Below are 53,393 nucleotides of genomic sequence, written 5' to 3'. Positions count from 1 at the left end.
AGGCGGCGGTGGTCTGCGGGTTGGTAATGACGTCGACCTTTTTGTCGGCCGCGGCGTCAATTTTCGCCTGGCGGTCGGCCAGCGCTTTATCAACGGCTTTGGCGACAATGGCATCGATCTGTTCCTGAGTAAATTCTTGCGCCATTACAGAGGTAAGCGGAAAAAACGCGGCGATAACCGCCATGGTTAATGGAAGTTTTTTTATCATTGTCATGAGTTTCTCAATATAGGTTAATTTTATTCAGACAATAACCAGCCTATTCTGAGCTGACAGAATATGTCGCTATCATCAGAACAAGTTATTTTTTATTTTGTACGGTCACAGAGGTATTACACAATTATCGCTACTCGCCCTCCCTCACTGATATTAAAAAGGTGGCACAATGGCAGAACCATCCGCGCGGCGGATTGTTCCTCTATAGACAGTCAAACAGATAGCCTTTCGGCACAGACAGCATAAATACAACACGAACAAATAAACGCTATTTCCCGGCAGCGGGAACACGGCGGAATACATGCCCCCGCAGGGGCATGTCAGCCAAATTTAACCAAAGATATAGGTATTGACGAGATTTTCGAGTAATTCCTGACGCCCGCTGTGATGCTGCGGATTCAGATTATGCTGCTCAGCGTACCGGGCAATATTATCCAGCGACATGCGGCCGGCCATAATTTGCTGCCCCAGTTCGCCCTGCCAGCCGGCATAGCGTTTTGCCAGAGCCCGATCGAGCTTGCCATCCTCAATCATCCGCGCGGCCAGCTTGAGAGACAGCGCCATCACGTCCATGGCGCCAATATGGCCATAGAACATGTCGTATTTGTCGGTGCTCTGCCGGCGAACTTTGGCGTCAAAGTTCAGGCCGCCGGTGGTGAATCCCCCGGCTCTGAGGATCTCGTACATCACCAGGGTATTTTCTTCCACGCTGTTCGGGAACTGATCGGTATCCCAGCCGAGCTGCGCATCGCCGCGGTTGGCATCAACGGAGCCGAAGATCCCCAGCGCAATGGCGCTGGCGATTTCATGGTGGAAAGAGTGGCCCGCCAGGGTGGCGTGGTTGGCTTCAATGTTCACCTTGATCTCATTTTCCAGACCAAACTGCTTCAGGAAGCCATACACTGTCGCGACATCGTAATCGTACTGATGCTTGGTGGGCTCCTGCGGTTTCGGCTCGATAAGCAGCGTGCCGCCAAAGCCAATCTTATGCTTGTGCTCCACCACCATCTGCAGGAAGCGGCCAATCTGCTCGCGCTCCTGACGCAGGTCGGTATTCAGCAGGGACTCGTAACCTTCGCGGCCGCCCCACAAAACATAGTTTTCGCCGCCGAGCTGGTGGGTGGCGTTCATGGCGGTCACCACCTGCGTGGCCGCCCAGGCAAACACCTCCGGATCGGGGTTGGTCGCCGCCCCGGCGCCGTAGCGCGGGTGGGTAAAGCAGTTGGCGGTGCCCCACAGCAGTTTCACGCCGGTTTGCTGCTGTTTCTCCGCCAGCACCTCGGTCATCACGGCGAAATTGTGCAGATATTCTTTCAGCGACGCGCCTTCTGGCGAGACGTCGACATCGTGGAAGCAGTAATACGGCACGTTGAGCTTGTAGAAAAACTCAAACGCCACGTCCGCTTTGCGTTTGGCCATTTCCAGCGCATCGCCCGCGGCCTGCCAGGGACGCTCAAACGAGCCGGCGCCAAACATATCCGCGCCATTCCAGCAGAAGTTATGCCAATAACAGGCGGCAAAGCGCAGATGATCTGCCATGCGTTTTCCCAGCACGATTTCATCCGGATTATAGTGGCGAAACGCCAGAGGATTATCGGTTTTAGGTCCGGCAAAAAGAACGCGTTCGAGCTGGTCAAAATAAGTTTGCATGATGAACTCCGAAATTGAGGAAGCCGAAAATTAACAACTGTGACACATCGTGTATTCTCATCGGCGGTTGCTCAATTACGTTATTTCACTCGGCGATTGAGAAAATGCTCAAATGTGAGCCATCTCGCAAATAAAACTATTTTAAATATCTCGCTTCGCGCGCGTATAGCGTACACTTCCTGGGGAATTCAGGTGGGCATAGCGAATTAAAATGCCGGTTTTGTCACATTGCCTGTCTGCCAAAAAATTAGCGGCGGATGGCGGCTCAACGCAGGTGATACAGGCCTTTGCTTCGAGGATCACAGAAGTAAAAAAACATAATTACGTAATTTAAAAACGTAATAGATTCTTCCATGTCAACTGTGTCAGAAAGTGTTTCACCTACACAAAACAAACCGGAGTCTGCTTAGAATGAGTAAAAACATAATGCACAGTCGGCATGATGAATATCATAAATTAACCCGCGGAGAACGAATTGGTTATGGCATGGGCGACTTTGCGCAAAACCTGGTTTTCGGCACAATTGGGGGTTTTCTGGCTTTGCATATGCTGACGGTAAATACCATCAGCACGGCAACGGCAGGCTTTATTTTTCTTTTTGTCCGCATCATTAATGTGTTTTGGGATCCAATGGTCGGCACCTACGTGGATAAACGAACCTCGAAAGCAGGGAAATATCGTCCGTGGCTGTTACGAGCCGGCGTGCCGCTGGTGATCCTCTCGGCATTACTGTTCGCGCCCATCCCCGGAGTGAAAGGTTCGGTGGCTTTCGCCTTTATTATTTATCTGGCGCTGGACCTGGTTTATTCCTTAGTCAATATTCCCTATGGCTCGCTGAATGCGTCGCTGACCCGCGACCCGGAATCGATCGATAAGCTCACCAGTACCCGCATGATGCTGGCCAACAGCGCCAACCTGCTGGTCTATACCCTGTTCCCGATGTTTGTGCAGATGGCGGCGCCGAAAGATCGCAGCCTGAAAGACACCGGCTTTTTTGGCCTTGAGCTGAATCTCGGCAACTATACCGATCCGTCGGCAAACTACGCCTGGTTTGGCGTGTACGCCATCTATATGATCATCGGCGCGGTGGCTCTGTTTATCTGTTATAAATTCACCAAAGAACGCGTTGTCGCGACCGCCGAGCAGACCGCCAACGTCAAAACCACCGACCTTTTCCACGAGCTCCGACATAACCGCCCGCTGGTTATTCTGGGTATGTTCTTTATGCTGGCCTTTACCTTCATGTTCTTCATGAACACCGTTAACGGCTTCTTCAACCAGTACGTCGTCGGCCACTCCGAATGGATGGGCGCGGTGGGTCTCGTCGCGTCTATTCCCGGCATCGCCTTCCCGGTTTTCTGGCCGAAACTGAAAAAAATCTTTGGTAAAAAAGGCTTCTTCCATCTGTTCCTCGCCATGTTCATCGTCGGCGAACTGCTGACCTACGTCTGGTCCCGCGAAGGGATGCACGACGCCCTGTGGCTGGCCTACATCGCCACCTTTATTAAACAGTGGGGCTTAACCTCCGCCACCGGCTTTATGTGGGCGCTGGTACCGGAAGTCATCGCGTACGGCGAATTAAAATCTGGCAAACGCAATGCCGCCATTATCAATGCCATTATGGGACTCTTCTTCAAGATCGGCTTCACCATCGGCGGCGCGATCCCGCTGTGGCTGCTGGCGGTGTATGGCTTTAATGAAAGCGGCGCCGTGCAGAGCGCCAGCGCCATCGACGGGATCATTATGACCGCGGTGTGGATCCCGATCGCGCTGGCCGCTATTTCGATGGTGATTATCCAGGTTTATCCGATCTCCGATAAACATGTTACCGACATCAACCGTCAGCTGGATGAGATCCGCGTGTAGTTAAAAAAATTATAAATCAGACCGATTCGTCACTTTCCATTTTAAAAGGTGTAATGAAATGTCACTTATTCAAAACCCGATATTACGCGGCTTTAATGCCGACCCCAGTATTATTCGCGTCGAGGATACGTACTATATTGCCAACTCGACGTTTGAGTGGTTCCCGGGCGTGCGTTTACATGAGTCGAAAGACCTGAAAAACTGGAACCTGCTGCCTTCGCCGCTCTCCACCACCACCCTGCTGGACATGAAGGGCAACCCCTCCTCCGGCGGCATTTGGGCGCCGGCGCTCTCCTGGGCCGACGGGCAATTCTGGTTGGTGTATACCGATGTGAAGGTCACCGAAGGCGCCTTCAAAGACATGACCAACTACCTGACCACCGCGAAGGATATTCGGGGGCCGTGGAGCGACCCGATCAAGCTGAACGGCGTCGGGTTTGACGCCTCGCTGTTCCATGACGACGATGGCCGGAAATATATCGTCCAGCAAACCTGGGATCACCGGGAGTACCATCACCCCTTCGATGGCATTACCTTAACGGAGCTGGATACCAACACGCTGAAGTTAATGCCGGAAACCGCGCGCACCATCTACCGCGGAACCGCCGTGGCGCTGGTCGAGGGGCCGCACCTCTATAAACTGAACGGCTACTACTACCTGTTTGCCGCCCAGGGCGGCACCGTGTTTACCCACCAGGAGGTGGTGGCGCGGTCGAAAACCCTCGAGGCCGACAGCTTTGAAACCGAGCCGGGCGACGTGTTCTTAACCAACGTCGACACCCCGGACAGCTACATCCAGAAACAGGGCCATGGCGCGCTGGTCTCCACCCCGGAAGGCGAATGGTATTACGCCTCGCTCTGCGCCCGGCCGTGGAATCGCCCGGGGGAATCCATCTACGACCCGCGCGGCTGGTCAACCCTTGGCCGGGAAACCGCGATCCAGAAAGTGTACTGGGATGACGAGGGCTGGCCGCGTATTGAAGGCGGTCACGGCGGGAAAACCTTCGTCGAAGGGCCGAAAGACGCCATCTTCACCGAAAGCGCCAGCGATAATAGCCAGCAGGATGACTTTACGTCGCCAGCGCTCGATCCGAACTGGAATACCCTGCGGGTGCCGTTTACGGCCAAAATGGGCGCCACCGGCAACGGCAAATTAACCTTAATCGGCCAGGGTTCGTTAGCCAATACGCATGACCTGTCGCTGATTGCCCGCCGCTGGCAGGCCTTCTATTTTGACGCCGCGGTGAAGGTGAAATTCGAGCCCTTCAGCTATCAGCAGATGGCCGGGTTAACGAATTACTATAACGACCGCCACTGGAGCTTCGTCTTCCTGACCTGGAATGAAATTAACGGCAAGGTCATCGAAGTCGGCGAAAATAACCGCGGGAAATACACGTCGTACCTGAAAGATAACGCCATCAAGGTGCCGGACGGCGTGGAATACGTCTGGTTCCGGACCAAAGTCCGCAAGCAGACCTACAGCTATGAATACAGCTTCGATGGCGTGACGTTCACCGAGATCCCGGTCCAGCTGGATGCCGCGGTGCTGTCCGATGACTATGTGTTGCAGAGCTACGGCGGGTTCTTTACCGGGGCGTTCGTCGGCCTGGCGGCGGTAGACTACGCCGGGTACGGTACCCAGGCTGAGTTTTATCAGTTCGAGTATCAGGAGCTGGGCGATAAGTTAGCGGCCGATGGCAGCTACAGCTGGGAGGCTGGCGAGACGCGGGATAAGTAAAAGAGAGCGGGCCCACGCTACCGGTAAGGTAGCGTGGGGTTTGTGGTGTGTTTGATGAACGTAAAGCGAGCGCTGTCGGATGTCAGTCTGTGGGGCGCAGCCGGGCCTTCAGCTCTTCGGGGGTAAACGGCGGATCTCGCCGGTGCAGCATCGCATGGCAGTTGGGACATACCGGGATCAGATCGGTTTCAGGGTTCAGGCGGTAGTCCTGCTTTATCCCGGCCAGCGGGATGAGATGGTGGATATGGATAAAGCCCTGGCCGATATCGCCATAGCGGCTGGCCATATCCAGACCGCATACCTGACACCGGCAGCCGTGCAGGCGAAGCGCCGCCTGACGAGCCTGACGGTCGCGCTCATAGCGATTGACCACTACCTGCATCGCCGCCCCTTCCACGTACTCCATGGTCGTCTGCCCCTCATCGGGGAAAAGCGCAACCTCGTCATCGCCAGCGCCCTGCGACGCGATCGTAAATCCTTGCTCCAGTAACAGACGCACGCATTTGGATTTAATCCCTCCGCTGAAATCCGCCGGGGTAAATTCCGTTCCTGTCGCAAGCGTGGCCGCTAACCCGACGATGGCTTTTGAAGGATACCGACGCCCCTCAAACTCGATCTCATACAGACGCGCGCTTTTAAACTGATGCGCAACGCCTGCATCGTAAGCGCGAATGGCGGCGATGATGCATTCCCTGGATAAATGGTCCGGTAGTTTTTTCATAAGACATAGCTATCTGATGGCGCGAAGCTTGAGTATAAATAGAAAGCTATGGGCTTTTCGAACAAATAACTGGCAGTGATAATTAAATCGCGATCCACGTAGAATCGCCGCATCTGGTAGGTTGATCGGCAAGGATTTTGCGAGCATCATCGCATTTATTTAGCTGCCAATGTAACGCTATGCCCTCCAGCACGACCCTGCAACACGCGATCGAGAACATCACCATCTGGCGCAAAGGCGAACTGCGTGCGCCGCATAAGCCACTGTTGCTGCTGTACGTCCTCTCACAGTACCAGCGCGGCCATGCGCGGATGTTCGACTACGCCTCGGAGATACGTGATGAGCTGCATAGCCTGCTGGAACGCTTTGGCCCGCAGCGCCGCCAGTACCGGCCGGACATGCCCTTCTGGCGCCTGAAAGGCGACGGCTTCTGGGAGTTGCACAACAGCGAACAGTGCTCAACCCAGGGCAGCCGACAGCCGCCCGGCAAAGAGCTGGAGCTCTGTCAGGTCGCCGGCGGCTTCGATGAGCCGCATTTTGCGCTACTAAACAGAAATAAGAAGCTGATCAATACCCTCGCCCATCAGATCCTCGAGGCGCATTTCCCGGAGAGTATTCAGGAAGAGCTGGCTGAAGAGATGGGGTTTGATCTGCTGCAGATCCGTAAAGAGCGCGACCCGCATTTTCGCCAGCAGGTGCTGCGCGCCTATAACTATGAGTGCGCGATCTGCGGCTTCAATATGCGCCATGATAATACCTCCGTCGCCCTGGAAGCGGCCCATATCAAATGGAAGCAGCACGGCGGCCCATGCGAAATCCCTAACGGCCTGGCGCTCTGCGCGATTCACCATAAGGCTTTTGATAAAGGATCCATTGGTCTGGATGAGGATATGCGCATCCAAGTTTCGCCGGCGGTGAACGGCGGAGGCATCGTTGGCAGGTTGTTCTGGGATTTTGATGGTAAGCAGATTACCTTGCCGCAGGGGAAAGAATGCTATCCCCAGGAGGGGTTTGTGGCGTGGCACCGGCGGGAGGTGTTCAGGGGATGAGGGGGGATGGTGTGTAGCAATGAGCGGGATTAGTGTTTGCTTAGCTTTGCATCCCTCAGCCTGTCGTCAACCTTCTGAACAGGCATAAAACACGCCAGAAAAACATAAAGGGATATCAAATGCGCTACTGAATTTGGTTGAAGGACACTCGTTCCAGGCACCGCTGAACTGAATATTACCGCCGTGGATTCGCCAGGTGATTTTCTCATAATGCAGGCTAACGCTTTCAACCTAGTTAATGTTGTCATTCGAGGAAAGAGAATCACCCCAGGTTAAATCAGCACTTCGAACTAATTAGCAGACTTGGGGTAAATTATATCTCTATATAAGGTACGGCATCATCAATAGCTATTTCTCTCCCTAGCTATCGGGCCGGGTAATAGACTCTTAATGTCGGCACATCTCCCGGAATCAGGATGTGGAGGCATAGCATCTTAAGGCCATACCTCCTTGAGTAGCGCTAAATTAATTCAACACATTCGATACCTGCATTGCTTTAAGCCCCCCTATAACTTCCGCTGCTCCAGGCTGGAATAAATCGCTCTAATTTCCGCTTGTAAGCTTTCGCCACGGTATACCATCGACGTATCGTATCGTTTGTACTTCTCATCACGCGTAGCGCTAAACCAGTTGAACGATCCTATGCACAACAGCCCTTCATCGCCAATCACGATTTTACTGTGAACACGGTTAACCAGCATAGTCACAATGCCCAGCGCATTTAGTTTTTCCACTGCATCATTAAGGCGCTGCTGTTTTGCTTTGCGCTTCTCATAACTGACGTCTTCGGTATTAAAGCTTTTATCCGTTACAACAGTAATGTCGATACCACGAGCACGTGCCTGGATCATTGATGTTAGAAAACCGGTTTGTTCCAATTTTTCCCAGGTCAGCCAAGGGGAAACAATAGTAATACTTTTACCAATAGCGTCAAAAGTCTGGTTCAGAAACTCATCATGCTGCTCAACACCGTGCAAGGTAGAAATCTGTGTTTGCGCTGTATTAAGGTCCTGTCGTTCTTTGTACTCAAACTGCAGTGCATTATTAACGGATGCAAACAGGTATTTTGAAAGCAACCCTCTCGGCGAAGAAGCGGGCTGAATCTCAAACAGGTCCATATCGCCAAAGACCAAAAAGCTATCTTTAGCACGTGAAACGGCAACGTTCAGCATGCTGCTGTCTCTATCAATAAATCCGCCATCTTCATGTTTCGAATACACAGGAGAGAACAGCACAATTGCCCGTTCCGCCCCCTGCAATGAATGAACCGTGCCCACTGTCAGCGAATTTTCATCGCCACTACAATTGATATCCAGCTTACGTAATGACGATTTAATCGCACTGACCTGCGCCGAAAATGGGGTCACAATGCCGACTAATTCATGTAACGGTTTATTGTAGTGATGCTCAATCTCTTCTTTGTGCGCTGCAAGCCATGCAGCAATCGTCTTCGCTTCAAAGTCGTTATAACGACTTCCACCATTGGCCTGCATACCCTTACCATCTATATGCAGATAGCCCATTGCAGGAAATATTGTCTCTTTTCCTTCCCCTCGTTTGGGCTGCAACTTACCGTGATAACTAAGGGTGTTACAGTAGCCAATGATGTTATCGAAGCAGCGACGGTGTTCGTACAGATACATCCCCCGCGCCAGATCCGGATCGTACTGGTAGCGCGAGTTAAACTGTGCAACCTTCATAACGCTGCCGGATGCAGCGCTTTTTCCTGATTCACAAACCAAAGCATAAGCTTCAGTCAGTTCTTCCTGAGAACCTTCTGGAAGGATATGCTCCTCAACCATATTGCCAATATCAATACAAGGCAGGCTGTTCCAGATAGGCGCAATCTGTTCTGTGTCGCCAATTACCAGAGCTTTCTTCGCCAGTGCGAAAGAAGCTGCAGCAACCTCAGGAAGCACCTGCCCCGCTTCATCGACGATCAACAAATCGGCGAAGTTATATAAATAACCATCATCAAATTTCTTGCCACCAACATGTTCTCTGATAAGCATATGGTGAGGAAGCATAAAGCAGGTCATGACGACACAAGGGGTGAGCTTCATTCTACGCAGCCAGCGGGCTTTAATTGCCTTCGCCCCTTTGCGACCTTTTTCTTTTTGAAGGTCCTCGATAGCAGCCATATCCATCAGCCACCGACCTTCCCAGTAATGCGTCGCCAGCAAAAACGCCGGGAAACGGAGCTGTGTATCGGCAAGCTCATCGGCTTCGCTCAGATTCAGCTCCGTCTCGCCTGCATAACCCAGCGAATGGGTTATCTCGCACCAATGGATGACGGCTTCACTTTCACGTCGGGAAATGTCCTCAGCGTGATCAATTTGCTGTTGGTACCCGGCCTGTACTTTATGAGCTTGCTCAATCAATCCATCGATAAAGGCATCAATTCCATCAGGCTGAGATCCCTGGAATGCTGTCATTCTTTCGCCAAACGTAGCCTCCAAAAACAGCTTCATTTGATAGTGACGCTTAATACGAACGGCGGGAAGCCAGGAGAAGAGAGTGAACATGATCGACTCTCCGGCTCGATATTGTTCCCACTGTTTTTTGCCCTGCGTTAATAGCGAGATTTCATTTGTGCTATTGAGCAGTAACGTTCTCTTATCCTGAATATACTGTTCGAGATCGTCACTGATGGCATGCCGCTCCTGACGGATTGCGTTCAGGTCATCCCACGCAGGCTTGATTTGCACAAGTTCTGCAGAGAGTTCAACCAAACGCTGATGCAGGAGATCCACAACCTGTACTGGTGAATGACATTTCTCATGCGGAAAAGCTGCCCTTGCCTTTTCAAGGAAGAAGCACCGGGCATCTTCAACATATTCAAGGGATTCAATACGGTTAAAAAAGTCTTCCGTCTGGTATTTTTTTACCGCCTCGGCTCTTCGTCCCGAAGACGGGAAGTAAGCGCCAAAGCTTTTTAGATCTGGTAACCAACGCCCGGCCATAGGCCCGGTACCGATAGAAAAATCTTTGCCGAAGGCCTCGATAATGTTGGTAACGCCCTGATTATTGGTTGATGTCGCAATCACCACCGGTGGTTCAGTTTTGTTTAAAGCTGCTCTCGCCCACTTAGTAGCGATGATGGAGAGAACCAGAGTAGTTTTCCCGGTACCCGGAGGACCATTTACGGCAAGAATATCGCCGGGCTGTTGAGTGAGGTAATGGCTCAGGGCATCGCGCTGCGCGACAGCCAGCGGAAACTTATCACCGGAGTGTCCCAGACGCTCACTAAACATGGCATTACTGGCGAGGAGCGGCTCAACAGGAGACTTCTCTTTCGAGGCAAAACGCGCCAGCAATGGCACCTCTTTTTTGCACGTCAGCAAATGATCGTACATAGGCAGGATATGGATGCTGGCCCCTCCAGGCTGGTTGGCTTTAATAATGTAGCCATAGCCAGCTGGTTCATATTGCTCAGGTGATGCGAGCCATTTGCCAGCAACATGTTTTAAAAGTTCATCTGAATCTTTAAGATACTTTTGCCACCACTGCTGATAACGAGCATGTCGTCCCTCTCGTTGTTCATCAGTCTCCTCACGCAGCTCATCCTCATTACCGGGATCAAAAGTGATTGAATCATGCGTGGTTTTGTACTTGTCATATTCCGCCATCTCACCAATAGAAAAGGTTCCTTTAGGAAGAGGTTCGAGCAGGTCACGGGGAATGGTGGCAAGAGATGTAGGGAATAAAAAGCCTTCGCGGTTGAGGAGTGCAGCTGTAACCAAAGGTGTAACAATATCAGGAGCTCCAGCAGTCCGCGCCTTGCCATGCTTTAACAGGCGGATCCATACCTCTGGCCGTAGCAGCACCTCGACGGTCTTGACCTCGGTGTCTTCACCATTGAAGAATGATTCCACAATATCTTCACCCAACCTCCCCCTATCGACGTTCGTCCATTTCGTAAATGATTCTTCCTCTCTACGCTCAAACGCCCCTTTTCCAGACTCGGCATCTGCTAAGGTATTACGCCAATATGAAGTGAATCCCTGAGTATTACTGTCCATTCCCCATCCCGTAACTTAAATGAGACAATTGGTTTTGTCGTATAAATTCATCATGGTTAAACATTGTCCACGATGCGAGGGGGATCGCAAGAATTGTTTGTATCACTAAACATGGCGTGCCACTTTACACATCGATGGCTACTGAACGGGTATTCTCAATTTTTAAAATGCTGTTTGTCATATCTCTGATGCAATAAATGAGGATAGGAATTGTCCTCCTGATACTGGTCATTTCTTTGTCCCTTTCCGGTTGCGATAGTCCCTGTAGCAGGTATTATTTTGCGTACTACGTTCCAAAACGGTTTTTTGCCGGAGCACTTTGCTCCATGGCCGCAATCTCTTCCGAGGGCTTCATGACTAACACTAACTTTTCTCAAACGGCTGCGTTTATCTGGTCGGTGGCCGATCTGCTGCGCGGTGATTTCAAACAGTCTCAGTACGGGCGCGTGATCCTGCCCTTCACGCTGCTGCGTCGTCTTGAGTGTGTGTTGGCGGAAACCAAAGATGCGGTGGTGGCGAAATATGATGAATTAAAAACCAGCACACTGCCGGAAGATGCCAAAGAGAAGTTTCTGCTACGCGCCAGCGAGCTTTCCTTCTTCAACACCTCGAAGATGGATCTTGGCAAGATGGGGCAGAACGACATCAAAGCCAATCTGGAAAGCTACGTACAGGCGTTCTCCCCGGATGCCCGTGAGATCTTCGAACACTTCAAATTCAGCGAGTTTGTTGGCCTGCTTGAAGATGCCAACCTGCTATTTAAAGTGGTGAAGAAATTCGCCACCACCGATTTGAGCCCGAAAGCGATTTCCAACTATGAGATGGGCCTGGTGTTTGAAGAACTTATCCGCCGTTTCGCGGAAAGTTCTAACGAGACAGCTGGTGAGCACTTCACCCCACGCGATATCGTGCGTCTGACCACTTCGCTGGTGTTTATGGAGGATGATGAAGCCCTGACGCAGCCAGGTATTATCCGCACCATTTATGACCCGACGGCCGGGACCGGCGGCTTCCTCTCTTCAGGCATGGAATATGTGCACGAACTGAACCCTAACGCGGTGATGCGCGCCTTTGGCCAGGAGCTGAACCCGGAATCCTACGCTATCTGTAAAGCCGATATGCTGATCAAAGGTCAGGACGTCAGCCGTATTAAACTGGGTAACACCCTCTCTAACGATCAGCTGCCGCAGGACCAGTTCGACTACATGCTCTCTAACCCGCCGTTTGGCGTGGACTGGAAAAAGATTGAGGGCGAGATTAACGACGAACATACGCAGAAAGGCTTTAACGGTCGCTTTGGCCCGGGCCTGCCGCGTGTTTCCGACGGCTCGCTGCTGTTCCTGATGCACCTGATCAGCAAAATGCGCGACAACCACAATGTGGATGGATCCGTAAGCAACGGCGGGCGTATCGGGATTATCCTTAACGGTTCCCCACTGTTTACCGGTGGTGCGGGCAGCGGTGAGAGCGAAATCCGTCGCTACATTCTCGAAGCCGATTTGCTGGAAGGCATTGTCGCGCTGCCAACCGATATGTTCTACAACACCGGCATTGCAACCTACGTCTGGATCCTCTCGAACAAGAAAGCGCCTGCGCGTAAAGGCAAAGTGCAGCTGATTGATGGCACCAGCCTGTGCGGCAAGATGCGTAAATCGCTGGGTTCCAAGCGTAACCTGATGGGCGATGACGATATCAGGCTGATCGCTCAGACCTTCGGTGACTTTGAGGTAGTAAATGCCACAACCCTGGAAGCGCTGGGTCTGGAAAAAGCCGCAGAGCAAAAATCTCACCGTGGTCGCCAGCCTGCCGCTGCGAAAACCGAAGCGCCGAAAACCTTCGCCAGCAAAATCTTTAACAGCACCGACTTTGGCTATCGCCGCCTGACCATTGAACGCCCGCTGCGTTTATCTGCTCAGGTGACGGATGAGGCGATTGCGACGCTGCGCTTTGCGCCGAAGCCGTTTAACGCGCCAATGGAGCGTCTGTATGACGAGTTCGCGGCCCAATGGCAGGAGGAAAACTATGGTGATTTCTCAGAACTGGAAGCAGAAGCGCGCGCCATCATCAAAGCCGAATTTGCCGAGCTGAAAGAGAAACAGATTAAAGACCTGCTCGATAGCAAACTGTGGCTTTCCCAGCGCGGGTTAATGGAAAAAGGGCTGCAGATTCAGACGGCTCTGGGTACGCAGGCGGGTGGTAAAACGTTAGTGAGCAATGACTTCAACCAGTTCCAGTTGACCCTGAAAGGGGCAATCAAAACGGCTGGCGTGAAGCTGGATGCCAAAGAGAACAAGCAATTTATCGATGCCATCACCACCAAAAATCCGGATGCTGAGCCAGTGGTGAAGAAAGTGTTGAAAGAAGCCGCTCAGCCGCTGTACGGGGCGTTTGAATACAAAGGCAAAGTGGTGGAGTTTGAGCAGGACGGCGAGCTGCGTGATAACGAAAACGTGCCGCTGAACCCGGCTGTGTCTACCAGCGACCTGATTGAAAACTACTTCAAAGCAGAAGTGCTGCCGCATGTGAATGACGCTTGGATCAACGCTGATAAGCGTGATGCGAAAGATGGTGAAGTGGGGATTGTTGGTTATGAGATTCCGTTTAACCGCCATTTCTACGTCTATCAGCCGCCGCGCCCGCTGGAGGAAATTGATGCCGACCTGGATGCGGTCAGCGCCGAGATTATGAAACTGCTGCAGGAGGTACATTCCTGATGGCTAAGTATAAGGCGTATCCGGAGTATAAGGATTCTGGGGTTGAATGGTTGGGGGAGATTCCGAATCACTGGAAAACCTTATCCATATCTAGATTGTTTTCCAGAATTAAGCGGACCGGATATACAGAGAAAGAATTGCTTTCCGTATATCGGGATTATGGTGTTATACCAAAATCAAGCAGGGATGATAATAATAACAAGCCTTCAGAAGATTTGTCACCCTATCAATTGGTTGAGCCAAATGATTTGGTTATGAATAAGATGAAAGCTTGGCAAGGTTCAATCGCAATTTCAGAGTATGAAGGGATAGTTAGTCCAGCATATTTTGTCTACAAACCCAACAATGTCCTTTTTGAACTGGCACATCCAAGGTATGTGCATTATTTACTTCGCAATCCGATTTACGTTACTCAATACCTGAGCCGCTCCAAGGGGATACGAGTCAATCAATGGGATCTGGATCCTGATGAGTTTAGAAATATTGAGCTGCTACTTCCAGACAAGACTGAGCAGGGAAAAATATACTGTTTCCTAGATCACGAAACCGCAAAAATCGATAATCTGATCGAGAAGCAACAGCAACTGATTGAACTGTTGAAAGAAAAACGTCAGGCAGTGATTAGCCATGCCGTCACCAAAGGGCTAAATCCTGATGTGCCGATGAAAGATTCTGGTGTTGAGTGGTTGGGGGAAGTACCAGAGCATTGGGGGGTCTCTAAGGTAAAATACTATTGTACTATCAAGGGCCGCATTGGTTTCAGAGGGTACACTGTTCAAGACTTAGTGGATGAAAATGAAGGAGCTCTTGTTCTGGGAGCATCAGAAATGAGGAGCGATGGTTCTATATTATTAAGCTCACCACAATATATATCTTGGGAGAAATATTATGAATCTCCGGAGATTATGTTGGATAAAAATATGATACTTTTTGTTCAGCGTGGAAGTACCGTCGGAAAAGTATCCTTTATTACTCACGACTTAGGGAAAGCAACGATTAATCCGAGTTTAATTGTTCTTCGTGACTTAAATATTTGTGGTGAGTTTATGAACTATAGTCTCATGGGTCCTTTCATCCAAAATACTGTTAAAATGCAGACATCATCAACTGCTATTCCTATGATTTCGCAAGAGCAGGTAGGCAATTATTTTCAACTAATCCCTCCTTTAAATGAACAGCTAAAAATTGCAGAGTTTATAGCTAGCAATGTGTCAAAAATAGATCAAGCAATAAATACGGCGGAAATTTCAATAAGTCTAATAAAGGAACGCCGCACCGCCCTTATTTCCGCCGCCGTCACCGGAAAAATCGACGTCCGCGACTGGGTTGCGCCTGACACGCAGGACGTTGAGGAGCCACAGGGGGCCACCGCATGAGCATGGACAGCACCAAAGAGCTGATTTTCCAGAATGAGATAATTGCTCAGATGGAAGTAAAAGGCTGGATTTGTGGCAAAACAGACGGCTACGATCGCGAACGTGCGCTGTATTCCCAGGATGCGCTGACCTTTGTGCAGACCACGCAGCCGCAGGAGTGGGAAAAGTTTGCCAAAATTTATCCTGGCGATACTGAGCGTCATTTCCTTGATGCGCTGGTGGCGCAGCTGAAAAAAGCGGATATCAACGCTACCGATATGCTTTCGCGCACTTACGGCACCCTCGGCGTACTGCGTCATGGTATCAAAAGCCATAACGCCCGTTTTTCCCTGTGCCAGTTTAAGCCGGAACATAACCTCAATCCGGAAACCCTGACGCGCTACAAGCAGAATATCTGCCGCATCGTACCGGAGCTGGTTTACAGCCCACATGCGTCGAACGCTGCATTTGAAGAAACGGGTAGCAAGGCAAAGAAATGGCGTATCGACCTGGTGCTGTTCGTCAATGGCCTGCCAGTGGCGACGCTGGAACTGAAGTCTGAATTTAAGCAGGCGGTGCAAAACGCCATTACGCAATACAAGAAAACGCGTTTGCCGAAAGATCCAGGCACCAATAAACCTGAGCCGCTGCTGACCTTTAAACGCGGGGCGCTGGTGCACTTTGCCGTCAGCCAGTACGAAGTGTTTATGGCGACCAAACTTGATGGCGATAAAACCTTCTTCCTGCCGTTTAACAAAGGCACCCATGACGGCGGCGCGGGGAACGACATCCCGGAAGATGCCAACGACTACGCCACCAGCTACCTGTGGAATGAGGTGCTGCTGCCGGACAATCTGCTGAAAATCCTCGCCAGTTTTGTGCATCTGCAAATCGTTGAAAAAGAAGATGCCATTGGCCTGAAGTACAAAAGCGAGAGCCTGATTTTCCCGCGGTACCACCAGTGGGACGTGGTCAACAAACTGATCACCGCCGCCACGGTGGAAGGGACAGGCAATAAATACCTGATTCAGCACAGCGCGGGGTCGGGCAAATCTAACTCTATTGCCTGGACAGCCCACCAGCTTTCCCGCCTGTACGATGAAAATGGCGAGAAACAGTTCCACTCGGTGATTGTGGTGACGGACCGCACCGTGCTTGACGATCAGCTGCAAGACACCATCTATCAGTTTGAGCATCAGGATGGCGTGGTCGGGCGTATCAATAACAAAGAAGGCGACGGCTCAAAATCGGAGAAGCTGGCCAGCGCGCTGGAAAACTCGCAGCCAATCATTATCGTCACTATTCAGACCTTCCCGTTTGTCCTGAAGGCGATTGAAAACAGTGTCAGCCTCAAGCAGCGCAAATACGCGGTGATCGCCGATGAAGCGCACTCCTCACAGAGCGGATCTACGGCACGTCAGCTGAAAGAAGTGCTGATGACCGAAGAAACGGATGACGATGTGGAGATGTCTTCAGAAGATATTCTGGACGCCACCGTCGCCGCGCGTAAAGGCAGCAACAACCTCAACTATTACGCCTTCACCGCCACGCCAAAAGCCAAAACGCTGGAGCTGTTTGGCCGTCGCCCGAATCCGCAGGAACCGGCTTCAAAAACCAATAAACCTGAAGCGTTCCACGTTTACTCCATGCGCCAGGCCATCGAAGAAGGCTTTATTCTTGATGTCCTGAAGAACTACACCAACTACAAAGTGGCGTATAAGCTGCTGCAAAAGCTGGACGATCCTGACCGGGAAGTGGACAGCAAAAAAGCGAAGATCAAACTAAACCAGTGGGTCTCGCTGCACGATCATAACGTGTCGCAGAAAGTGAAGGTGATTATTGAGCATTTCCGCAAGCATGTAATGCACTTGCTGGCTGGCCAGGCGAAAGCGATGGTGGTGACCAGTTCACGTAAAGCGGCGGTGCGCTACAAGCTGGCGTTCGATAAATACATCGCCGAGCAAAAATACGACAAGATCAGCGCAATGGTGGCGTTCTCCGGTGAAGTGGAGTTCCATGAAGAGGACCACAACAGCCTTGCGCTGCTCAACCAGAAATTCACCGAGATCACTATGAACCCAGGTCTCAAAGGCCGGGATATGCGTAAAGCGTTTGATACCGACGACTACCAGGTGATGCTGGTGGCCAACAAATTCCAGACTGGTTTTGATCAGCCCAAGCTGTGTGCCATGTATGTGGATAAAAAGCTGGGCGGCGTGGAGTGCGTACAGACGCTGTCACGCCTGAACCGTACCTATCCCGGGAAGGCGCAGTCAGGCACCTTTGTGCTCGATTTTTACAACGAACCCGACGAGATTTTGGGGGCTTTCCAGCCGTACTACCAGACCGCGGAACTGACTGATGTCAGCGATCCGCAGTTGGTCTTTGAACTTTATGAAAAACTGCGTACCAGCGGCATTTTCCTGTGGAACGAAGTGGAGCAGTTCTGCGAGGCGTTCTTCAGCAAAAATAAATCCAACGCGGCTATTAGCAATATTTGCAAACCTGCGGTGGAGCGCTGGAAGCATCGCTACACCTCGGCGATTGATGCTTATGTGCTGGCCAAAGAGATGTTTGAACGCACTAAGAAGACCGGCGACGTTGTGCTGATCACCAATGCGGAAAATACCTTTAAGGACTGCGAGAAAGAAAAAAGTAAGCTGGATATCTTCAAGAAGGATCTCGGTAGCTTTGTCCGCTTTTACGAGTTTATGTCGCAAATCGTCGATTACGACGACAAAGACCTGGAAAAGCTGAGCCTGTTTGCCCGTCATCTGCGTCCGTTGCTGCATGAACAGCGTATCGAAGATGATGAGATTGATTTAAGCAACGTGGAGATGAGCCATTACCGTTTGTCAAAACTCCACGAGCAACACCTGAAGCTGCAGGAAGATGCGGCGGAATACAAAATCAAACCGGGTAATGATGTAGGTACCGCGAAGCCAAAGGACAAGAAAGAAGAGTTTCTGTCGAATATCCTGGCGCGCCTTAATGAGCTGTTTGTCACCGATAATCTCACCGATAAAGACATGATCAACTATGCCTTTGCGGTGCGCGACAAGCTGTCAGAAAACCAGGCGGTGATGACCCAGATTGCTAACAATACGCGCGAGCAAGCGATGCTGGGCGATTTCCCAAAAGCCATTGATGATGCCGTCATGGACAGCAATGAGGCCCAGCAGGAGATGATGGTGCAATATCTCTCTAACCCTGAACTGGCGAAGGGCTTTGCTCGGGTGGTGTTTGATATGTTGAAAGGGGCTTAACGCTTTTTCATCAAGGAGTGGTGTAGGAAATGCTGAATTCTCTCGAGATATACCAGACGTTGAATGAATTGGGTTATCGTCTTGAGTCTGGGGAACCCGAGCCAAGCTATGCATCCGAGCATGCGCTCGGGAATGGAAAGTATCTGTATGTCAAACGCCGTCAGGACGGTGTGGTTAACAAGAGCCCATTGGTTCTTGCACCAGAAACCCGGGCCTTAAAAGCGGAAATTGATCGTATTTCGGGTATCCACTGCCTTTGGGAAAAAGTAAAAAGCACCAGCTACCGCCGTTATCCGAAAGATAACGGTACATCCCAATATGGTTTCGCGGCTAATGTTGAGTCAGTTGAAGCGTTACAGGCGCTGGTAACTTTGCTGGGAGGCCAACCAGCTATAACTCCGCAAACCGGACTAATAAGAGACAACGAAAATAAGGAACAATCATTAATGTATCCCTTAAACCAAATTCTCTTCGGGCCCCCCGGCACAGGTAAAACCTACTCTACGACCGAAATGGCGGTAAAAATCGCCGATAATGCGTGGTACCAACAGGCTATGCACGAACATCATGGCAATGACTTACGGGAGTTGGTAAAAGAACGCTATAAGTCGTTGGTAGAAAAGCAGCGCATTATGTTTACCACCTTCCACCAGAGCTTCTCCTATGAAGACTTTATCGAAGGGATCCGCGCGACTACTGATGAAACATCGGGTGCGCTTCGCTACGAAGTAGTGGATGGTATTTTTAAACAGCTGTGCCTGAATGCTGAAGTTAAAACACGTGGTAGTTCAAACCAATCCTTGTCCTTGAATGGGCGACGGATTTGGAAAATGTCTCTCGGGAATACGCTTGACGGAGAAGATTATATTTTTGATGAATGCCTTGTGAATAATTATATTCTATTAGGTTGGGGTGATAATCTTGATTTTAGTGGCTGCACGACAGCTGCTGATATCCGACTGCGCATCGATGAAGCGAGTGATAGTCTGGTTGAGCGAAGTGAATACATGCTGACTGCGGTCAATATGTTTAAAAACATCATGCAAAATGGTGATATAGTTATTATTTCCGATGGCAACCATAAATTCAGAGCCATTGCCGAGATCTCTGGCGATTATCAATTTTTACCTAATGATGAACGCGTTGGCTATCATCAAATGCGTAAGGTCAACTGGCTACGAACCTATTCGCCGAGCTTACCGAAAGAACAGCTTTTTTTAAAAGCACTTTCACAGATGACATTATATGAGTTGAGGGATACCTCAATTGACAGGGAAAAACTGGCTCAACTACTGGCTCCGGTTGAAACAACTGATAATCAAGCATTGCCGCACGTACTCATCATCGATGAAATAAATCGTGGTAATATTGCCCGCATCTTTGGTGAACTAATTACTCTGCTGGAACCCGATAAACGACAGGGCGACGAAGATACCCGAACTTTAGTATTACCTTATTCTAAGCAGCTGTTTTCCGTGCCTAAAAATGTCTATGTGATTGGCACTATGAATACAGCTGATAAATCGTTAATTCAGATGGATCTGGCGTTAAGGCGCCGTTTTAGCTTTACAGAAATGCCTGCAAGACCGGAGTTGTTAGCTGGGATCACTGCGTATGGCGTTGATGCCGCACAGTTGCTAACGCGTATTAATCAGCGTATCGAAGCGCTACTGGATAGTGAGCATATGATTGGTCATGCTTACTTTATGCCACTAAAGAAATTAGAAAATAACGCCGACCGTGAAGCCTGCCTTGCCAGCATCTTCCATGACAAAATCATTCCCTTGCTGAGAGAGTATTTCTTTGATGATTATGAGCGTATCGGTTGGGTGCTTAATGACTCGGTAAAAGCGAAAGAAAACCGTTTTATTCTGTTACAGCAGTCAGCACAACTACCATCACTTTCTGCGCTATTCCCGAAAGATATTGCGGATAGCTTGTCTGACAGACGCTTTCGTATCAATGAACATGCTTTCGCGTCGGCAGAAGCTTATCAGGGTATCGTGGCATGATGATCCAGGTCCGGGAATATGCTCTGCTGACTTGTGATAACGCTCAACCAGCCAGTATGGATTTGGGAATAGTTTCTGAGGCAACCTTTTCCTGGCTTGAGCAATTACAACACAAGTGGCGTGGTTCTTCGCAAATTCTCAGCCGGGAAGGGAAGCGGTTTTTGCGTTTGGGAAACTATGTCGGTTATCTACAATCCCCGAATGGCGAGTCAATTGAAATTCTGCCTAAAACCACACTTGAAGCTCCAGCTGAGGTAGTCCCTCTACGTCAACTTTTACGCCGAATGCTAAGCACCTCTTTAGGGATTACGCCTCGTGAGGCAAATCAGGCTGCATTGCAACGTAGCGATCAGCCTCTACATGAATGGATAATCAGTGAGTTTTTGCGGCATCTTGCTGATTTAGTACGCAAAGGACTTCGTTTCGATTATCACCTCAATGAGGATGAACATAGTACGTTCATCCGCGGTCAATTGAATGTCACTGCGCAAATGAGAATGCCTCCGGGCAGAGGTACTCGTTTTCATGTGCGCTATGCCGAGTTCTCCCCTCAGCGCATCGAGAACCGTCTGCTACGGACGGCTTTGGATTGGGCGCTTAAAATGGCCAGGCAAGGGCAGAGCTGGAGGCAGGCAAATTCTCTAAGCCATCAACTGGAAGACATATTGCCTATTTGTGGCAGTACAACACAGCTAATGAGGCAATGGAGCGATGGTAAATATCTCTTCGGATATCGCGCTATAAAACCGTGGTGCCAGCTCATTCTTGAACAGATGAATCCAGATTTTCAACTTGGATCGCATCAGGGAATCTCTTTGTTATTTCCTATGGAGAAGTTATATGAGGGCTGGGTAGGATGCGGTCTGGCTGGGGCATTGCATCACGATCACCGGCTCATAGAACAAACCAAGAGCCAGTACTTGTTGGAGCATGTACCTGTTGGTGAAATGTCTTCTCAACGATGGTTCTTGCTTAAACCAGACTTTCTTATCACTGGCAGGCAGACGGTGGTTCTGGATGCTAAATGGAAACTATTAGATAGCAGAGCTGATGATAGTCAGAGAAAGTATGAAATCAGCCAGCCTGACCTGTACCAAATGTTCGCCTATGGACAAAAGTATCTTCGCGGTAAAGGAAATATGATGCTCATTTATCCGCGTCATCAGTACTTTGCCACATCATTGCCGGTGTTCCGTTTCGATGAAGATTTGTCTCTATGGTGTGTACCCTTTGATCTTGAAACGGGTAAATTAGTGAAAGGTGAGTGGCAAACTTCTTTCCACTGTTTTCCCTGTGAAGAGGCAGTAACGGCTCATAGCGATTAACCAAATAATCGGTAATTTATTGAAAGCTTATAGCCAAGGAAGCAATCATTATGATTTATAGAGATTTTTACCATTTAATGTTGGAGTCTTTTTCCCAACCAGTTGAACTGTACACTAAGTCAAGAAATGTACCTTTTACGCTGTATGTTGAAGAACAAAAGCTGTTTGTTCGAAATGGAAAAGATAATACCAGCCGTATTGGTCCCAAAGAAGTCGCAGCATTTGTTGAGCGGTTTGAAGAAAATGGAAGCATGTTAGCTAAAGACTACCAGGATGTGACTTTCAAAGCCTCCTATTTATTGGCTGCAATGAAATATATCACTTTAAAAAACTCGATGAATCCTGGCAATAAATAGCCATCTTTACCGATGGATGGTTATTTATTGAAACTTTCTCAAATATTCCCTCCACCACAGACCTATCTTTCCTCAACTCACCAATTTACCGCATTATTGTTAAGTAGCTCAGGGATGCGTTTTGACTCCAACCCAGGACGATGTTGTCTATTAGCGGAGGGCGGAGCATGGCTAGCGCAGTCGTTTCCGCACCCTGCGCGGCAGTCTCACTCCTAAAATGAAAGCTGAGCACAGCCGGCGTATCGCCAGTCGCGAGCTGGCCGACGAGTTCACCGGCCGGATTCCCGGCCGTCGCGCTTCCACATATGGACCTCGACGCTGCCAGCACGCCCGGCCAGCTTAAAGTCTGGCAGGAGAAAATCCGTCAGCGCGAGGCTGACCTGAAAGCGCAGGGGCTGCTGCCATGATGCACTGTCCGTTCTGCAAAAAGTCGGCGCATGCCCGCACCTCCCGCTATCTGTCGGAGAACGTCAAACAGCGCTATCACCAGTGCACCAATATTGAGTGCTCGGCGACGTTTCACACCATCGAAGCCATTGACGATGGTTATCTGGCCCCCGGCGGAGAAAACGCCGCCTGTCGCGGAGCCGGTCACACCCCGGCACCCCGTAAAGTGCAGGGCTGCTACAGCTCGCCATACCGTCATTAATCAGGGGAGAACTGACCATGACCACCCTCACGCTACAGCAGGCCTTTGAGGCCTGTCAGAATAACAAAACCGCCTGGGTGAACCGTAAAGCCGAACTCGCGGCCGCAGAGCAGGAATATCAGGAACAGGTGCTGGCCGGGGATGACCGTATTCCGGGCAGAATGCAGACACTGCGCGATATTATCGATGTCAAAAAATGGAAGATAAATCAGGCCGCCGGGCGCTATATCCGCTCCCATGACGCGGTACAGCGCATCAGTATCCGCAACCGGCTGAACGACTTTATGCAGGCGCACGGGACAGAGCTGACCGCCACGCTCGCCCTGGAACTGATGGGACTCAGCCAGCAGCCCACACTCCTGACCGGCCATGCGCTCGACCGTTCGGCGCATTACCTGCGCGAAGCGCTGTCCGTGTGGCTAAGTACCGGTGAAGAAATTAATTATACCTCGGAAGACAGCGATATTTTAACAGCCATCGGATTCAGGCCTGTCGCGGCTTCGAGAGTGATAATCAGGAAAAATCCCCCCCCGCACAGAGCCTGATTTATGCCCGCCGGCGCACGGAACTGGCCGGCAGGTCGCCCCCCGCAAAAAATCCCCGAAAATATCGCTATTTTTCCCGAATTAAGTCATACATCCACAGGATGCATGGTTTTGCATGCGCTTTCCCGTCCCGTCATTCCCTTCGCAGACCCGTCCCGGCGCGGCCTGAGCCTGTCCATGCACCTGCATGAAAACCGACCCACGAAGCGTGCAGGCGAGGCGGGGAAAGCATTGCGCGCCAGCAGCAATCTAATTAATTTCGCTTTCTACGCATGCAACTACGGCAAATGATTTAACGTTGGCACATGATCGTTGCCATACATCAGCCGATTTAGAGAACCTGTATAAGTAGCCCACAGAGCCTTCATTTACATAGTTCAATTACTTTCATGTCAAGGGTATAGCATTATGAACCTATCCCGTAGATAATGAACTCCATTCACACGGACTAAACACCAATTTAACTTAAGTGAGAAAGTGAATGATTAAAGGTATCGGGCTACAAAATTTCAGAAGCTTTGTGAATAAAACATTCATTGAATTAAAACCAATCACTGTTTTTGTAGGTAAAAATAGCAGCGGCAAAAGCTCTTTATTACGCACATTCCCTTTGCTTCGTCAATCTGTAGAAGAAAATACAACTGGTCCGATATTATGGTTCGGCCGTTATGTCGATTTTGGAGATTTTACAGATGTACTTTCGAAAAGCTCAGAAAGCAAAGAAATAACATTCAGCTTCTCCTTTTCGATTACACCTGATTTAGCTCAGCGATATTCATATTATCGATTCAGTGAACTTTCAGAAAAAAACACAAACGTTGACATTGAGCTGACAGTCTATTCAAAAGATAAAAAAACAAAGACAAAAAATATAAAAGTAACATTTGACGACTCAATCATAAATTTCATATTGGATGATAACAATAATGTTAAATTACTAATAGAATCTGAAGGGAAAATATTAGAACGTGAAAATATAATTGCAAAAAATCTCGGTCAGTTCATTCCTAACATTCACTTAAAAGGAAAAGATGAGGCCCCTATAACACCAAACTCTTTTTATTTAATGGGTACAAGACGTGATAGGGCCTTAGAATCCTCATTTATTGACTCTGCATCAAAATTCATAAAACAATATTTTCATGTTAAATCAGACATTAAGCAGGTATTCCAATCCTTTACTAGAATAAACTTTATACCAAAGGAGCACGCAGGGAGACTTGTTGAATTTCTTTTCAAAGAGCAAAAAACATTTACTAAAAACTTTGAATCTCATCGCGATGAGATTATGAATGAGTTGTATCCGTTTGTCATTGGATGGAATATTAACAATATAATAGATATTATTAATTCGTCTCTATCCAACACGTTCGGAAATGTAAAATATATTGCTCCACTTAGAGCCACCTCTGAGCGATTTTATAGATTTCAAGATCTTCAGGTGAATGAAATAGACCATACAGGTTCAAACTTAGCAATGCTTTTGAATTCTCTAAAACAGACTGACAAACTGAGATTTGAAGAATGGACAAAGTCTAATTTTGATTTCATCATTAAGGTTGAGCAAACGGGATCTCATTTTGCGATATTGATTAATACCGGTGAAAATAGTGAAAACTATAACATCAGTGATATGGGCTTTGGTTACTCACAAGTTTTACCCATAGTTACAGCCATTTGGCTTGAAACCGATAGAAGGGCTACGTCACCCAAAAAACCAATTACATTTATTATTGAGCAGCCTGAGTTACATTTGCACCCTGCATATCAGCACAACCTGGCAATAGTGTTTGCCAAGGTAATAATTAAAGCAAAAGAGAATAATGTTGATCTTAAGATTATTTTTGAAACACACAGCCAAACGATGATAGAAGCTCTTGGTGAATGTATCGAGGATAACATCGGCCTAACTGAAAGTGACGTATCTATATTAGTATTTGAAAAGAACGAACAACAACAAACAATAGTCAAGAAGTCCTATTTTGATGAAGAGGGCTTTATCCAAAACTGGCCAATTGGTTTCTTTTCAGGTAGAAAATGATGCTGATAAAAATAAATAAGTTCAAAAAAGAAGATATTGTTAATGATAAATTCACGATATCAATTGAAAATCTTTTGCGTTCATTTGCTGAAAACAAGCATATACTAATCGCACATAGAGATTTCTTTAATTGCATTATTGAAGAACAAAGTGGGATTTATAGTGCATCGTCGAAAAACTTCGCATCAGAAGCACTTTCACGTTCCAGAGAATATAACTCTATCATTTCAAAGATATCGTTCTATGTTGAAGTCGATTTCAACATCCGGGACAATTCCTTTAATTGGGTAGATTTAGGTGAAACAATAAAGTTTGCATGCGGCCCTTTATATTTCAATGATTCATCCCAGCTACAAAAAACAAAAATTGTTTGTGAAAATCCCTTAGATTCTGATTTCTTTAAAATCATCGCCACATTTTATGCAAATAATGAAGACCTGATGCGTTGTACTATTAATTTCAATGCACTTAATGGTGGGGGGGGGAGTACTAAAGATGTGTTTGAACGCACAATTAGCAACAATGAAATTGCTTTCTGCATTGTTGATAATGACAAAGCACACCCTCGAGCTCCTTTTGGGGGAACAAGTTCTCATTTTTTAGGTTCAAGGACTTCTAGATCAGGATTTATAGAAATACTAGATGTCCATGAAGTTGAATCCTTAGTACCGTTAGATACCATTGAGAACGTTTTGATAAGTCTTAATCTTCTGTTAGCAAAAGAAAAGTCATTAACATTCTTTAAAGATCTTTGCTCAATTGATGAGTCGGTGAAATTTTACATTGATCATAAAAAAGGTTTTAATCTCAAAACCGCACTGGAACTAGATAACTCTCATGGGGATTTCTGGCGAGTTATTTTACAGAAATTAAAGAAAGAATACGCCTGTGATTGTTTAACTGAAATAAATTGTACATGTAATCCATCATGTTTAAAATATGAGGGGTTTGGAGATAATTTATTACACAACACCTTAAAATACATAAGCGAAGGTAGCTTAAAGTCATACAGACCTAATTTAACTCCAAAGCTTTACGAGAAATGGCATAGCCTTGGGAAGAGCTTCTTTAGCTGGAGCTGTGGGCCTTATAAAAAGTCAAGGGTCAGCTAAAAAACCAAACCACAAATAAATTATAATAAATCAAAATAAAACCGTTGGATTTATCTAGCGGTTTTTAATACGTGCCCAATTTTTAGTGCATAAAAAAACCATTCAAGCGTTGTTATTAGAATAGTCATATGGTGTAATCTTTTGGGAACGATTGGCATCGATAAAATCAGCCCACCATTGTACCATTAAACGCCGCTCGTCTAAATGTTCAGATGTATGAATATATGCCGCACGTACACTGTTACGCTCAGAATGACTTAACTGACGTTCTATTGCGTCATCGCTCCATCACCCTGACTCACCGAGCGCACCACGGGCCATCGTTCTAAACCCATGCCCACAAACTTCAGTTTTCGTGTCATAGCCCATCGCACGTAATGCACTATATCGTGTTTTCGCTCATAACCTTAGTTGCGTCATGATCACCCAGAAAAAGCAGCTCTTTATCACCACTAATCTGCATTAACTAGGCAAACAAAATAATCGCATGCCGACTAAGCGGAACGATATGCTCTTCTTACATCTGCATGCCACGGTATGAGTAACGCACGCCTTTAATTTCTTCTCGCTTTGCAGGTACACGCCAAAGAGATTTATCGAAATCAAATTCTTCCCAACGAGCAAAACGCAACTCACTTGAACGCACAAAAGTTAATAAGGAAATCTCAACCGCAATCCGTGTCATTATGCGGCCACGATATGCAGCAAGACGAGCAAGAAACTCAGGGAACCGGCTGGAGGATAAAGCAGGGTAATGTCGCGCTTTGGTTGTCGATAACGCACCGGCCATATCACTGGCTGGATTTGAGTCGATGTAATCATTCTGTACGGCGTAACGCATTATGTCCGTGACGCGCTGTTGCAGGCGCTGAGCAACATCGTGTTTACCGCTGGCATCAACTTTTTTAATCGGAGCTAACAGGTGGCTGGTTTTGAGCTGACGAATATCGGACGAACCGATATAAGAGAAGATATAAAGCTCAAGATAGCTAAGAACGCGCGATCGATGGTCTTCACTCCAGCGCTTGTTACTGGCATGCCATTCGCGAGCAATATGCACCCGAATTCTCAGCCTGAGCTTCTTTCTGTTCGGCTTTTGGGTCAATGCCCTGTACTAACAGCTTTTTAGCTTCGTCGCGCTTGGCTCTTGCCAGAGCAAGCGTCACAGTAGGCCAAACACCAAATGTGAGGCGATCCTCTTTCTTGTCGGAGGGCGTCGGTATTTCATGCGCCAGTATTTAGACCCCTTGGCCGAAACCTCGAGATACAACCACCGCCACCGGCCATTTTGTAGTTTTTGTTTTTTGGTTTTGCGGTCTCGATCTGTCTGGCGTTGAGCTTCATTTGGGGCACATTTCTAATCGAAGTTAAGATGCCCCCAATGACACCCGGATTTCAACGGACAACCTCGGACGACTCAGGACGTGAAAATCGCTGCAAACATTGATTTTAAAGGGATAATTTTATTTGCTCGGATAATCTTGGAAGTACTTTTGGTGCCGAAGGCCGGACTCGAACCGGCACGTATTTCTACGGTTGATTTTGAATCAACTGCGTCTACCGATTTCGCCACTTCGGCACTGAAGGGGATGCGGAAACGTTCTGGATTATACCTGTCGGCGGCGGCCATGCAAGCGACAGCGTGTCGTCATTGCGCTAAGTGTTGAAAAAAACAGCGCTATCCTGCGCGGCGTCACCTTTTGCTGTAGTTCCACAGCGCGACGGCCACCAGCAACCCTCCTCTCACCCTCACGCAAACTCAGCTCCGCCTGCCAACCACATCCCATTACCCCTCAGTAGCACCTAACCCCACCCAACCACCATCCAAACTTATCTCAAATTTTTCTCACTACATTCTCAATTCCATACCCTCAACACAACCCAACGTTCCCCACTCATCCCCAAAATCCACTCCCCAACTATTCTCCCAACCCCACCCGCCATCATTCCGATATATTCCAGAAAGCTCTAGCCAATGCCTTTTTGTTATTCATCCGTTCCGCAGCAGGATATTAATTTCATCAATATTTTTATAACTTTACATTAATGAAAAGTTTTCTTTTTGCCGTTTAATCCAGGATTTTCCTCAGGCGTGAAGGGTTCCGGTAAACACTATTTTTACTAGTCGCTGTACGAGTCTTGATGGACATATTCACTCGATGAATTAACTCAGGAGAATACTTGTGGCGACGTTAAAACCTTTGCTGGCCCGCAACCGCAGCTGGGCGCTGCAGAAGTGTCAGCATGACCCGGACTATTTCGAAAAATGGGTCGACGGGCAGCGGCCCCACTCGCTGTGGATCGGCTGCTCAGACAGCCGCGTTCCCGCCGAGGTGCTCACCGGCAGCCAGCCCGGCGAGCTCTTTGTCCACCGCAATATCGCCAATATGCTCGACCCCGCCGACGACAACGTCATGAGCGTCCTGCAGTATGCCCTCCACTACCTTGAGGTGGAGCGGGTGGTGCTCTGCGGCCACTACGGCTGCGGCGGCGTGCAGGCGGCGCTCTCTCTGCCCACCCTGCCGCTGGCGCAGGAATCCTCGGCGTTGGCTCGCCGCATCGGCCAGCTGCGCCACACCCTGCATCACGAAATTGCGCAGATCGCCGATGGATGTGGTGTTGCGGCCTCCTCCGGCGCCAGCGCCGGCACCGACGCGGAGCGCTCTCGCCATGCGCTGGACGCCCTGGTGGAAGCCAACGTTCGCGCCCAGTTTGCCCGTCTGCTGGAGAGTGAGCCGGTGCAGACGGTGCTCGCCAGCGGGCGGCCGCTCAGCCTGCACGGCTGCGTCTACGATCTGGCTTCCGGCCATTTAACCACCCTCGTCGAACACCTCTCACCGCAGGAGCACGCCCCATGAACACACTTCGTCAGGACTCTCTCGCCGGCATCGTCGTCTTCCTTGTCGCCCTGCCGCTGTGCCTCGGCATCGCCCAGGCCAGCGGCTTACCGCCCTTCGTTGGCCTGCTGACCGGCATCATCGGCGGCCTGGTCGTCACCGCCCTCAGCCCCTCCCGCTTCGCCGTCAGCGGCCCCGCCGCCGGACTGGTCACCATCGTCGTCGCCGCCATCGAATCCCTGGGTTCCTTCTCCGTCTTCCTGATGGCGCTGGTGCTGGCCGGCGTGCTGCAGCTGCTGTTCGGCATTCTGCGGGCTGGGCGTTTTATCTCGCTGGTTCCCGCCAGCGTCATCAAAGGCATGCTGGCGGCGATCGGCATCCTGCTGATTATGCAGCAGATCCCCGTCGCGCTCGGTACGGCGGAAGAGACCGGGCTTGCCGATGTGTTTCAGGGCAATGCCGCTTTCTCCGTCACTGCGATTGCCGTCGCCGCGGGCGGCCTGCTGGTGCTCTGGCTCTGGGGCTCGCCGCTTATCCGCCGGGTGAAGAGCCTGCGCTGGATCCCCGGGCCGCTGATCGCCGTCCTGCTCGGCTGCGTGACTACCCTGCTGCTGACCCATTTTGCGCCGCAGCAGCTGGCCGCTCTGCCGCGTATTACCCTGCCGGCGTTCGGCAGCCTCGGCGACCTGCTGGGCGAGCTGGAGTCTCCCGCATGGAGCGCGTGGCGCAATCCGTCGGTGTGGGTGGTGGCGGTGACCCTGGCGCTGGTCGCCAGCCTCGAAACCCTGCTCAGCCAGGAGGCGCTGAAAAAGCTGCGCCCGCAAAATCCGCCCCCTTCGCCGAACCGCGAAATGGTCGCCCAGGGCGTCGGCAACCTGCTCTCCGGCGTGCTGGGGGCGATGCCGATCACCGCGGTGATCGTCCGCAGCTCGGTGAACGTCAGCAACGGCGCGCAGAGCAAACTGTCGATCTTTATCCACGGCGTGCTGCTGTTGATCTGCGGCCTGTGGTTTAGCGGCCTGCTGACCCTGATCCCGCTCGCCAGCCTCGCCGCCGTGCTGCTCTATACCGGCTATAAGCTGGCGACGCCGCGGCTGTTCATCGAGCAGTTCCGCCAGGGGGCAGCGCAGTACGTCCCCTTCCTCGCCACCATCGGCGGGATTATCGCCTTCGGTATGCTGGCGGGGATCGGGATTGGTCTTGCCACCCAGATGGCGTTCAGCCTCTGGCGCAGCCATCGCCACTCGCTGCAGCTGGCGCGCTACGATGACCACTACGTGCTGCGCATCCAGCAGAATCTGACCTTTATGCACAATCCGCATCTGCTGGCCCTGCTGGCGAAAATTCCGGAAAAGAGCGTGGTGATCGTCGAGCACGACAGCGTCGGCTACCTCGATCCGGACGTGCAGGCGGTGCTGGATGATTTTGCCGAGAGCGCCCCGCAGCGCGGCATCCGCCTTAATCAGTGGCCGCTGGCCAGCCGCTGACCTTAACGGGCGGCTGGTCCGCCCGCTTCGCTACCCCTCCGATTGCCAAGCGCCGGGGAATACCATGCTCTACACTTTCTGGGTTATCACGCCAACCCCAAGGAAATAAACATGAGCATCATTAAAAGCTACGCCGCCAAAGAAGCGGGCGCCGAACTGTCGCTGTGGGAATACGATGCCGGCGAGCTGCAGCCGGAAGATGTCGAAGTTGAGGTGGAATACTGCGGGATCTGCCATTCGGATCTGTCGATGATCGACAACGAATGGGGGATGTCGAGCTACCCGCTGGTGGCCGGTCACGAGGTGATTGGCCGGGTGGCGGCGCTGGGCAGCGCGGCGCAGGATAAAGGGCTGAAGATTGGCCAGAAGGTCGGCATCGGCTGGACGGCGCGCAGCTGCGGCCATTGCGACGCCTGCATCAGCGGCAACCAGATCAACTGCCTGGAAGGCTCGGTGCCGACCATTCTCAACCGCGGCGGCTTCGCCAATAAGCTGCGCGCCGACTGGCAGTGGGTGATCCCCCTGCCGGAGAGCATCGATCTGGCGTCCGCCGGCCCGATGCTATGCGGCGGCATCACCGTCTTTAAACCGCTGCTGACCCACCACGTCACCGCCACCAGCCGCGTCGGGGTGATCGGCATCGGCGGTCTCGGCCATATCGCCATTAAGCTGCTGCGGGCGATGGGCGCGGAAGTGACCGCCTTCAGCTCCAACCCGGCCAAAGAGCAGGAAGTGCGGGCGATGGGCGCCGATCGCGTGGTCAACAGCCGCGATCCGGAAGCCTTAAAGGCGCTGGCCGGTCAGTTCGACCTGATTATCAACACCGTCGCCGTCGACCTCGACTGGCAGCCGTACTTTGAAGCACTGGCGTACGGCGGCAACTTCCACACCGTCGGCGCGGTAATGAAGCCGTTCCCGGTGCCGGCCTTTACCCTGATCGGCGGCGACCGCAGCATCTCCGGCTCGGCGACCGGTAACCCGTCCGAACTGCGCACGCTGATGAAGTTCGCCGGGCGCAGCAAGGTGGCCCCGACCACCGAGCTGTTCCCGATGTCGCAGATTAACGAAGCGCTGAAACACGTTCGCGAAGGCAAAGCCCGTTACCGCGCGGTGCTGAAAGCCGACTTCTGATGGTTCTCTCCCGCCGGGCGGCCCGCTCGCCCGGCGTTTTTCCCGTCGCTTCATCAAACCGTCATCTCCCCGCCATGCCTCTGTAGTCATTGCTTCCCACAATCCGGGCTTCGATAAATGGCTGAACGAGATGCGCGTCACCATGAGAAAGACCTGGCTTCCCTGGCTGATCCTGTCGCCTTCCCTGCTGTTTTTACTGCTGTTTACCTGGTTCCCGCTGGGGCGTTCGGTGTATGACAGCCTGTTTGATACCCGCATGGCCAGCGACGGCGCGCAGTACGTCGGGCTGGATAATTTCGCCCGCCTGTTTGCCGATAACGTCTTCTGGCAGTCGCTGGGCAATAACCTGCTCTATATCCTGCTGACGGTGGTGCCCGGGGTGACCCTCGCCCTGCTGCTGGCGGTCGCCCTGAGCGAGAACCATCGCGTTAACCGCTGGCTGCGCACCGCCTTCTTCTTCCCGATGATTATCCCGATGGTCAGCGCCGCCGCGCTGTGGCTGTTTATCTTTATGCCCGGCCTCGGCCTGCTCGACCACTATCTGGCGAAGCTGTTCGGGCCGATGAACAACAACTGGCTGGGGCGCAGCAACAGCGCGCTGCTGGCCCTGGCGCTGATCGGCGTGTGGAAGTTCGCCGGCTACTACATGCTGTTTTTCCTCGCCGGGCTGCAGAGCATTCCGGCCTCGACGCGGGAAGCGGCGCTGATGGAAGGGGCTACCCGCACGCAGGTCTTTTTTAAGGTCACGCTACCGCTGCTGCGCCCGACCCTGAGCTTTGTGATCACCACCGCGCTGATCTACTCCATCACCCAGATCGACCACGTGGCGGTGATGACCCGCGGCGGGCCGGACAACGCCACCACCGTGCTGCTCTATTACATCCAGAATCTCGCCTGGGATACCCACGACCTCGGCAAAGCCTCCGCCGCCACCTTCCTGACCCTGGCCGGGCTGTTCGCCTTCTCGCTGATTAACCTGAAACTGCTGGAGAAAGGAGCCCACTATGAGCGCTGAAATCTCGCCGCTGCTGGTCCGCACGCCCGCCGCCGCCCGTCCGCTGTGGCTGCGCCTGCGCCGCTCGTCGCCCTTTACGCTCACAGTATTAATGTGCTGCCTGGCGCTGCTGTGGATCAGCCCGTTTATCTGGATGCTGGCCACCTCGTTCAGCGCCACCACCTTCGGGGAAGATATGGCCTCACTGCTGCCGCGCCTGCCGCTGACCCTCGATAACTTCCGCGACGCCTGGAACAGCGCCGACTGGCTGAGCCTGTACGCCAACACCCTCATCTTCACCTTCGGCACCTTCTTCGTGCAGCTGTTGACCATCACCACCGCCGGGTACGTCTTCGCCTGCCATGAGTTTCGCGGCAAGCAGACGCTGTTTCTTCTGTTCCTGGTGCAGCTGATGATCATGCCGGTAGTGATGATGGTGCCGAACATGCTGACCCTGAAAACCTTCGGCCTGCTTAACACCCTCACCGGGGTGATGATGCCCTATTTCACCTCGGCGTTCGGCGTGTTCCTGATGCGTCAGGCGTTCCTCGCCATTCCGAAAGAGCTGGAGGAGGCGGCGCTGATGGAGGGCTGCCGCTGGTGGCAGGTGCTGTTCCGCGTGCTGCTACCGATGTCCTGGCCGTCGGTGCTGGCCTTCGCCACCGTCAGCATTACCTACCACTGGAACGAGTACCTGTGGCCGCTGATGATGCTCAACGATCCCGATAAGCAGGTGCTGACCGTCGGGCTGGTCTCCTTCGCCATGGGCGCCGAATCCGGCGGCCAGTGGGGCACCATCGGCGCCGGCACGCTGATGGTCTGTCTGCCGCTGATGCTGGCGTTCATCCTTTTTCAGAAACAGTTCCTGCGGAGCTTCGGCTTCTCCGGGATCAAATAAGGAGTGATTCATGCTGTTAGCGCACATTTCCGATACCCATTTCCGCAGCCGCGGCGAAAAGCTGTACGGCTTTATCGACGTCAATGCCGCCAACGCCGACGTGGTCTCCCAGCTTAACGCGCTGCGCGAGCGTCCGGACGCGGTGGTGGTGAGCGGGGATATCGTCAACTGCGGCCGCCCGGCGGAGTATCAGGTGGCCCGCCAGATCCTCGGCAGCCTGAACTATCCGCTGTATCTGATCCCCGGCAACCACGACGACAAAGCCCATTTTCTGGAGCATCTTCACCCGCTGTGCCCGCAGCTGGGCAACGATGCGCAAAATATGCGCTATGCGGTGGATGACTTCGCCACCCGCCTGCTGTTTATCGACTCCAGCCGCGCCGGCACCTCGAAGGGCTGGCTGACCGACGAGACCATCGGCTGGCTGGAAGCCCAGCTGTTCGAGGGCGGCGACAAACCGGCAACGGTGTTTATGCACCACCCGCCGCTGCCGCTGGGCAATGCGCAGATGGACCCGATCGCCTGCGAAAACGGCCACCGTTTGCTGGCGCTGGTGGAGCGTTTCCCGTCGCTGACGCGCATCTTCTGCGGCCACAACCACAGCCTGACCATGACCCAGTATCGCCAGGCGCTGATCTCCACTATCCCCGGCACCGTCCATCAGGTGCCGTACTGCCACGACGACACCCGGCCCTATTACGACCTCTCCCCGGCCTCGTGCCTGATGCACCGCCAGGTCGGCGAGCAGTGGGTGAGCTACCAGCACTCGCTGGCCCACTACGCCGGGCCGTGGCTGTATGACGAAAACATCAGTTGCCCAACGGAAGAGCGCTAACCGCCATGCTCAGTCTGCAAAACATCAGTAAACGTTTCGACGGTAAGCCGGCGCTCAGCGCCCTGTCGCTGGATATTCACGAAGGCGAATTCGTGGTGCTGGTCGGCCCGTCGGGCTGCGGGAAAAGCACCCTGCTGCGCCTGCTCGCCGGCCTGGAGTCGGTCAGCGAAGGCCAAATCTGGCTGCATGATGAGAACATCACCGCCACCACGCCGCGCGAGCGCAACTTCGCGATGATCTTCCAGAACTATGCCCTGTTTCCGCATCTGTCGGTGCGCGACAACATCACCTTCGGCATGAAGGTGCGCAAGGAAGAGAAAAGCAGCTGGCAGCCGCGGGTGGACAACGTGGCGCAGATGCTGCAGCTGGAGGCGCTGCTCGACCGCAAACCGGCAAAGCTCTCCGGCGGCCAGCGCCAGCGGGTGGCGATGGCCCGGGCGATCGTGCGCAATCCGCGGCTGTTCCTGATGGACGAGCCGCTCTCCAACCTCGACGCCCGCCTGCGCAGCGAAGTGCGCGACAGCATTATGGCGCTCCATCAGCAGCTGAAAACCAGCACCATCTATGTGACCCACGACCAGACCGAGGCGATGTCGATGGCCGACCGCATCGTGGTGATGAACGGCGGCCACGTGCAGCAGGTCGGGCGCCCGGAGTATCTCTACGCCAACCCGGCCAACCTGTTCGTCGCCGGATTTATCGGTTCGCCGGCGATGAACCTGCTGTCGCTGCCCTGCGCCAACGGTGAAGTAGTGTTGGGAGAACAGCGCCATCCGCTGCCGCCGCGCCACCGGGATCAGACCCGCGTCTGGCTGGGCATTCGCCCGGAACATATTACCGACCGCGTGGAGGAGGGCCATCTGCGCCTGCCGGCCACCGTTCTGCAACGAGAACTGATGGGAGCCGATTACCTGCTCCACGTCAGCACCCCGATCGGCACCCTGCGCTTTAGCCGCCGCCACCGCGGCACGGTGCCGGAGAAAGGCGAGTCGCTACCGATCGGTTTTTCACCTGCCGATGTGCATCTTTTTCATGCTGAGACCCAGCATAATTTACTGATGGAGTGTAATCATGTTTAAACCTCTTACGGTAGTCGCGGTTGGCCTCAGTCTTGCCCTGAGCGGCGCGGCGCTGGCGAAAGAGAAAATAGACTTCATGTTCCCGGCGCCGGTGGACGGCAAGCTGACCATGGAGATGACCCGCGTCATTAAGCAATTCAACGACTCGCAGCAGGATGTGGAAGTGCGCGGCATCTTCACCGGCAACTACGACACCACCAAGATCAAAGCCGAATCGGCGCAGAAGGCCGGCCAGCCGCCGGCGCTGGTGATCATGTCCGCTAACTTCACCACCGATCTGGCGCTGAAGGATGAGATCCTGCCGATGGATGAGTTGTTTAAATATGGCGATCAACAGGCCGGCGATTTTCTGCAAAAAGAATTCTGGCCCGCGATGCATAAGAACGCCCAGGTGATGGGCACCACTTATGCGATCCCGTTCCATAACTCGACGCCGATCCTCTACTACAACAAGACGATGTTCGATCGGGCCGGGATCAAACAGCCGCCCCAGACCTGGGCCGAGCTGCTGGCCGATGCCAAAAAGCTGACCGACGAGAGCACCGGCCAGTGGGGGATCATGCTGCCGTCGACCAACGACGACTACGGCGGCTGGATCTTCTCGGCGCTGGTGCGCGCCAACGGCGGAAAATACTTTAACGAAGATTATCCGGGCGAGGTTTATTACAACTCGCCGACCGCCATCGGCGCCCTGCGCTTCTGGCAGGATCTGATCTACAAGGACAAGGTGATGCCGTCCGGGGTGCTGAACTCGAAGCAGATCAGCGCCGCGTTCTTCTCCGGCAAGCTCGGGATGGCGATGCTCAGCACCGGCGCGCTGGGCTTTATGCGCGAGAACAGCAAAGACTTTGAGCTTGGGGTGGCGATGCTGCCGGCCAAAGAGCAGCGCGCGGTGCCGATCGGCGGCGCCAGCCTGGTGAGCTTTAAAGGCATCAACGAGGCGCAGAAGAAAGCGGCGTATCAGTTCCTGACCTATCTGGTGAGCCCCGTCGTGAACGGCGCGTGGAGCCGCTTTACCGGCTACTTCTCGCCGCGCAAGGCGTCATACGATACGCCGGAGATGAAGGCCTATCTGCAGCAGGATCCGCGGGCGGCGATCGCGCTTGAGCAGCTGAAGTACGCCCATCCGTGGTACTCCACCTGGGAGACCGTGGCGGTGCGTAAAGCGATGGAGAACCAGCTGGCGGCGGTGGTTAACGATGCCAAAGTGACGCCGGAAGCGGCGGTTCAGGCGGCGCAAAAGGAAGCCGACGCGCTGATGAAACCTTATGTGGATAAAACCGCGCTGGCGGAAGTGAAGTGACGCTTTACCCGTCATTGTCCCCCTCACCCCGGCCCTCTCCCTGAGGGAAAGGGAACTGTCCGGCGCCGGGGTTAAGATCCAGTCAGGCGGTTTGCAAGCGGGAACAGGGATTGAGAAAGGAAAAAAAGCAGGCCATACCCGGTATGGCCTGAAAATGTCACAACGATTAGATCCCTGCCGTTTCGCGGATATATTTGCGCGCTTTTACGGCGTATTCGAAAGGATTGGCCAGAGCAGGATCCTGCTCGGCTTCCACCACCATCCAGCCTTTATAGCCAAAGTCGTCCAGCAGCTTGAACACAGGACGGAAATCGATCACCCCATCGCCCGGGACGGTGAAGGTGCCTTTTTTCACGCCGTCGAGGAACGACAGGCCGTCGCGGCGCACCTGGTCGATCACCGGCGGACGGACGTCCTTCAGGTGAACGTGGTTGATGCGCGGCAGATACTTTTTGAGGATCGCCAGCATCGGCGCTTCGCCGCCTTCGGAGTACCAGGCGTGGCCGGTGTCGAACAGCAGGAAGACGCGCTCGTCCACCAGCGACATAAACTTGTCGATTTCCGCAGTGGTCTGGATGCCGGTGCCCATGTGGTGGTGCAGACAGACCTGCATCCCCTTCTCCGCCGCCAGGCGACCAAGGGTGTTGTAGCCTTCCGCCACCCGCTGCCACTCTTCTTCGCTGAAGCACGGCTTCGCATCGCCGAGGATCGGCTTATCCAGCCCCTGAATGCTGCCGCTCTGCTCGGAGCAGCCAATCACTCTCGCGCCCATCGCATGGAGGAAGTTCATGTGATTGACGAATTCATCAATGGTTTTTTCCCGCTGGCCGTTAGCGAAAAAGGTGCTGAACCAGGCGTTGCAGATCTGAATGCCGCGGATGTCCAGCATCGGCTTGAGAACCGCCGGATCGCGCGGATATTTGCTGCCGACTTCGCTGCCGGTAAAGCCGGCCAGCGCCATTTCGCTGACGATCTGCTGGAAAGTGTTTTCGCTGCCGAGCTCCGGCATATCATCGTTAGTCCAGCCGATCGGGGCGATAGCCAGTTTGACGTTATCTTTGTTCATAGTAGGGCTCCTGCCGCTGCGCCTTACCGGCGCAGCAATTCACGTTCAATGAGTTCACGGGTTTCCACTGCCTGGTATTTCATTTTTTCCGGGTAGCCAAACAGCGAGGTGGCGACAATCGGCTCCCCGCCGACCTTGAAGGTCTGCTCGGCGAATTTCATTTCGCGCAGGGTGCGGAACAGCGCGTCAAAATCCACATCCCCTTCCCCGACGCCTACGTGCTGGTGCACCACGGCATCCACGCCCGGCGGGTTAACGATATAGCGGCAATGTTTCGTATGATTGCGGGTATCCGCAATCAGGACATGGGAGAGATCGCTCCCGGCATAGCGCAGCATGCTCGCCACGTCGCCGACGCCTTTGTCGTAGAAAAAGGTGTGCGGCACGCTGTAGACGTACTTCACGTTATCGCTGCGGAACGACTTCACGATATCGACGGTTTCATTGTTCTCTTCGCAGAAATCCCAGGGATGCGCCTGGATCTCCACGCGGATGCCTTCCCGCTCAAAAATCGGCAACAGCTCTTCCATCGAGCGATAGAACATTTCATCGCAGATCTCAGGCTGATTCGGATCGCCGGAGAACTCGGTGTTGATCACCTGAACGCCCATCTCCACCGCAATTTCCACCAGCCGTTTCCAGTTTTTCACCGCCGCCTGGCGGCGCAGTTCGTCCGGGCCGGACCAGCGGTAGACGCAGATAAACGACGACAGCTCAAGACCGGTATCGCGCAGCGCCTGCTTGTACTCGGCCATGATCTCCCGGCTGGCGCGCGGGTGCTTGTAGAACGGGTTTATCTGCGGGTGCGGCGACTGTTCAATGTACTTGTAGCCCCACTCCGCTACCTGATGGACCATGCGGGTGATCCCGAGGTCCTTAATCACATCCACATCAAAGGCAATTTTCATCGTCGTTACCTGTGCAAAGAAGTTCCGTCGGCAAAGCGTGCTTAACGTTTGTAGAATGCCGGGCACTCAGGCAGCGTCACCTCAACCGGCTCGCTGGTTCCCTGCGCTTTAATGCAGGCGTCCGCCGCTACCGACGCCGCGTAGCCGTCCCAGGCCGACGGGCCGTGCAGCTGACCGGCTTTGACGTCGTTGATAAAGGCCTGCAGCTCGACGTCGTAGGCTTTGATAAAGCGGTCTTTCCAGTCGGTCAGAATAGCGGTCGACAGGCTGGCGGACTTGCGCATCTGGACGGCAGACGGCTCCGGCAGACGGGCAATCCCGGTCTCGCCGACCACTTCGCACTGGATGTCATACCCGTACTGGCAGTTCACGAACACCTCGACGTCGATCAGGGTGCCTTTTTTGGTTTCAAAGGAGACGATCTGCGGATCTTTCAGGCGCGCATGGGTGTGCGAGGTGGAGCGCGGGAAGCGCACCTGCACGGAACGGTAGTCATCGTTCAGCAGCCAGCGCAGCACGTCCAGCTCGTGGATCAGGGTGTTGGTGATCGCCATATCGGTGGTGTAGTTCTCGCCAACCGACTGGTTGCGGTGGGCGCAGCGCAGCATCAGCGGCGCGCCGATATCGCCATCGTCGATCACTTTTTTCAGCGCCAGATAGCCTTCGTCGTATGGGCGCATAAAGCCAACCTGCACCAGGCGACGGCCGGCCTTCATTTCAACATCGACGATACGGCGGCAGCCTTCCGCAGACATCGCCAGCGGTTTTTCGCAGAACACCGGCTTACCGGCGGCGATGGCGGCCAGGGTGTACTCTTCGTGGGTCGGGTCCCAGGAGGTGACCAGGATGGCATCGACATCGCTGGCGTTAATCACGTCGTGGCCGTCGGCGTAGACTTCCGCCTGCACGCCCGGCAGCGCGACCGCCGCACGGGCGTTGTCGGCATTGATATCAGACACCGCCACAACGGTGGCGCCCTGCAGAACCTGGGTGCAGCGACGGATGTGTTCTTTACCGATAGCGCCAGCGCCGATGACACCTAATTTGAGCGACATAATGGTTTTCTCCGTAAGTCTGTAGGATTCAGGGTGGATATTCGTTTTAGTAATCACGCGCCTGGGCGCGCTTTTCATTAATCATTTGCGCAACTTTGCGGATCCGCTCTGAGAGCGCCGTCTGGGCGACCCCGACGTTCCACCAGCTGCCGTATTTGTGCACCATGGTCTTCGGCAGCACTTTAATATCAATCAGGGTGCTGACCGTTTCGCGACGGGCGGCGTCCAGCGCGTGGCGCAGTTCGTCCAGGGTGGTGACGCGCCAGGTTTTGCAGCCGTAGCCGGCGGCGATGGTGGCGAAGTCCACCGGCACCAGACCGCCCTGCAGCTGGCCGGTTTCCGGCTGGCGGTAGCGGAACTCGGTGCCGAAGCTGTCCATCCCGTGCTCCATCTGCAGGTTGTTGATGCAGCCGTTGGCCATGTTGTCGAACAGCACGACGTTGATCTTCGCCCGCTCCTGCAGGGAGGTGACCAGCTCAGAGTGGAGCATCATGAACGAGCCATCGCCGACCAGGGAGTAGACTTCGCTCTGCGGCTGCGCCAGCTTCACCCCCAGCGCCGCGTTGACTTCGTATCCCATGCAGGAGTAGCCGTATTCCACGTGATAGGTGTTTTCCGCGCGGTTACGCCAGACGCGCTGCAGATCGCCGGGCAGACTGCCCGCCGCCGCGACGATCACCGCCTCGGCCGGCAGCGTTTCATTCAGCACCCCGAGGACGCTGCTCTGGGTCAGGGTGGAGTCGGTGATCTGGCGGAACTCGCGATATACCGATTCGCGATCGAGATGATCGTCGATCTCCGGCACAAAGGATTTCTCCTGCCACACCGCCTGGTACACGCGCTGGGTCTCTTTTAACTGACGGCTCTGCACGCTCTCGATCTGCGCGCCCCAGCCGGCCTGCCAGCCGCTGTCCGCCAGCGCCGCGTCGAGGGCGGTCATCGCTTCCCGGGCGTCCGCCAGCATGGCAATGCCGTCCAGCTTCCAGGCGTCGAAGTTGCTGACGTTAATATTCAGGAAACGCACCTCCGGGTGCTGGAAAATCCATTTCGAGGCGGTGGTAAAATCGCTGAAACGGGTGCCGACGCCGATCACCAGGTCGGCCTCTTTCGCCAGCAGGTTCGCCGCCAGACAGCCCGTCTCGCCGACGCCGCCGACGTTCAGGGGGTGAGAAGAGACCACCGTCCCCTTCCCGGCCTGGGTTTCGGCAAAAGGCACTCCGTAGCGCTCGGCGAAACGGGACAGCGCTTCGCCCGCGCCGGAATATTTCACCCCGCCGCCGCAGACGATCAGCGGTTTACGGCTGGCTTTGATGGCCGCCACGGCGTCCGCCAGCTGCGCGGCGCTGGCCGGGCGGCGATCGAGACGGTGTACGCGACGCGCAAAGAAGGATTCCGGGTAGTCCCAGGCTTCGCCCTGCACATCCTGCGGCAGGCACAGCGTCACTGCGCCGGTTTCCGCCGGGTCGGTCAGGACGCGCATGGCGTTGATGCAGGCGCTCATCAGCTGTTCCGGGCGGGTAATGCGGTCCCAGTATTTGCTGACCGCGCGGAAGGCGTCATTGGTGCTGATGCTGAGATCGTAGCTCTGTTCAATCTGCTGGAGCACCGGGTCCGGCTGGCGGGTGGCGAAGACATCGCCCGGCAGCAGTAGCAGCGGAATGCGGTTGGCGCTGGCGGTGCCGGCGGCGGTGATCATGTTGGCCGCCCCCGGGCCGATGGAGGAGGTGCAGGCGATAATCTGCCGGCGCAGGGCCTGGCGGGCAAAGCCGGTGGCCGCGTGGGCCATCCCCTGCTCGTTGCGCCCCTGATAGACGCGCATGTCGCCGCTATCCTGCTCCAGCGCCTGCCCCAGCCCCAGGACGTTGCCATGGCCGAAAATCGCAAAAATGCCTTTCACGAACTTCAGCTCTTCGCCATCCACTTCCAGGTACTGGTTATCGAGGAACTTCACCAGCGCCTGCGCCGTTGTCAGTCTCAGTTTGCCCATGTTGCACAATCCTTATTGTTCAGTATTTGTGTGTGGCGTCGCGCCGATGCCGCCGGGGCCGTCGTTCACGTCACTGGAATACCTGTGGATTATAGGCAAACATTTTTTTCATTAAATACAAATACAGAAGAAATATTTCATTTTGCGAGAAGGATCAAACTCTCTACCCATTTCATACGTTTCACTTACATTCCTGACACGTTTTCGGGCCCTTTTGGGCGGCGCCAGACGGCAATATCCCCTTAAAAATCATAGGTAAATGGCTATCGTTTGGCGTTTCATTTTTCTCCGGGTCGACAGTGGGGGCGATCCGCGCTAACGCGAGGCTCAGTGCGGCAGAGTGGTAGATCCCTCACACTTTTGGTTTTTTAATTTCGAACGAGTTTGCAAATGAAATATTTATTTCTCAAACTAAGGGTAACCAATAACCCTCAGGCTGTTCACGGAGTCGACGTCGGGATCCCGACCCTTCCAGGCAGCAGACACCAAAAAGGAAATCCTAGCTATGAATGCAGCAGTAAAGCGGCTCGACGTCATCTGTATAGGTCGGGTGGCCGTCGACCTCTATGCCCAGCAGATCGGTTCGCGGCTAGAAGACGTTGCCAGTTTCTCGAAATATCTGGGCGGCTCCTCCGGCAACGTGGCCTTTGGCACCGCGATTCAGGGGCTGAAATCGGCCATGCTGGCGCGCGTTGGCGATGAACACAACGGCCGTTTCCTGCGTGAAACGCTCAACCGCGCCGGGGTGGATACCGAGTATCTGATTACCGACAAATCCCGCCTGACCGCGCTGGTGATGCTGGGGATCAAGGATCAGGAGACCTTCCCTCTGATTTTCTACCGCGATAACTGCGCCGATATGGCCTTAACGCCTGACGACATCAGCGAGGAGTATATTGCCTCCTCCCGGGCGCTGGCGGTGACCGGCACCCACCTGTCGCACGCCAACACCCGCGCCGCGGTGCTGAAGGCGCTGGAGTACGCTCGCCGTCACGGCCTGCGTACCGCGCTGGATATCGATTACCGTCCGGTGCTGTGGGGGCTCACCTCGCTCGGCGATGGCGAAACCCGTTTCATTGAGTCCGGGCCGGTCACCAGCCAGCTGCAGGAAGTGCTACATCTGTTCGATTTGGTGGTGGGGACCGAAGAAGAGTTTCATATTGCCGGAGGCAGCACCGATACCCTGACCGCGTTGAAAAATGTGCGCCATGCCACCAAAGCCACCCTCGTCTGCAAGCGCGGGCCGATGGGCTGCGTGGTGCTGGAAGGCGACATCCCGGACAGCTGGGACCAGGTGCCGCTGCAGCAGGGCGTGCGCGTGGAGGTGCTTAACGTGCTGGGCGCCGGGGATGCCTTTATGTCGGGCCTGCTGCGCGGCTGGCTTAACGACGAGGGCTGGGAGCAGGCTTGCCGTTACGCCAACGCCTGCGGGGCGCTGGTGGTCTCCCGCCACGGCTGCGCGCCGGCGATGCCGACCAAAGTCGAACTCGATGACTACCTGCAGCGCGCCGAATCGGTGCCGCGCCCGGACGTCGACGAGCGCCTCAACCATCTGCACCGGGTGACCAGCCGCCGCCAGCAGTGGCCGGAGCTGTGCATTTTCGCCTTCGACCATCGCAAACAGCTGGCCGACCTGGCGCGGGAGACCGGGCGCGATGAAGCCTGCATTCCGCAGCTCAAGCTGCTGTTGTTGGCCGCGGCCGAAGCGGCGGCGCAGGAGGCGGGTCTTGACCAGCGCAGCGGCATTCTGGCCGACGGCACCTACGGCCAGCGTGCGCTGAACGCCATTACCGGCAAGGGCTGGTGGATCGGTCGCCCTATCGAACTGCCCAGCTCGCGCCCGCTGCGTCTGGAGCATGGCAACATCGGCTCGCAGCTGATCGACTGGCCGCTGGAGCATGTCGTCAAATGTCTGGTCTTCTATCACCCGGACGACCCGGCGGCGCTGCGTGAAGAGCAGGACGCTCTGCTGCTCGAGGTGTGGCAGGCCTGTAACAAATCAGGCCACGAGCTGCTGCTGGAGGTGATCCTCCCGGAAAATGGCCCGGACAAAGACGAGCGCCATTACCACACCATGCTGGAGCACTTCTATCAGCTGGGGATCAAGCCGGACTGGTGGAAGCTGCCGCCGCTCTCCAGCGCCAGCTGGCAGCAGATCACCGCCCTTATCGAGCGCGAAGATCCGTGGAGCCGCGGGATCCTGATCCTCGGTCTCGATGCGCCTTCCGATAAACTGCGCGCCGGTTTCGCCGAAGCGGCCGCACACCCGATGATCAAAGGTTTCGCCGTCGGGCGCACCATCTTTGGCCAGCCGTCGCGGCGCTGGATGCAGGGCGAGCTCAGCGATGAGGCGCTGATAGAGGAAGTGAAACGCAACTACCTGACGCTTATTGGCTACTGGCGCGAAGCCCGCCGCTGATCCCCCAACGCCCGTCTCCGTCACCTTGCGGAGCGGGCGTTTTTCTGTTTCTTCGTGAAATGAATCGCGTATTTCGTCGCAATAAATGAAAAATTCGCTTCATTTGGTACACTGGAAGCCATATTCCTTCCATTTTCTCAGAGCGCACTCTATGGCCAATAACCCAACACAGCTGACCATCCTGCAGGATGAAATCAGGCGTCGCTACGATACGTTAAGCAAACGTCTGAAACAGGTCGCCCGCTATATCCTTGATAACAGCAATAGCGTGGCTTTCGATACCGTGGCCTCCATTGCGCAACAGGCGGACGTTCCCCCTTCCACGTTGATTCGTTTTGCCAACGCCTTCGGCTTCAGCGGCTTTAACGAAATGAAACAGATGTTCAAGCAGCATTTGATGGAAGAGACCGCCAACTATACCGAGCGCGCCCGTCTGTTCCGCCAGACCACCAGCGATGAGTCCAGCCCGCCGGAAACGCCGACGGAAATCCTCAATATGTTCACAATGGTGAACAACCAGGCGCTGCAGCAGCTGGCGATGCAGACCTCCAGCGATGAGCTGGAGCGCGCAGTGGCCCTGTTGGGCGAGGCGGAAAATATCTACGTCATTGGCCTGCGCCGGTCGTTCAGCGTCGCCTCCTATCTGACCTATGCGCTACGCCACCTCGATCGCAAAGCCTTTCTGATCGACGGCCTCGGCGGCATGTTCACCGAACAGCTGAGTCTGGTCGGCCCGAAAGACGTGGTGGTGGCGGTGAGCTTCTCGCCGTACGCCCGGGAAGTGGTCGAGCTGGTGGAGCTGGGCGCGCAGCGCAAAGCGCGGCAGATCGCCATTACCGACAGCCAGGTCAGCCCGCTGGCGGCCTTCAGCGATGTCTGCTTTGTGGTGCGGGAAGCGCAGGTGGATGGCTTCCGTTCGCAGGTTGCTTCCCTGTGCCTGGCCCAGACGCTGGCGGTTTCGCTGGCGCTGAACAGCAGTCAGGAGTCCGAGGCCAAGCAGAAGGCGTGAGATAGGCCGCCTGGCGTCGATTGCGCGGCGGCGCGGGATAAGCCTGCGGGGGGGATGCCGTAGGCCGGATAAGCGTAGTCGTTGTGGGCCGGATAAGGCGAAGCCGCCATCCGGCACAAAGGAGGTTGCGTGCCAGCGATCATCGCCCGGTGGCGCTGCGCTTACCGGGCCTACGAGGTATGAGCCTGTAAGAGGACCCTGTAGGCCGGATAAGCGTAGCGCCATCCGGCACAAGACGGGTATGGCGCCAGAGGTGTCCTGCCCGGCGGCGCTGCGCTTGTCGGGCGTGTGATATATGCGCCTGCGGGTCGCCGTAGACACTGTTTTCGGTTTGCAACTTTCCCGGCCAGACAACGCGTTTATCACCTGTCACTTCAGTGAAATTTGCGCTCCCGGTTAATTTTCTGCGTTATGCCTGGCATGGCGCAGGGAGCGCACAGGGGGCGGCCAGTCGCCGCCGCCCCCTGTACCCCCGGGCTCCGGCCAGCAAAATCGCCGCTACGCGGTACCTTCGACTTATCCCTGCAGGCTTCGGGTCGGGCCGAGGCAGCGTCCGTGCAAAACACGGCCCTCAGCCCGCATCCATGCGGGCTGCCCCGGCCTTCCGGGAACGTCTCAGCGATTTTGAGGCCGTCAGCACCGGCAGTTTCAGTCGCGCAAGTGGGTAAATCAAGGACAGGTCGCACGACCCCTCCAGGCCGGGTCAGGCGCAGCCGCCACCCGGCAACATGACGGGTATCGAGCCTGATATCTTGCCCGGCGGCGCTGCGCTTGCCGGGCCTGGGGTATATGCGCCTGCGGGTCGCCGTAGACACTGTTTTCGGTTTGCAACTTTTCCGGCCAGACAACGCGTTTATCACGTGTAACTTCAGTGAAATTTGCGCTCCCGGTTAATCGTCTGCGTTATGCCTGGCATGGCGCAGGGAGCGCACAGGGGGCGGCCAGTCGCCGCCGCCCCCTGTACCCCCGGGCTCCGGCCAGCAAAATCGCCACTGCGTGGTCCCTTCGACTTATCCCTGCAGGCTTCGGGTCGGGCCGAGGCAGCGTCCATGCAAAACACGGCCCTCAGCCCGCATCCATGCGGGCTGCCCCGGCCTTCCGGGAACGTCTCAGCGATTTTGAGGCCGTCAGCACCGGCAGTTTCAGCAACAATGGTGAATAAATTAACGACAGGTCGTACGAACGTAGGCCGGGTAAGGCGCCAGCCGCCACCCGGCAACATGACGGGTATCGAGCCTGATATCTTGCCCGGTGGCGCTGCGCTTACCGGGCCTACGAGGTATGAGCCTGTGAGAGGACCCCGTAGGCCGGATAAGCGTAGCGCCATCCTGCATAAAAACGGCGACGGTGTTTGCGGTGTCCTGCCCGGCGGCGCTGCGCTTGCCGGGCCTACGAGGTATGAGCCTGTGAGAGGACCCCGTAGGCCGAATAAGCGTGGCGCCATCCTGCATAAATACAGCGACGGTGTTTGCGATGTCCTGCCCGGCGGCGCTGCGCTTGCCGGGCCTGGGAGGTATGAGCCTGTGAGAGGACCCCGTAGGCCGGATAAGCGTAGCGCCATCCGGCACGGCCACGGGTACGGTGCCTGACTGCCCGGCAACGCTGCGCTTGCCGGGCCAGGAAGTGGGATTCCGCGGACCCTTTCGCTAAAAAACACCCGCAGCCCATAGACAAGAAGGCCGGTTAGCATCGCTAACCGGCCTTTTTTATCGGCATCTGCGCGTCACGTTAGTCGTGGCGCGGATATTCCGGGGTGTTGATCCAGGCGTGGTCCTCTTCCCAGGTGAACAGCCATTTCCGATCCGGCCCGGCCATGACGTTCAGATAGTAGCTGTCGTAACCGGCAATCGCCGCCACCGGATGGTAACCGCGCGGCACCATCACCACATCGTGGTTATAGGGCGCCATGCAGGCGTCCAGGCTGCGGTCGTCGGTGTAGACCCGCTGGAAGGCAAAGCCCTGCGGCGGATCGAAGCGGTGATAGTAGGTCTCTTCCAGCTGCGTCTCTTTGCCCGGCTGGGCGGTATCGTGCTTATGCGACGGCCACGAGCTGGTGGCCCCTTCGTCGGTGTAGACCTCGACCACCAGCAGGCAATCCGCCTCGGCGCTGTCCGGCAGAATGTTATGCACCCGGCGCTGGTTGCGCCCTTTCCCGCGGTGCTCCACGCCGACGTCTTCCGGCCGAATCAGGCGTGCCGGGAAGCTGCCTTTGCCCGGCGCGCTGCACACCGCCAGCTCCAGATCGGAATCGGCGGTCACCTCGACCCGATCCTGCGGCGGCACGTACACCGACCACGGCGGGGTACGTTCAAACGGCGACATCCGTTTACCGAGATTCGGGAAATCGGCCTGCTGCGTTTTCACCGACGCCAGGCCAGCGACCAGCACCAGGCACAGCTCGCGATCGCCGCTCTCCAGCGTCACGGTCTGCCCTTTTTTCAACATCCAGACATCAAAGCCGATATAGCGCCAACCGGCGCTTTGCGGCGTAATATGCTGGATCTGTCCCTCTTTTCGCGATTTAGCCAGTAACGACATGGCGTTCTCCTTCGCCGATTAACCTAACGTCGGCATGCTGAATTCAGATACGGTCTGCTGCCCTGCCGGCCAGCGTACGGTGGCGGTCTTCATGCGCGTGTAGAAGCGCACGCCGTCCGGCCCGTGGACGTTCAGCGCGCCAAACACTGAGCGCTTCCAGCCGCCGAAGCTGTGGAACGCCATCGGCACCGGGACCGGCACGTTCACCCCGACCATCCCCGCCTGCACGTCGTGGACGAATTCACGCGCGGTGTGGCCGTTGCTGGTGAAGACGGCGCTGCCGTTGCCAAACTCGTGGCTGTTGACCAGTTCGAGGGCGCTGTCATAGTCCGCCGCGCGCACAATCCCCAGCACCGGGCCAAAGATCTCTTCGCGCCAGATGGTCATCTCCGGGGTGACGTGATCGAACAGGGTGCCGCCGATATAATAGCCCGCGTCGTAGCCCGGCACGCGCAGTTTGCGGCCATCGACCACCAGTTTTGCCCCTTCGCTTTCGCCTTTATCAATATAGCCGAGCACTTTTTTCTGGTGAGTATCAGACACCACCGGCCCCATCTCGTTCTCTTCCTGGCCGCGCATGCAGCCCGGGCCCACTTTCAGCGCTTCCACCAGCGGCTTCAGGCGAGCGATCAGTTTGTCGGCGGTTTCATCTCCCACCGCCACCACCACCGGCAGCGCCATGCAGCGCTCGCCTGCGGAACCGAAGGCGCCGCCCATAATGGCGTTAACGGTGGCGTCGAGATCGGCATCCGGCATCACTATCGCGTGGTTTTTGGCGGCGCCGAAGGCCTGCACGCGCTTGCCGTGGGCGCTGGCGGTCTTATAGATATACTCCGCCACGCCGGAGGAGCCGACGAAGCTCACCGCCGCAATGCGCGGGTCAGTGTACAGCTGCTCGGCATCTTCATTGCTGCAGTGCACGACGTTAAACACGCCGTCCGGCAGACCGGCCTCTTTCAGCAGCTCTGCCAGACGCACGGCGGCCGTCGGCGCCAGCGCCGGCGGCTTGAGGACGAAGCTGTTGCCGCAGGCCAGCGCCAGCGGGAACATCCACATCGGCACCATCGCCGGGAAGTTGAACGGGGTGATCCCGGCCACCACGCCCAGCGGCTGCATCAACGAGTAGCTGTCGACGCCGGTGCCGACGTCAGAGGAGTATTCGCCTTTAATCAGGTGCGGGATCCCGCAGGCGAATTCGACCACTTCCATGCCGCGGGTCAGCTCGCCCAGCGCATCCGACCACACTTTGCCGTGCTCGCTGACGATGATCCCCGCCAGCTCTTCCACGTGCTGCTCCAGCAACATTTTAAAGTTGAACAGCACGCGGGCGCGGCGCAGCGGCGTGGTGCGAGACCAGCTGTCAAACGCATCGCGAGCAACCTGAATCGCCTCAGAGACTTCCTGCGCGGTCGATACCGTGACTTCGCGCACCGCTTTGCCCGTCGCCGGATCGTACACCGGCATCGTTTCGTTGCTGCTGCTGATAACGGTTTTCCCGCCAATAAAGTTTCCTGTGATCGTCATGTTCTCGCCTCATAGTGAAGAGGGCCAGCGCACGCCGGCCCGTCGCTGATTCTGCTGTGCTATAACCGTAGTAAAATGAAATTTATATTTCAACATTGTTGTGAAATGAAATTTCATTTTGGTGATAACAGTCGCATTTTGCGCTCACGCATCGCTTACGCGCTTCCCCCATCGAGCCGCGCCGCCTCGCGATACCTGGCTCCCGGTCCCGGTCGCTCCCGCCGCGGCAGCCGGGAATATTTTGCGAGGCAGCTCAAACAATCATCATTTTCATTCTTGCTTATTTTGGAATAAACGTTTTGACTGTTAGCCAATTGAACGAACCCAACCCTCTTCCGTCAGGAGTGTCCTATGGCCATCGCAATGCAACGTTTTTGTATTAACCGCAAAATCGCGCCAGCGCTCAGCATTGAAGCGTTTTTCCGTCTGGTGAACCGTCTGGGCCTGAATAAAGTCGAGCTGCGCAACGATTTACCCAGCGGGAAAGTGACCGACGATCTGAGCCATCAGCAGGTGCGCGAGCTGGCGGCGCGTTACCACATCGAGATCCTGACGATTAACGCGGTCTATCCCTTTAACCGCCGTAGCGAAGAGGTGCGGCAGCTGACCGAGTCGCTGCTGAAAGAGGCCCAGGCCATCGGCGCCAAATCGCTGGTGCTCTGCCCGCTCAACGACGGCAGCGAGGTGCCGGCCAGCGACACCTTAGGCGCCCTGCGCGACCTGGCGCCGCTGTTCGCCTTCTACGGCATCCACGGCCTGGTGGAGCCGCTGGGCTTCCCGCAAAGCTCGCTGCGATCTGCGCACCAAGCGCAGACGCTGATCCATGACGCCCGCGTGCCGTTTAAGCTGCTGATCGACACCTTCCATCACCATCTCTACCCGCAGGCGGCGGACGAGTTCAGCCAGGTGGAGGTGGCGGATATCGGTCTGGTGCACCTCTCCGGGGTGGACGATACCCGTCCGCGCGAGCAGCTCACCGATGCCGAGCGCATCATGCTGACGCCGCAGGATCGCCTCGGCACCTGCGAGCAGGTTAAAGCGCTGGAAGCCCGCGGCTATCAGGGGGTATACGCTTTTGAACCCTTCGCTCCCGAGCTGGCGCAGTGGAGCGAAGCGGATATCGAGCGCGAAATTGAGCAGAGCATTGCGCTTATCCAACGCCACTGCGCCTGAGGCCTCTCGCGACAGCGTGCGCGGCGCGTGACGATTTCCCCAACGCCGGACGACGAGGTTGCCTATAATCGTCGCAGGATAAATGGAGGAATCGATCATGAGCTCACCCCTGTTGATTGCGCGCACGCTGGATAACGCGCTCTATTTGTTGCCCGCGATGGCCAACCGCCATGGGCTGATCACCGGTGCGACCGGCACCGGTAAAACCGTCACCCTGCAAAAGCTGGCTGAGTCGTTCTCGGAAATTGGCGTGCCGGTATTTATGGCGGACGTCAAGGGCGACCTGACCGGCATTGCCGCCGCGGGGCAGAGCTCAGAGAAACTGCAGGCGCGGCTGGAGAAGATCGGCGTCAGCGACTGGGAGCCGCACGCCAACCCGGTGGTACTCTGGGATATCTTTGGCGAGAAGGGCCACCCGGTTCGGGCGACGGTCTCCGATCTTGGCCCCCTGCTGCTGGCGCGCCTGCTCAATCTCAATGAGGTGCAGAGCGGCGTGCTGAACATTATTTTCCGCATCGCGGACGACCGCGGTCTGCTGCTGCTCGACTTCAAAGACCTCCGCGCCATCACCCAGTTTATCGGCGACAACGCCAAATCTTTCCAGAACCAGTATGGCAATATCAGCAGCGCCTCGGTCGGCACCATCCAGCGCGGACTGTTGACCCTGGAGCAACAGGGCGCCGGGCACTTCTTCGGCGAGCCGATGCTGGATATTGCCGACTGGATGCGCGTCGATGCCAGCGGCAAAGGGATAATCAATATCCTCAGCGCCGAAAAGCTCTACCAGATGCCGAAGCTCTACGCCGCCAGCCTGCTGTGGATGCTCTCCGAGCTGTACGAGCGTCTGCCGGAGGCGGGCGATCTCGACAAGCCCAAACTGGTGTTCTTCTTCGATGAGGCGCATCTGCTGTTCAACGACGCGCCGCAGGTGCTGCTGGATAAAATCGAACAGGTGATCCGTCTTATCCGCTCCAAGGGCGTCGGCGTCTATTTTGTCTCGCAGAACCCGGCGGATATACCCGACGCCGTGCTCGGCCAGCTGGGCAACCGCGTACAGCACGCGCTGCGCGCCTTTACGCCGAAGGATCAGAAAGCGGTGAAAACCGCCGCCCAGACCATGCGCGCCAACCCGGCCTTCAGTACCGTGCAGGCGATCCAGGAGCTGGGCACCGGCGAGGCGCTGATCTCCTTCCTCGATGAGAAAGGCAGCCCCTCGGTGGTCGAGCGGGCGATGGTTATCGCCCCCTGCTCGCGAATGGGGCCGGTCAGCGATGATGAGCGCAATGGCCTGCTGAATCACTCGCCGCTGTACGGCAAGTATGAAGAAGAGGTGGACCGCGTGTCGGCCTTCGAAATGCTGCAGCAAGGGGTGCAGGTCACTACCGAGCAGCAGTCGGCTCCGCCGGCGAAGGGTCAGCAGAGCGGGGAAGACGATGGGCTGCTCGGCGGCCTGAAAGATATCCTGTTCGGCAGCACCGGCCCGCGCGGCGGCAAACGCGACGGTATCGTGCAGACCGCGGCGAAAAGCGCGGTTCGCCAGGTCACCAATCAGATCGTCCGCGGCATGCTGGGCAGTCTGCTGGGCGGCCGCAAGCGCTAAAAAAAAGCCCCCTCATCGTTGAGGGGGCTTACGTTCCGTAGCTGAGTCCGCTAGGCCTTGCGCATCATCAGCCAGAGGCTTATCAGGAAGAAGCTGGCGCTTGGCAACAGGGCGCCGATGATCGGCGGTATGCCGTACACCAGGGTCAGCGGGCCGAAAATCTGATCCAGCACGTAGAAGATAAAGCCGAAGCTAATCCCGGTCACCACCCTGACGCCCATCGGCACGCTACGCAGCGGGCCAAAGATAAACGACAGCGCCATCAGCATCATCACCGCCACCGACAGCGGCTGGAAGATTTTGCTCCACATATTGAGCTGGTAGCGTCCCGGATCCTGGCCGCTGGACTTCAGGTATTTCACATAGTTGTGCAGCCCGCTGATCGACAGCGCGTCCGGATCCAGGGCTACCACGCCGAGCTTGTCCGGCGTCAGGTTGGTTTTCCAGGTGCCGCTCACCATCTGCGACCCGGTCACCTGCTTCGGATCGGTCAGATCGGATTCATCCACCTGCGACAGGCGCCACACTTTATTCTCGCTATCGAATTTTGCCGAGGCGGCATAGCGCACCGACTGTAAACGACGCTCCGGGTTGAAGGCATAAATGCTGACGCCCCCCAGCTCATCGTTACCTTTTACCCGTTCGATATAGACAAAGTTATGGCCATCTTTCGCCCACAGCCCCTGCTGGGTGGAAAGCAGCGAACCGCCGTACATCTGCTGGGCGCGGTAGTTGCGCGCCATCTGTTCGCCCTGCGGCGCCACCCACTCGCCGATCGCCATGGTCAACAGCACCAGCGGGATCGCGGTTTTCATCACCGCCAGCGCCACCTGCAGCCGGGTGAAACCGGACGCCTGCATCACCACCAGCTCGCTGCGCTGGGCCAGCATCCCCAGCCCCAGCAGCGCGCCAAGC

The 53,393-nt window shown here is 54.7% G+C and carries 33 protein-coding genes, 1 tRNA gene and 7 pseudogenes (1 of these 41 only partly in view); 27 read left to right on the top strand and 14 right to left on the bottom strand.

Annotated features, from left to right (window positions below):
• Both L2I46_RS18350 and xylA read right to left on the bottom strand, forming a co-directional pair.
• Positions 1-214: pseudogene (locus tag L2I46_RS18350) on the bottom strand (carbohydrate porin); the annotation flags it as partial.
• Positions 215-544: 330 nt separating this feature from the next.
• Entirely contained in the window at positions 545-1,864 is a 1,320-nt protein-coding gene (xylA, locus tag L2I46_RS18345) for a xylose isomerase (protein WP_147734206.1), read from the bottom strand.
• Between the two features lie 426 nt (positions 1,865-2,290).
• Here xylA and L2I46_RS18340 point away from each other — a divergent pair, with 426 nt between their 5' ends.
• Positions 2,291-3,730: an MFS transporter gene (locus L2I46_RS18340; protein ID WP_236948126.1), complete on the top strand. Its 1,440-nt coding sequence runs from the start codon at positions 2,291-2,293 to the stop codon at positions 3,728-3,730.
• Between the two features lie 58 nt (positions 3,731-3,788).
• On the top strand, positions 3,789-5,468 hold the full coding sequence (locus tag L2I46_RS18335; RefSeq protein WP_236948125.1) for a glycoside hydrolase family 43 protein: 1,680 nt from the start codon (positions 3,789-3,791) through the stop codon (positions 5,466-5,468).
• A gap of 82 nt (positions 5,469-5,550) precedes the next feature.
• Here L2I46_RS18335 and L2I46_RS18330 read toward each other — a convergent pair whose 3' ends face one another.
• On the bottom strand, positions 5,551-6,189 hold the full coding sequence (locus L2I46_RS18330) for an HNH endonuclease (protein ID WP_050534330.1): 639 nt from the start codon (positions 6,187-6,189) through the stop codon (positions 5,551-5,553).
• Positions 6,190-6,368: 179 nt separating this feature from the next.
• On the opposite strand from L2I46_RS18330, the gene L2I46_RS18325 reads away from it, so the two are divergent.
• On the top strand, positions 6,369-7,238 hold the full coding sequence (locus L2I46_RS18325; protein WP_236948124.1) for a phosphorothioated DNA-binding restriction endonuclease: 870 nt from the start codon (positions 6,369-6,371) through the stop codon (positions 7,236-7,238).
• Positions 7,239-7,376: 138 nt separating this feature from the next.
• On the opposite strand, the pseudogene L2I46_RS18320 reads toward L2I46_RS18325, so the two are convergent.
• Both L2I46_RS18320 and L2I46_RS18315 read right to left on the bottom strand, forming a co-directional pair.
• Positions 7,377-7,496 (bottom strand): annotated as a pseudogene (locus L2I46_RS18320) (type VI secretion system tube protein Hcp); the annotation flags it as partial.
• A gap of 248 nt (positions 7,497-7,744) precedes the next feature.
• Positions 7,745-11,260, bottom strand: a complete 3,516-nt coding sequence (locus L2I46_RS18315) for an AAA domain-containing protein (protein ID WP_236948123.1) — start codon at positions 11,258-11,260, stop codon at positions 7,745-7,747.
• Positions 11,261-11,613: 353 nt separating this feature from the next.
• Between L2I46_RS18315 and L2I46_RS18310 the strand changes: the two genes are divergently transcribed.
• The 12 genes and pseudogenes from L2I46_RS18310 (at position 11,614) to L2I46_RS18255 (ending at position 26,635) form a co-directional block, all read left to right on the top strand.
• Positions 11,614-13,974, top strand: a complete 2,361-nt coding sequence (locus L2I46_RS18310) for a type I restriction-modification system subunit M (protein WP_236948122.1) — start codon at positions 11,614-11,616, stop codon at positions 13,972-13,974.
• Positions 13,974-15,350 carry a restriction endonuclease subunit S gene (locus tag L2I46_RS18305; RefSeq protein WP_048296540.1) on the top strand — a complete coding sequence of 459 codons (1,377 nt, stop codon included), beginning with the start codon at positions 13,974-13,976 and terminating at the stop codon, positions 15,348-15,350. The genes L2I46_RS18310 and L2I46_RS18305 overlap by 1 nt, the downstream gene beginning before the upstream one ends.
• Complete coding sequence (locus L2I46_RS18300) at positions 15,347-18,595, top strand: type I restriction endonuclease subunit R (protein ID WP_236948121.1); 3,249 nt, start codon at positions 15,347-15,349, stop codon at positions 18,593-18,595. Before L2I46_RS18305 ends, L2I46_RS18300 begins: the two co-directional genes overlap by 4 nt.
• Before the next feature lie 29 nt (positions 18,596-18,624).
• Positions 18,625-20,607 (top strand): AAA family ATPase, encoded by a 1,983-nt coding sequence (locus L2I46_RS18295; protein WP_236948120.1) that lies wholly within the window; start codon positions 18,625-18,627, stop codon positions 20,605-20,607.
• A complete protein-coding gene (locus L2I46_RS18290) occupies positions 20,604-21,932 on the top strand; it encodes an McrC family protein (protein WP_236948119.1) in 1,329 nt (442 codons plus the stop codon). Before L2I46_RS18295 ends, L2I46_RS18290 begins: the two co-directional genes overlap by 4 nt.
• Before the next feature lie 50 nt (positions 21,933-21,982).
• The gene (locus tag L2I46_RS18285) at positions 21,983-22,288 is read left to right on the top strand and encodes a hypothetical protein (RefSeq protein ID WP_236948118.1); all 306 of its coding nucleotides are present in this window, start codon (positions 21,983-21,985) and stop codon (positions 22,286-22,288) included.
• Positions 22,289-22,463: 175 nt separating this feature from the next.
• Positions 22,464-22,571, top strand: a pseudogene (locus L2I46_RS18280) (capsid protein); the annotation flags it as partial.
• Positions 22,558-22,695: pseudogene (locus tag L2I46_RS18275) on the top strand (glycoprotein 3); the annotation flags it as partial. The pseudogenes L2I46_RS18280 and L2I46_RS18275, both read left to right, overlap by 14 nt.
• Positions 22,692-22,937: pseudogene (locus tag L2I46_RS18270) on the top strand (ogr/Delta-like zinc finger family protein). The pseudogenes L2I46_RS18275 and L2I46_RS18270, both read left to right, overlap by 4 nt.
• Before the next feature lie 17 nt (positions 22,938-22,954).
• A pseudogene (locus L2I46_RS18265) lies at positions 22,955-23,517 on the top strand (phage polarity suppression protein); the annotation flags it as partial.
• A gap of 446 nt (positions 23,518-23,963) precedes the next feature.
• Positions 23,964-25,523 (top strand): DUF3696 domain-containing protein, encoded by a 1,560-nt coding sequence (locus tag L2I46_RS18260; RefSeq protein WP_236948117.1) that lies wholly within the window; start codon positions 23,964-23,966, stop codon positions 25,521-25,523.
• On the top strand, positions 25,520-26,635 hold the full coding sequence (locus L2I46_RS18255) for a hypothetical protein (RefSeq protein ID WP_236948116.1): 1,116 nt from the start codon (positions 25,520-25,522) through the stop codon (positions 26,633-26,635). Before L2I46_RS18260 ends, L2I46_RS18255 begins: the two co-directional genes overlap by 4 nt.
• 102 nt (positions 26,636-26,737) lie before the next feature.
• Here L2I46_RS18255 and L2I46_RS18250 read toward each other — a convergent pair.
• Together L2I46_RS18250 and L2I46_RS18245 are read right to left on the bottom strand one after the other, a co-directional pair.
• Positions 26,738-27,979 (bottom strand): annotated as a pseudogene (locus L2I46_RS18250) (tyrosine-type recombinase/integrase).
• A gap of 150 nt (positions 27,980-28,129) precedes the next feature.
• Positions 28,130-28,214, bottom strand: a tRNA-Leu gene (locus L2I46_RS18245).
• Between the two features lie 604 nt (positions 28,215-28,818).
• Here L2I46_RS18245 and L2I46_RS18240 point away from each other — a divergent pair.
• The 8 genes from L2I46_RS18240 (at position 28,819) to L2I46_RS18205 (ending at position 37,199) form a co-directional block, all read left to right on the top strand.
• A complete protein-coding gene (locus L2I46_RS18240; protein WP_236948115.1) occupies positions 28,819-29,493 on the top strand; it encodes a carbonic anhydrase in 675 nt (224 codons plus the stop codon).
• The gene (locus tag L2I46_RS18235) at positions 29,490-30,959 is read left to right on the top strand and encodes a SulP family inorganic anion transporter (RefSeq protein ID WP_236948114.1); all 1,470 of its coding nucleotides are present in this window, start codon (positions 29,490-29,492) and stop codon (positions 30,957-30,959) included. The genes L2I46_RS18240 and L2I46_RS18235 overlap by 4 nt, the downstream gene beginning before the upstream one ends.
• A gap of 111 nt (positions 30,960-31,070) precedes the next feature.
• Entirely contained in the window at positions 31,071-32,090 is a 1,020-nt protein-coding gene (gene ahr / locus L2I46_RS18230) for an NADPH-dependent aldehyde reductase Ahr (RefSeq protein WP_023291784.1), read from the top strand.
• Between the two features lie 130 nt (positions 32,091-32,220).
• Positions 32,221-33,105 carry a carbohydrate ABC transporter permease gene (locus L2I46_RS18225; RefSeq protein ID WP_004146807.1) on the top strand — a complete coding sequence of 295 codons (885 nt, stop codon included), beginning with the start codon at positions 32,221-32,223 and terminating at the stop codon, positions 33,103-33,105.
• Positions 33,095-33,982 (top strand): carbohydrate ABC transporter permease, encoded by an 888-nt coding sequence (locus L2I46_RS18220; protein WP_040152710.1) that lies wholly within the window; start codon positions 33,095-33,097, stop codon positions 33,980-33,982. Before L2I46_RS18225 ends, L2I46_RS18220 begins: the two co-directional genes overlap by 11 nt.
• Positions 33,983-33,992: 10 nt before the next feature.
• Entirely contained in the window at positions 33,993-34,817 is an 825-nt protein-coding gene (locus tag L2I46_RS18215) for a phosphodiesterase (protein ID WP_032454677.1), read from the top strand.
• 5 nt (positions 34,818-34,822) lie between these two features.
• Positions 34,823-35,896 (top strand): ABC transporter ATP-binding protein, encoded by a 1,074-nt coding sequence (locus L2I46_RS18210; protein ID WP_032454676.1) that lies wholly within the window; start codon positions 34,823-34,825, stop codon positions 35,894-35,896.
• Positions 35,889-37,199 (top strand): ABC transporter substrate-binding protein, encoded by a 1,311-nt coding sequence (locus L2I46_RS18205; protein WP_236948113.1) that lies wholly within the window; start codon positions 35,889-35,891, stop codon positions 37,197-37,199. Before L2I46_RS18210 ends, L2I46_RS18205 begins: the two co-directional genes overlap by 8 nt.
• Positions 37,200-37,365: 166 nt before the next feature.
• Here the strand turns inward: L2I46_RS18205 and iolE are convergent, their stop codons facing one another.
• Genes iolE through iolD form a run of 4 tightly spaced genes read right to left on the bottom strand, consistent with a single transcriptional unit; the run spans position 37,366 to position 42,215 of the window.
• Complete coding sequence (gene iolE / locus L2I46_RS18200; RefSeq protein WP_064157718.1) at positions 37,366-38,265, bottom strand: myo-inosose-2 dehydratase; 900 nt, start codon at positions 38,263-38,265, stop codon at positions 37,366-37,368.
• A 23-nt stretch (positions 38,266-38,288) separates the two neighbouring features.
• Entirely contained in the window at positions 38,289-39,173 is an 885-nt protein-coding gene (locus L2I46_RS18195; RefSeq protein WP_004152193.1) for a sugar phosphate isomerase/epimerase family protein, read from the bottom strand.
• A 41-nt stretch (positions 39,174-39,214) separates the two neighbouring features.
• Positions 39,215-40,228: a Gfo/Idh/MocA family protein gene (locus L2I46_RS18190; protein WP_236948112.1), complete on the bottom strand. Its 1,014-nt coding sequence runs from the start codon at positions 40,226-40,228 to the stop codon at positions 39,215-39,217.
• A 46-nt stretch (positions 40,229-40,274) separates the two neighbouring features.
• Entirely contained in the window at positions 40,275-42,215 is a 1,941-nt protein-coding gene (gene iolD / locus L2I46_RS18185) for a 3D-(3,5/4)-trihydroxycyclohexane-1,2-dione acylhydrolase (decyclizing) (RefSeq protein ID WP_023291779.1), read from the bottom strand.
• Positions 42,216-42,720: 505 nt separating this feature from the next.
• Between iolD and L2I46_RS18180 the strand changes: the two genes are divergently transcribed.
• The gene (locus tag L2I46_RS18180) at positions 42,721-44,634 is read left to right on the top strand and encodes a bifunctional 5-dehydro-2-deoxygluconokinase/5-dehydro-2-deoxyphosphogluconate aldolase (protein ID WP_023291778.1); all 1,914 of its coding nucleotides are present in this window, start codon (positions 42,721-42,723) and stop codon (positions 44,632-44,634) included.
• A gap of 151 nt (positions 44,635-44,785) precedes the next feature.
• The gene (locus L2I46_RS18175; RefSeq protein WP_004206536.1) at positions 44,786-45,643 is read left to right on the top strand and encodes a MurR/RpiR family transcriptional regulator; all 858 of its coding nucleotides are present in this window, start codon (positions 44,786-44,788) and stop codon (positions 45,641-45,643) included.
• A 1,728-nt stretch (positions 45,644-47,371) separates the two neighbouring features.
• Here the strand turns inward: L2I46_RS18175 and iolB are convergent.
• Together iolB and L2I46_RS18165 are read right to left on the bottom strand one after the other, a co-directional pair.
• Positions 47,372-48,181, bottom strand: a complete 810-nt coding sequence (gene iolB / locus L2I46_RS18170; RefSeq protein ID WP_023291777.1) for a 5-deoxy-glucuronate isomerase — start codon at positions 48,179-48,181, stop codon at positions 47,372-47,374.
• Between the two features lie 18 nt (positions 48,182-48,199).
• The gene (locus L2I46_RS18165; RefSeq protein WP_023291776.1) at positions 48,200-49,705 is read right to left on the bottom strand and encodes a CoA-acylating methylmalonate-semialdehyde dehydrogenase; all 1,506 of its coding nucleotides are present in this window, start codon (positions 49,703-49,705) and stop codon (positions 48,200-48,202) included.
• A gap of 351 nt (positions 49,706-50,056) precedes the next feature.
• Here L2I46_RS18165 and L2I46_RS18160 point away from each other — a divergent pair, with 351 nt between their 5' ends.
• Both L2I46_RS18160 and L2I46_RS18155 read left to right on the top strand, forming a co-directional pair.
• Positions 50,057-50,878 (top strand): TIM barrel protein, encoded by an 822-nt coding sequence (locus L2I46_RS18160; RefSeq protein ID WP_017900562.1) that lies wholly within the window; start codon positions 50,057-50,059, stop codon positions 50,876-50,878.
• Positions 50,879-50,975: 97 nt separating this feature from the next.
• On the top strand, positions 50,976-52,478 hold the full coding sequence (locus L2I46_RS18155) for a helicase HerA-like C-terminal domain-containing protein (protein ID WP_236948111.1): 1,503 nt from the start codon (positions 50,976-50,978) through the stop codon (positions 52,476-52,478).
• Between the two features lie 50 nt (positions 52,479-52,528).
• Here the strand turns inward: L2I46_RS18155 and lptG are convergent, their stop codons facing one another.
• Positions 52,529-53,393, bottom strand: the 3' portion of a protein-coding gene (lptG, locus tag L2I46_RS18150; protein WP_002886956.1) for an LPS export ABC transporter permease LptG. Its footprint extends 218 nt past the window's final position; only the last 865 of its 1,083 coding nucleotides appear in the window; its start codon lies off the right edge, out of view — the gene reads right to left on this strand; it ends in the stop codon at positions 52,529-52,531.

Origin of the sequence: Klebsiella sp. 2019SCSN059 (assembly GCF_021739525.1) — a bacterium.
Lineage (GTDB): Bacteria > Pseudomonadota > Gammaproteobacteria > Enterobacterales > Enterobacteriaceae > Klebsiella > Klebsiella quasipneumoniae.
The sequence above is the reverse complement of the archived record's forward strand: the minus strand, read 5'-3'. Positions and strand labels throughout refer to the sequence as shown.

What these genes read in the sequence shown, in the direction of transcription:
- L2I46_RS18195 (WP_004152193.1), bottom strand. Translation starts at nt 39,173, where the DNA reads ATGAAAATTGCCTTTGATGTGGATGTGATTAAGGACCTCGGGATCACC.
- L2I46_RS18340 (WP_236948126.1), top strand. Translation starts at nt 2,291, where the DNA reads ATGCACAGTCGGCATGATGAATATCATAAATTAACCCGCGGAGAACGA.
- L2I46_RS18205 (WP_236948113.1), top strand. Translation starts at nt 35,889, where the DNA reads ATGTTTAAACCTCTTACGGTAGTCGCGGTTGGCCTCAGTCTTGCCCTG.
- L2I46_RS18255 (WP_236948116.1), top strand. Translation starts at nt 25,520, where the DNA reads ATGATGCTGATAAAAATAAATAAGTTCAAAAAAGAAGATATTGTTAAT.
- L2I46_RS18160 (WP_017900562.1), top strand. Translation starts at nt 50,057, where the DNA reads ATGGCCATCGCAATGCAACGTTTTTGTATTAACCGCAAAATCGCGCCA.
- L2I46_RS18220 (WP_040152710.1), top strand. Translation starts at nt 33,095, where the DNA reads ATGAGCGCTGAAATCTCGCCGCTGCTGGTCCGCACGCCCGCCGCCGCC.
- ahr (WP_023291784.1), top strand. Translation starts at nt 31,071, where the DNA reads ATGAGCATCATTAAAAGCTACGCCGCCAAAGAAGCGGGCGCCGAACTG.
- L2I46_RS18335 (WP_236948125.1), top strand. Translation starts at nt 3,789, where the DNA reads ATGTCACTTATTCAAAACCCGATATTACGCGGCTTTAATGCCGACCCC.
- L2I46_RS18315 (WP_236948123.1), bottom strand. Translation starts at nt 11,260, where the DNA reads ATGGACAGTAATACTCAGGGATTCACTTCATATTGGCGTAATACCTTA.
- L2I46_RS18300 (WP_236948121.1), top strand. Translation starts at nt 15,347, where the DNA reads ATGAGCATGGACAGCACCAAAGAGCTGATTTTCCAGAATGAGATAATT.
- L2I46_RS18175 (WP_004206536.1), top strand. Translation starts at nt 44,786, where the DNA reads ATGGCCAATAACCCAACACAGCTGACCATCCTGCAGGATGAAATCAGG.
- L2I46_RS18325 (WP_236948124.1), top strand. Translation starts at nt 6,369, where the DNA reads ATGCCCTCCAGCACGACCCTGCAACACGCGATCGAGAACATCACCATC.
- L2I46_RS18235 (WP_236948114.1), top strand. Translation starts at nt 29,490, where the DNA reads ATGAACACACTTCGTCAGGACTCTCTCGCCGGCATCGTCGTCTTCCTT.
- L2I46_RS18305 (WP_048296540.1), top strand. Translation starts at nt 13,974, where the DNA reads ATGGCTAAGTATAAGGCGTATCCGGAGTATAAGGATTCTGGGGTTGAA.
- L2I46_RS18215 (WP_032454677.1), top strand. Translation starts at nt 33,993, where the DNA reads ATGCTGTTAGCGCACATTTCCGATACCCATTTCCGCAGCCGCGGCGAA.
- L2I46_RS18165 (WP_023291776.1), bottom strand. Translation starts at nt 49,705, where the DNA reads ATGACGATCACAGGAAACTTTATTGGCGGGAAAACCGTTATCAGCAGC.
- iolE (WP_064157718.1), bottom strand. Translation starts at nt 38,265, where the DNA reads ATGAACAAAGATAACGTCAAACTGGCTATCGCCCCGATCGGCTGGACT.
- L2I46_RS18180 (WP_023291778.1), top strand. Translation starts at nt 42,721, where the DNA reads ATGAATGCAGCAGTAAAGCGGCTCGACGTCATCTGTATAGGTCGGGTG.
- L2I46_RS18295 (WP_236948120.1), top strand. Translation starts at nt 18,625, where the DNA reads ATGCTGAATTCTCTCGAGATATACCAGACGTTGAATGAATTGGGTTAT.
- L2I46_RS18260 (WP_236948117.1), top strand. Translation starts at nt 23,964, where the DNA reads ATGATTAAAGGTATCGGGCTACAAAATTTCAGAAGCTTTGTGAATAAA.
- xylA (WP_147734206.1), bottom strand. Translation starts at nt 1,864, where the DNA reads ATGCAAACTTATTTTGACCAGCTCGAACGCGTTCTTTTTGCCGGACCT.
- L2I46_RS18330 (WP_050534330.1), bottom strand. Translation starts at nt 6,189, where the DNA reads ATGAAAAAACTACCGGACCATTTATCCAGGGAATGCATCATCGCCGCC.
- L2I46_RS18155 (WP_236948111.1), top strand. Translation starts at nt 50,976, where the DNA reads ATGAGCTCACCCCTGTTGATTGCGCGCACGCTGGATAACGCGCTCTAT.
- L2I46_RS18310 (WP_236948122.1), top strand. Translation starts at nt 11,614, where the DNA reads ATGACTAACACTAACTTTTCTCAAACGGCTGCGTTTATCTGGTCGGTG.
- L2I46_RS18285 (WP_236948118.1), top strand. Translation starts at nt 21,983, where the DNA reads ATGATTTATAGAGATTTTTACCATTTAATGTTGGAGTCTTTTTCCCAA.
- L2I46_RS18225 (WP_004146807.1), top strand. Translation starts at nt 32,221, where the DNA reads ATGCGCGTCACCATGAGAAAGACCTGGCTTCCCTGGCTGATCCTGTCG.
- L2I46_RS18190 (WP_236948112.1), bottom strand. Translation starts at nt 40,228, where the DNA reads ATGTCGCTCAAATTAGGTGTCATCGGCGCTGGCGCTATCGGTAAAGAA.
- L2I46_RS18290 (WP_236948119.1), top strand. Translation starts at nt 20,604, where the DNA reads ATGATGATCCAGGTCCGGGAATATGCTCTGCTGACTTGTGATAACGCT.
- L2I46_RS18210 (WP_032454676.1), top strand. Translation starts at nt 34,823, where the DNA reads ATGCTCAGTCTGCAAAACATCAGTAAACGTTTCGACGGTAAGCCGGCG.
- iolB (WP_023291777.1), bottom strand. Translation starts at nt 48,181, where the DNA reads ATGTCGTTACTGGCTAAATCGCGAAAAGAGGGACAGATCCAGCATATT.
- iolD (WP_023291779.1), bottom strand. Translation starts at nt 42,215, where the DNA reads ATGGGCAAACTGAGACTGACAACGGCGCAGGCGCTGGTGAAGTTCCTC.